Raw genomic sequence first — 57,671 nt, forward strand, 5'->3', positions numbered from 1 at the left:
CCGGTGACGGAGCTACCAAAAAGAAGTTTTTCACCTGCTTCTTCATTGACAAGGCTACCAAAAAATGGTTTTTTACTGTCCTTTCCATTGACAAGGCTATTAAAAAATGGTTTTTTACCTGCTTCTCCGTTGACAGGCCTACCAAAAAATGGAATTTTACCTTCTTCTCCGTTGACGAGGTTACTAAAAAACGGTTTTTTACTCACCTCTCCATCGACGAAGCTACCAAAAAATGGTTTTTTACCCACTTCTCCATCGACAAGGCTACTAAATTCCCAACGAAAATCAACAGGGAGCAGTACGAAAAAACTAATAACTACTCTTTTACTGACGAAATACATTTTGTTTCAATTTTAAAGACAGTAATTTAGACGATCTTGAAAATGATAAAATTTTAGATATGTCGAAAACCACACAAACATTTAAAAAATTCCCAAAGGTTTTTTGGGTTGCCAATATCATAGAGTTATTTGAAAGGTTTGCCTGGTATGGTTTCTTTATGCTATTTGCAAATTACCTTACCAGTTCTGTTGACATGGGTGGGTTAGAGCTTTCACAAGCCGAAAAAGGCATTATCATGGGCGTTGGAACAGGGATTTTGTATTTCCTACCTGTAATTACCGGCTCTATTGCCGACCGCTTTGGCTACAAACGCATTTTGTTTATTGCTTTTATTGTATACACTTCGGCATTTATAACCATGCCAATGTTCAAAACCTTTACAGGAGTTTTTCTAATATACCTATATCTGGCATTGGGAGCAGCTCTGTTTAAACCTATTATTTCAGCAACAGTTGCTAAATCAACCACATCAGAAACAGCTTCCATTGGTTTTGGAATATTTTATATGATGGTTAACCTGGGAGCATTCTTTGGGCCTTTGGTAACCTTATTGTTTAAAAACTCTTCTTACACCTTGGTGTACTACATTTCTGCTGGAGTTATTGCCATTAACTTTGTTCTGCTTCTGTTTTATAAAGAACCTGAAAGGGAAGAAACCAGTGAATCCATTGGCCAATCTGTCAAAAAAGTTTTTGTTAATATTTTTGAAGTATTCAAAGATGGTAAGTTTGTGGTGTTCCTGCTTATTGTTGCCGGTTTCTGGACCATGTACAACCAGTTGTTCTTTACGCTTCCTGTTTTTATTATGCAATGGGTTGACACGTCAGCCGTTTACGATTTCTTCCATAACTACGCTCCATTTTTTAGTGAAAACTACGGAACTCAATCCGGTCAGATGGAAGCTGAGTTTATCACAAATTTTGATGCGATGTATATTATCATTTTCCAGGTAATTGTATCCAGCATCGTAATGAAATGGCGCCCCCTAAGGTCGATGATGGCAGGTTTCCTTGTTTGTGCCATTGGAATGGCGCTTACATTAACTACCCAAAATGTTCTTTTTACCATGGTAGCCATATATATTTTCGCGATCGGGGAAATGGCCGGATCACCAAAAATAACAGAATATATCGGTCGTATAGCACCAGCAGAAAAGAAAGCGCTTTACATGGGTTATTCTTTTATACCTGTATTTCTTGGAAACGTTTTTGCAGGAATTATATCCGGGAATGTGTACCAATGGATGTCAGACAAAACCACTTTTGTTCAGCAGGAGGTTGCAGCCAAAGGAATTTCAATTGAAGAAGGACTTTCGCAGAGTGAATATTTCGATAAAGCAGCATCTGCCATGAACATGTCGGGCAGCGAACTTACAAACCACCTTTGGAACACCTACAACCCCTCCTCTATTTGGTCTGTAATATTAGTAATTGGATTAGCGGCTGTTGTTTCCCTTTTCTTCTACGACATATATCTTCAGAAACTTGAAAAGAACCAATGAATTTGATAAAGATAAAAAAAGGCTACCCGCAATGAGTAGCCTTTTTTATCTTAAAAATATCTTTTATACATAAACGTTACCTATTTTAATCAGCTTAGGTATATTAAGCAACCTGATCTTTCTCCCGTTTAATTCAATAAGCTTATCGCTTTTAAATTCCGACAACAGTCTGATAACCGACTCTGTAGCAGTACCAACCATATTGGCCAACTCCTCACGTGTTAAAGATATCTGCAAGGTATGGTCCTGATCAAGTTCAAAAGTATCCATTAACAACAAAAGCACTTCTGCCAATCTTTCCCGTACTGTTTTTTGTGCAATATCGGTAAGGAATTTATTGGATTCTCCAAGTTCTTTGCATGTTAACTTCATGAGACCCATGGAAAAACTGGCATTCGTTTTTAACAAACGCTCTAACACATCACCAGGCAAATAACATAATACAGTTTCCTGAATCACTTTAGTTGTACTACAGGCAAGCTCATCACTGATCACTGAGCGGAATCCAATTAAATCACCAGGCTTTGCAAACCTGATAATCTGTTCCTTCCCATCAAACCCGGTCTTAAAAATCTTTAAAATCCCCTCTACAACTAAATAAGTACCATTTATTCTACTTCCTTCGTGATATATAGTATTGCCTCGTTTATGCAAGGTACAACTCATTGATTGGTTAACCATCTCAATCTCTTCATCCGTCAACCCTTTGAAAATGTTGAAGGAACGCAGGTCAACCGGCTCGTTATATGGAACACTTTGAATGTTCTTCATTCCTATTTATATTTTAATCTTTAAGAAATCATTGAAATTCACAGTAAAAATAGTGTTTTCAATTATTCTTAACAGAGTTTTGTTAAGAATATTTTTAAAACATTATTCTTTAATTATTTGTTATGTGTATTTACTCCGTTTGACTGAACAAAGATATAAATAAAGATGTAAATTTGTTATATTACGTAAAATTCAAACAGATCCAAATGAAAAAAACGATAGATTTAAAGTGGTTAGAAAACATGTCTTTTGAGTCTGAAATAGACGGCCACAAGATTAAAATTGATGCAGGTATTGAAAATGGCGGCAACGACTCAGGCCTTCGACCTAAACCGCTTATGTTGGTGGCTTTAGCCGGATGCACTGGTATGGATGTTGTTTCTATACTAAAAAAGATGCGTGTTGAATATAAGGATCTCACCATATCTGTAGAAGCTGATCTCAGGGAAGAGCATCCAAAATACTTTACTGAAATGAAAATCATCTATCACTTTGTAGGGAAAGACTTACCGTTGGCTAAAATTCAACGCGCAGTTCAACTTTCTGACGAACAATACTGCGGTGTTGCAGCCCTGTACAAAATGGCAATTCCGGTAACATCGGAGATTAAGATTACAGAAGGTTAAACATTTATTTGGCAGACTTCAAAACACTTTTGCACCAACTCCTGCACATTACAGGGCAGCAGTTGGTGTAAACATATTTTTAATAGAACCTTGATATTACTTCCTTATGCTCAGGAAAGGATTCCTTAAGTTTTGCAGGATCTGCCAGTTCAAAATCTTCAAAATCAAATCCTGGAGCTACAGCGCAACTAACAAGAGCAAATCCACAGCTCCCTTTTATTTCTGCAGCAAACCAATTGCCAGGTTCAACGGTATATTGCAACTGCCCATTAAACGATCCTGACAATTCAACCTTCTTATAAATTCCTTTATTATTTATACTATGAATAATCAATGGCATCCCATCATGAAAATACCATACCTCCGGAGATTTAATTCTATGAAACCTCGAAACCTGATCGTTAGTCAACAAATAATATATCGAGGTTAGGGCACTTTTTTCTCCTGAAAAAACCTCTGGCAGCCCTTCTCTTCCAATTTTCAGATCCGATCGATATATTTCTTTATACCACCCTCCTTCAGGGTGAGGCTCCATATCCATCACCTTAATATACTTTTGCGCCACTCTCCCGTGATAGTTTTCGGGGACTGATATAAAATTGTTGTTTATAAAATTTTGGAGAACCAACTGAGCTTCAGCTAATTTTTCCTCCCAATGCTTAATAGAGTTCTGACCAATAATATCTGTAACACATTTTACAGCTACAAAAGGGATTTCGTGGGATTGGCTCACTTTGGCAACTGCAAAGGATTCCATTTCAAAAACATCTCCGGTACCATCGGCTGAAGTTAAAAACGTATCCCCCGAATTGCACACACTATCAAACTTCCAGCCTTTAAAAAAACCACTCTTCTCCACCTCATCGGTAAAATCGATAAAAAAAGGAACACCAAACTCCTGGAGCTTTTCCATATCCCTGTCCACAAATTTGCAACAAAGATGCACACTGCCTATTTCATACTCCAAAGCGCCCGAGGTTCCAATATTTACAATTACGTCTGGCTGATTGATATCTATAGCTCTTTCAACAGCTGTTGCTGCAGACACCTTTCCTACACCAGTTTTGCAATAATGAAAATTACAACCGGGCATATTTACCTCTACGCGTTCTTCTTCAACGGCGTATACAATCAATACATTTAGCATACCTGTTTATTTTGATGACGAATGTACAATTTACAAAGTAAACACCGCCAAAAAAAATAATTTATCGACCATAAAAGTTAAATAATGGTATAAGTATGTTTTATATATTATATTTGAGATGTCAGTTACATTTTAGATCGAACTTATATAAATCCACAGCTTATATGTCCTTATTCTTATTACTGAATCTAATTATTATTAACATAGTAATATGGCTGGCCCTGAGTTATTTCTGGAGCCATTGGAACTACAAAGTATTTAAACCGTATAATTGGCTCGAAGCCAAAAAGAAAAACACAATCCCAAAAGAAATACTAAAGCTGGAAAGATCATTTAAAGACAGAAACCGCTTTTATTCATTGTGGTTTGAATTGCAGCGCATAGAACAAACAAAAACTGAAGGTAGTTTAGCAGAGGTAGGTGTTTTCAAAGGTGAAACCGCAAAAATTATTCACCACCTATTGCCCCACAAAAAAATATTTCTTTTCGACAGCTTTGAAGGCTTTCCAAAGCAAGTGATACGTGAGGATTGTGATGGAAATGTGAGACCGCAAACAGTCAACTTTGAATCTACCTCTAAACAGCAAGTTAAAAAGCACATTGGCGGGAACAATAATATTGAGATCAGGGAGGGCGTTTTTCCAGATACAGCCAAAGACCTCACAGAAGAAACATTTGCATTTGTCCACCTTGATGCAGACTTGTACCAATCCACATTGGATGGCTTAAACTTTTTCTACCCAAGATTGTCGCCCGGCGGCTCTATACTTGTACATGACTATAACCACAACTGGGAAGGCGTAAAAAACGCTATTGATGAATTTGAAGAGACTATACCCGAACAATTCACTCACTTAACAGACATGTATGGTTCTGTAATGTTAATCAAGAATAAAATATTTTGATCTATGAACAAAACCTTTTCTCTTTTCATATTACTGGCCATTATTTGCACAAAACAAACAATTGCCCAACAAAACGATACCATTCCCGAATATAAATATCGCCCTAAAATTGGATTGGTTTTAAGTGGAGGGGGTGCCAAGGGGATGGCACACATAGGTGCCCTAAAAGTTATTGAAGAACTTGGTATAAAACCGGATTATATTACCGGCACCAGTATGGGGAGCATAATGGGCGGGCTATATGCTGCCGGCTACAAAGCCAACGAACTGGATTCAATCATAAAGGAAATAAACTGGGACAACATGCTTAGTGACAATATTCCACTTACCAAAGTAGTTCCCGAAGAAAAATATTACTACAAAAGGTTCCTTTTTCAATTTGATTTAACAAAGAAAGGTCCCGTTTTACCTACCGGGGTTGTAAGAGGACAGGGCATTGCTGAAGAGATGAATTACCTCACCTGGCATATGGCAGGGATTAACGACTTTGATGACTACCCCATACCTTTCAGATGTGTGGCTTCCGACCTGATTTCAGGAGAACCTTATGTTTTTAAATCCGGAAGCCTTTCAACTGCCATGCGATCCAGCATGGCTATTCCATCGGCCTTTTCACCGGTACTTTTGGACAGTATGCTACTGGTTGATGGAGGCGTTTTGAATAACCTGCCCATAAAAACCTGCAGGCAAATGGGGGCGGATATTATTATTGCTGTAAACGTGGGCATACAGGGAACCCCAAAAGTGGAAGACTTTAAAAGCATTGGAGATGTACTTATGGGCGCTGCAATGATCCGGAGCAATTACGAATCTAAAAAATCAACAGAATTTGTTGACATTATGATTGAACCGAATCTGGCAGCATACTCTGCCGCTAGTTTTTTCAATGGAACAGAGATCATTGAACTGGGAGAAATAGCTGCCCGTAAAAAATACATTGAACTATCAGGATTGGCTGAATTTATGAAACAATTCCCCCAGAGGCCTGAATGTAAAATAGAAACAAATCCTCAAAAACTTTATATTGAAGACATTAAGGTAGAAGGACTAAAAAGAATCAAAAAACAATTTGTTTTAGGAAAATTCGGATTAGAAAAAGGACATGCCTATACTAAAGAAGAAATAAAAAATGGTTTGCACCTCCTAATTGGAACAAGGTATATTGAAACAGTAAACTACGATCTGGAAACAGGAGAAAACGGAGCCATCCTTATCCTGAAACCTCAGGAGGCTTTTCCAAGCAAGTACAATTTTTCAGTTCATTACGACAATGTATACAAAGCGAGTGCAATATTTAACATTGCCATGAGAAACTACATCATCAGAGGATCGAGTTACAAATTTACAGGCGAAATATCTGAATATCCGCAAATATCAACTGAATATATTGATTATCTGGGATCGAAACAGAAAACAGGAGACTACATCAGGGCACATTGGGAAGTGAGTCCCATCCCCTATATAGATGAAGATGGTGGTGAGGAGATTGGAAATTTTAAACAAAGCACAACCGTTTTAGAAGCCGGTTTTCTATTCAGCCCAAATGTAAAACGCATTATCAGGGCAGGAGCATTTTACAAGCGTCACCAAAGCAAATCGGCCAGTGGCATTATGGACATGCTAATTGATGATGTGAAAAAGATGGGAACCCAACTATGGGGCTTTAACCTGAATTACAATAAAAATTCGCTAAACGACCACTTTTTCCCAACAAAAGGAACCTTGTTTGATGCCAATTTTGAATATCCTATACACATTGAATCCATTTATGAGGGTTCGCAAGAATCAAGAGACATTATGGCCGATTACATTGATTCCCCTAACGACAATTACCTGAAACTCTCAATCTCATTTAAGCATTACATACCCCTGAATAAAAAAATAAATATTTCCTATATGGCTTCTATTGGAGGTGCAACAGAAGATATGGGGTATACTCAGTATTTTTATTTCGGCGGGCTTTCATCTGTAAAAAGGTACCAAGACATCCCATTTATTGGAATGACGGCAAAAGAGATTTCTGCCCAGCAGTTTTTAATGGGAGGCATCAACCTGAGGTACGAAATTATGAACAACCTGTATATGGGCCTCAGAGGAAATGTAATTGACTACAAAACCCACTACGACAAAGTAAGCTTTGCAGAATTTAACACTTTTGGCTCAAAGGATGTAATATATGCAGGAGGTATTTGTTTTTCATACCAGTCAATTTTAGGTCCCATAGAGGTTGGATATGGAAGGAATTCATTACATACAGATAACAGATGGTATTTTACTGCAGGATTCCCATTCTGATGTTTTTGGATTAAACCAAATGTACTTTGGCTTGTTTACTACAAAAAAACATGAACAGAGACTTATCTCAGGTACGCCAGGACTTTTTAAAAATGAAGCTGGATGAGGGACAATTTATCCAACATCCGGTTATCCATGTAAAAGAATGGCTAAACGAAGCCATCAAAAACAACATACAAGAACCAACAGCAGCTACATTAGCCACAGTTTCAGAACAAAACCGACCATCTTCGAGGGTTATATTAATAAAACACATAGATGAACTAAGTGGATTTTGGTTTTTCACCAATTACCTGAGCAGAAAAGGAAAACAACTTGAATTAAACCACTTTGGCTCTCTGAACTTTTTTTGGCCACAACTGGAAAGACAAATCAGAATAGAAGGGAAGGTTGAAAAATTATCTCCTGAACAAAGTGATGTCTATTTTAACTCCAGGCCCAAAGACAGCAAGATAAGTGCCATCATTTCAGAACAAAGCCAATTCATAAAATCCAGAAAAATACTTGAAAATAAGTTTCAGTCTCTAAAGTCAAGCAATAAAACTTTAATAAGACCGCAGCATTGGGGCGGTTACAGCCTGATTCCTGACATGATTGAATTTTGGCAAGGACGTGCAGGGAGATTACACGACAGAATTGTGTTTGAACAAAATGGGAACAACTGGAATAAAACCAGATTAGCCCCATAAATAAGGAAGAATGACCAGATCATAGATCAGTAAATGGGAAACCAATAAAAAGGGGTTGCCATAAAATACGACAACCCCTTTGAGATTATTTTGGGATATATAATTATCCTAGATATTGTTGTTAACAAAATGGTAATGAGAACCAAAACGATCAAAAGCAGCTTTATCAAGAGCCTCCCTGTGATCAGGGTGAGCAACAGAGATAATTGCTTTTGCTCTTTCCTGCATAGTTTTTGAGTAAAGATTAACTGCACCATACTCAGTAACAAACCAGTGCATATTAGCTCTGGTAGTAACAACACCAGATCCTTGTAATAAGGTTGGAGCAATTTTAGAAATACCTTTAGCTGTTACAGAAGGCATAGCAATAATTGGCTTACCTCCAACAGAGTGTCCTGCTCCACGGATAAAGTCAATCTGACCACCAACACCTGAGTAATGAGTTGTACCAATTGAATCAGCACAAACCTGACCTGTAATATCAATAGCTAATGCAGAGTTAATTGCAGTAACTTTATCATTCTGACGGATAACATTTACACTATTAGTGTGCTTAACATCCATCATGGCAACCATTGGGTTATCATCAATAAAATCATAAAGTTTTTGCGATCCCATCAAGAAAGAAGCAACCATCTTACCTTTATCTATTTGCTTACGCTTACCTGTTACAACTCCTTTTTCTACCAAAGGAAGGATACCGTCAGCAAACATCTCTGTGTGAACCCCAAGGTCTTTGTGGTTACCCAACTGAGCCAATACTGCATTAGGAATACCTCCAATACCCATTTGCAAACAAGCGCCATCTTCGATAAGTTCTGCTACATTTTTACCAATGGCAATATCTGTTTCAGTAAGTACGCCCATATCGTGAGTATAAAGTGGACTATCGTCTTCAACAAAATAGTCGATTTCACTCATATGGAAAATTGCATCACCCCATGCACGTGGCACATTAGGGTTTACCGCAGCGATAACAATATCTGCAGTTTCAATAGCAGCCAAAGTAGCATCAACAGAAGTACCTAAAGATACGTATCCATGTTTATCAGGAACAGAACACATGATCATAGCCACATTAACTTTCAAATATCCTTCGCGAATCATTTTTTGAGTTTCACTCAAGAAACCAGGAATATAATCAGCATATCCTGCCTGAGTTTGTTTACGAAGGTTTCCACCTACAAAAAACTGTTCCGAAACAAAGATTCCTTCGAATTCAGGATCTGCGAAATCTACTTTATTTTCAATGTGAATGTGCTGAACTTTTACGTTGTAAAATTCTTTGTTACGACCACGCTCAACCATTGCTTTAATCAATTTGTGCGGAGTAACAGCCACACTACTCAAATGAACTCTGTCTCCGGTTTTAATTACCTTAACAGCCTCTTCTGCACTTACACTTTTATACTGCATTGTTAATTATTTATAGAAAATTTTCTTTATTTACTTTTCTGAGCTGCAAAACTAAAACAAATTGCTTAAATGTAGCCCCAAAAAAACGTATTATACAACATATTAACCACATAAAAAGGCCGAACACCAAAGTGAACGACCTTTATATAATTAAGTGAACGAATATTATTTCTTATATAGATTCGCCAGTGAAACCAGGTTCAGCCAGCTCCAAAAGCATGAAACTATTCTACAAACCTTAATTAACAAGAGTCATCTCGTCAATCAAGTTTGTGGCACCGGCATATTTATCAATAATAAACAGCACATAACGTATATCAACATTGATGCACTTTTGTAATTGTGTTTCAAAGGCTATATCACCACTCATGGCTTCCCAGTTTCCATCAAATGCCAAACCAAACAATTCGCCATTTGCGTTAATAACCGGACTACCTGAATTTCCTCCGGTAATATCATTATCCGTAGTAAAGCATACTCTTAAAGAACCATCTTTATCGGCATACTGTCCGTAATCTTTAGCTTCGTATAGTTCTTTTAACCTGGCAGGAACCTCGAACTCATAATTATCCGGCTGTTCCTTTTCCATAACACCGGCTAAAGTGGTATAATGCTTATAAATCACAGCATCTTTGGGTTGGTAATTTCCAACTTTACCATAACTTAAGCGCATAGTAAAATTAGCATCCGGATAAAACACCTTGTCAGACCTCATTTCCATAAGCCCCTTGAGGAACAAACGGTTATTCTCACTCTCTATGGCATTGTACTTCCTTTGGCTTAAATAAAGTACCCTATAAGTGTCGGTTGTTGATTTTGCTGCTATATAAACAGGATCTTTTTCCAACACCTTTGCTTTGGGGTTATCAAGAAAGGCCTCAAACTTTTCTTTACTGGTAAACATGGATTTACTGAACACAAAATCAGCATACTTTTTAAAATCACCATTAAACTTTTTAAGTACTACATCTTCAAAAAAGCCGGGATGAAATTCTTTTGCAATCTCGCTGTAGTACAATTTTAACATAGTACCAAAAACCTCATGATCCATCACTTTGCTATAGTCCTTATACATTGCATCAAGCTGATCTTTCAGTTTTTCAACCGACTTATCAATAGCATCCTTATTTTCTGCTTTTAACACATCCAATAATTTAAATGATCTTGCACCCATGTCAATAATCTCGGTTCCCCTTAACATACATTCAGACATATAGCTCAAAGCCTTTTTTTCTTCAGCCCTATTGGTATACACCTTTTCAAGACTTTTTAAAACTTCACCATATTCATTTTGTCTCTCAGGCGAACCAGCTACCCAGTCAGCAAATTCCTTTTCAATTTTTTGCTTGCTTGCAATAACATTCAACTTTTTTAAACCACGGTTCATCCCGATACTGTTTTTCCAGTAATTTGAACTGCGGCTATATTTTGATGCATACTGAATATTTACCCTTTCACTTGCCATCATCCCTTTATGCCATATTTCCTGTTTAACTCCACGAGGCACAATACGGGCATCATTGGTTACATCCATACGCTCTTTTATACCCCAGGAAGTCAGGTATCTCTCTGTACTTCCAGGATATCCGATAGTCATGGCAAAATCTTCTTTCTCAACGCCTTTCAATGAAACAGGCAAATGATGTTTTGGTTTCAAAGGCACATTATCTGCTGAGTACTCTGCCGGTTTTCCGTCCTTATCACCATAAACCCTGAACATACTAAAATCACCAGTATGGCGTGGCCACATCCAGTTATCCGTATCAAAACCAAACTTGCCGATTGACGAAGGTGGTGCCCCTACAAAACGTACATCACTATAAGTTTCTGAAACAATTAGAAAATATTGATTCCCTTCAAAGTAATCCTTTACGCGAACGGTGTAATCATTACCTTCCGAGGCCTCTTTAACAATATCCCCAATATTCTTTGCTATAATACTGCCCCTGTCTGTTGGTTTCATATCATCGCTTACACCTTCCATAACCTTACTTGTTACATCTTCCATCCTTTTCAGAAAAGTAACGGTCAATCCTTCCGCAGGCAATTCTTCTGCGAGCGACTTTGCCCAAAAACCATCTCTAAGGTAATTATGCTCTTCTGAACTTAAGGCCTGTATGTTACCATATCCGCAATGGTGGTTAGTAAGGATTAAACCCTGATCAGAAATAATCTCTCCGGTACACCCCCGACCAAAAATAACAACAGCATCTTTTAAGCTTGAATTATTGATACTGTATATATCATCAGCGGATAATTTCAGACCCATTTCGGTCATTTTATCCATATTTAGCTTCGACAACAACGGAAGAAGCCACATCCCCTCATCAGCTTTTACGCTACCCGAAAAGCCCATAGCTATTACAACCAATAGCACTACTAGTTTTTTCATTTATTTAATTTTTGAATATTTCCAGACAAGACAAACTCCCCACACCAATCAATATGAAGGATTGCTAAATAAGTACTACTTTTCAGCAAAAACAATGACAAATATTAAGATACAACGACAAAACTCTAAAAAAGTTCCGCTTTACCCCTTATTTTTACAGCCCCTTTGTTTAAATCATAAATTATCGCAACAAATAAGCTTATGAATCAATCAAACTGGAAGTAAATAAAAAGAAGACATTGACCATATTGACTACAAGTTCAACTTCAACTGTGTATCCAATAATCTGAAAGTTTGTCGGTGAAGTGGGGTAGCACCAAGTTTTTCAATACCTTGCCGATGTGCTTTTGTGGGATAACCTTTATTCTTTTCCCAACTATAGCCGGGATATTGTTCCGCATACTGCTCCATCAACTCATCCCTGTGCGTTTTAGCAAGTATACTTGCCGCTGCAATAGATCTAAATTTGGCATCTCCTTTTACGATACAGGTATGCGGAATATCTTTATAAGGCTTGAATTTATTCCCATCAATCAACAAATGCTCCGGAGTTTTTTCCAATTGTTCAACAGCCCTCTGCATCCCTATGATAGAAGCATTGAGGACATTAACTTCATCAACTTCCACATTATCTATAATTGATACTGCCCAGGCAATGGCATGCTCCTCTATGATGGGACGCAATTTTTGGCGCTGCTTCTCTGTTAACTGTTTAGAGTCGTTAAGTAATGGATGGGAAAAATCCCTGGGTAAAATTACAGCAGCAGCAACTACAGGACCAGCAAGACATCCCCTACCGGCTTCATCACAACCTGCCTCAATTTTATCTTTATTCAAAAAAGCCTTGAGTTCTTGCGCCATCATTTTACTCATTATATATTACCTGAAGAACAGTTTGACCCACCGCCTTTAATGTATTTTTATCTATCATTTCCATATTGTCCATGTGGGTATGCCAATAGCTTCCAAAACTTGAAGATGTTCCGGGATCATATTGGATAATATCGATACAAGGTATACCGGTAAGATTGGTTACATAAACATGATCATCAGTAATCATACCTCCATTATCATATACAAAATGGTTTCCATATCCCAGGTCATTGGCCGCATTCCAAACTTTTTTTACTATCCGGGGAGCAAATTGTTTTGAATGCAACTCCTGATAAAAAGTAGCATTGGGAGCTCCTACCATATCCAACAGAATGCCATATTTAGCATAGTAATTTGGCACATGAGGATTTTTTCCCCAGTACTGCGATCCCAAACACCAGGTATCCTGTTTGTATTCCTTCACCTGAATATGATCCGGAGTACCATAATCTTCTGCATCAAAAAAGATAATATCAACGCCCACATCTAAAGTATCATCCTGTAAGAGACGTGCAACCTCAAGAAGAACACCAACTCCACTGGCGCCATCATTGGCTCCCAAAATAGGATCATTCCTTTTTGCCGGATCCTCACAATGATCAGCAAAGGGACGAGAATCCCAGTGGGCACACAACATTATTCGATTTTTCAACTCCGGCTGGTATTGCCCGATTATGTTTTTGGCATTGAGAATAGTATTGTCATATGCTTTTACCTGTGCTTCCTGAACAATAACATTTGCACCAAAGGCTTCTAATTTTGACGATAAATAATCCGCACATTTTGCATGAAACTCAGTATTGGGAACCCTGGGACCAAAATCAACCTGATCTTTTACAAATACATAGGCAGAATCCGCATTAAATGTTGGCACATGAACCGCAACTTTCTTTTTACTAACTGGTTCACCCGAATTAGTCCTGGCAGTATTCATATTGCACCCAGCCATCACAACAAGGGCAAGTAAAGTATATATTTTAATCATCATTTTTATTTTAATTCCCAGGAAGCCCCTTCAGATCCATCCTTGATCACAAAACCCAATTGCTGTAATTCGTCGCGTATTTTATCAGCCGTAGCCCAGTCTTTATTGCTTTTAGCATCAGAACGCAATTGCAATAACAACTGCATTACTTCATCAAGTTTATTTTCTGAACCCGCACCTGCTTTATCAACAACATCCAAACCAAGAACATCTTTTACAAATACATTCATTATTGATTTAAAATGTTCAAGATCCTTTTCTGAAACAGAAGCCTTATTAGCCAATAAACTATTAATATACTTTACACCTTCAAAAAGATGCGCAATCAAAATCGGACTATTAAGATCATCGCAAAGAGCGGCATAACATTTCTCTTCAAATCCTTTAATATCAAACGTAGTTTCTGTGCCTGCTTTAATGCCATCAATATTTCCCATGGCTTCACATAAACGAGCCAGTCCCTTTTCCGCTGCCTGCAGGGCCTCATTCCCAAAATCAAGCGTACTACGATAATGAGCCTGAAGGATAAAAAAGCGAATTGTCATCGGACTGTATTCTTTATCCAGTTTTTCATGGTTTCCTGTAAAAAACTGCTCAAGAGTAATAAAATTGCCCAGTGACTTCCCCATTTTCTGTCCGCCAATGGTAATCATGTTATTGTGCATCCAGTACTTTGCCGGAGTTTTCCCGTGGGCAACTGTGCTTTGCGCAATTTCGCACTCGTGGTGTGGAAAAAGCAGGTCCATACCTCCTCCATGTATATCAAACTGTTCTCCCAAATATTTTTTACTCATGGCAGTACACTCAAGATGCCACCCCGGAAAACCATCACTCCATTGCGAAGGCCATCGCATGATATGTTCGGGAGCCGCTTTTTTCCAGAGTGCAAAATCAAAACTGTTGCGTTTTTCACTCTGTCCATCCAAAGTCCTTGTATTCGAAATCAGATCATCTATATTTCTACCGGATAGTATTCCATATGGGTAATCCTGATTGTATTTTTTTACATCAAAATACACTGAACCATTACTTTCGTAGGCATAGCCCTTGTCAAGTACAGACTTAATAACCTCCTGCTGTTCTATAATATGTCCGGATGCCCTTGGCTCAATACTTGGATTTTGCACGTTAAGCATCTTCATATAATCATGATACCTGTCGGTATAATACTGAACCACCTCCATTGGTTCAAGTTCATCCAGTTTGGCTTTTTTTGCAATCTTATCTTCCCCCTCGTCTGCATCATTTTCCAAATGGCCTACATCAGTAATATTACGAACATATCTTACCTTAAAATCCATATGGCGCAAAAACCTGGTCAGCAAATCAAAAGTAATTGCAGGACGGGCATGTCCCAGGTGGGGATCACCATAAACTGTGGGGCCACAAACATATAGCCCTACTTTGCCTTCATGTATAGGCTCAAATTTTTCTTTTGTTCGTGATAATGTATTATAGAGAAATATTTGTTTATCCATTGATTGTTTCGTTTTTTTGTAAAGTTGTCAAAATTACAAAAATCTATTCATTTAACTATTAAATATAGCTACTTGTCAAAAAAATCATGGATTTTAAGATTGCTTTTACTTTCTTAGTATATCCATTATTTTGGATGCGTATGCCTTTTGAACAGATTTAAAAGTTACAAATATTGAAAAATCCAGATAAAATATTCAATAACAACAAGATAGAGCTAGATAACGATTTATACTCCTGTATTGTCGACTTATTTAGTCCTGAGAACCAATTTGTAGGCGAAAGTTTTTTTACCAATGCAATCCAAAAACTAATCAAACACATTTCCGCTGACTTTGTTTTCATTGCCAGAATCAATGAAGTTGAAGAAAGTCTGGAATCAGTTGCTATTTGTGACCGCAAAGACATCCTTCCTCAGATAAGTTTCCCTAAAAAGGGTAGCTTATGCGAAAAAGTTATTGATAACAAATGCCCTACATTTATAGAAAACCTAAATCAAAACCAGATATTAAACGATTTTTTCAAAAACAAACAAATCAAAGCATACCTGGCTGTTCCTTTATATGGCTCAGACCATGAACCTATAGGTGTTCTATCCGCCTTGTTCCAATCAGAAATCCGAAATCTCAAAAGACCGGAGTCTTTAATGTACATGTTCTCTTCCAGAATTGGGACGGAGCTTGAGCACATGGAAAGCGAACGCGAATTAAAAAGAAGAAACCTTGAATTATTGGTTTTTAAGGAAGAGCTTATCAAAAAGAACGAAGAACTTGATAAAATAAATAATCAATTAAAAGCAGCCAAGCTAAAAGCAGAAGAAAGCAACATGCTAAAATCTTCGTTCCTTGCAAACTTAAGTCATGAAATACGTACCCCTATGAATGCCATCATAGGATTTACGGAACTATTAAAGTCAAACACCCTCAATCCTGAAGAAAGAACCGAATACTTAGATATCGTACACCAAAACGGCAACCAGCTGATGCGGGTTATGGATGCCATCATCGACATATCAAAACTCCAGGCAAAAGCCTATGTAGAACCAAAGAAGGTAGTGTTGCTAAACAAAACATTTGCATCGCTAAAGTATGCGTTCTCAAAGGAAATTGAGGCCTGTAGAAAACCAATTGAACTGAAATTGTTTTTAGATGCCAATGATGGTGACGACGAAATATATACACATCCGGAAGCACTTTATAAAGTTTTTGAACATTTACTGGACAATGCCGTTAAGTTTACCCGGGAAGGAGAAATTATCTTAGGCTACATTATATACGACGACTACTACGAATTTTTTATCAAAGACACAGGTGTAGGCATACCAGAAGGTGAAGAAGAAAAAATATTTGATTTATTCAGACAGGCAGACCTGAACAACACACGTGAATTTGAAGGTAATGGAGTGGGCCTTTCAATAGTTAAAAAATATGTTGAAATTATGCAAGGCCGTGTTTGGGCAGAAACAAACCAGGATAAAGGAGCTTTGTTTAAAATCCAGTTGCCTAAGTTTACAGACTAGCAAATAAGCCACAGTAAAAAACATATAATTACCACCAATGACAACAATTAATGGGTGAATCATTCAACAATTTACCATATTATTTACTTGTGCCAGCACATCGCACCCTATTCAACAGTATTTTTATTAACAATTTGAAGCAAAAATAACCTCTGAGGAATCAATTTATTTTTGAAATAAATTATATTTGTAGCAAATCATAAATTCTGATTTTCAATAAAAAAATACACAGATGAGAAAAAGTACTACCATATGGGGGGTTGCCTCATTATTAATAGCAGTTATTTTTGTGTTTTCCTCATGTAATTCAGGAGCAAAACAAAATCAAAAAGCAGAAACTATTCAAATAGAAAAAGAAGAAGTAGAAAGCGAAGTAAGGGAATTTGTATATCCTTTGCCAACCTCTTACGAAATTGTTGAAATGCTTAATAAAATTGAAGCTGCCTATATTTTTGACTTGTCGAATAACCCGGCAAACGCTTCAAAATATATTACAGAAAAACAACAGGCAATAAACCTGGGTGTTTATGGTGGCGACCTAAGTTATGCCAGCACATACAACCAAAAACAGGAAACAATTGACTTTATTGATGCTTCAAGAAAGATGCTTGAAGGTTTAGACCTTGAGGCAGCCGTAAGCGAAGACTTGCCAGAGCAGGTTGAAGCAAATGAAAACAACAAGGAAGCCTTAGTTGAATTGATCACAGATTCATTTTACGACACTTACGATTTCTTGCATAAAAACAACAGGGCACCTGTTTCAGCTTTAGTAATGACAGGAGCTTGGGTAGAAGGCCTTTATATTGCCACACATATTTCTGACAAAACTTTTAACAGTAAAGAGATGGTTGAAATTGTGCTTAAACAAAAGGAGCCATTGGTAAAACTAATGGAAATCCTGAACGGGTATAAAGAAGACCAGGCCATTGCCGAAACAATACAAGACCTTTCGAAAATGGCTGCAATTTATGCAGAAATTGAAAGCACTGCCATAACTCAGGAGCAAATGGTTAAAATTGCCGAAGAGTCTATGGTTATCAGAAACAAATTTGTAGCTGTAGAATAATCTTAGAAGAATTATAAATAATAAAAAGCGATCATTTTGTGATCGCTTTTTTTGTTTAAAGAGCAATCTTATCTTTGTCATAAATTTTTATTTATAAAAAGGTAATTATTCAATGATATTGAATAATGATTTCCAATAATTAATATCTGCCTGTTATGAGCGAAACGCTACTGGATGCTTTAATGAAATTGTATGCTCTGTTAACCAATGTTAGAATGGAGAGCAGGCTTGACAGTGCCCGTAAGTTAATTGAGCAGGAACTGCTTCTTAACTTTAACAGGGAATATGTCGATCAGTATCTGGAACGATTTAACTTCTACATAAAACAGTTTCACAAAAACTCATATAGCCCTATTCAATCCGAAGTTGACAGACAATCATCTGATAACTACAATCAAATCAATTTCATTTGCGATGAACTGAACAAGGAGCTTGAGAGAGAATCTAAGATATGGCTTTTTGTCCGTCTGTTTGAGTTTATCAGGAAGGAAGAGAAAATCAGTGCCATAGGAGAGCAGGTAGTTGATAAGCTAGCGCAAGGGATGATGATCAATCCCCTGGATTACCAACTACTTAAAGATTTCATCCTGAATGGGCCAATGGAAGTACAAACACCGGAAAAAGTACTGGTCATTTCCGGACAGGAAGAGCCGCCCTTACATCGCTTTAAACACCTATACAACGAAAAACAACAGGTTTATGTATGGGTATTATATATCGAGAGCACCCACACTTTCATCTTCAGGTACTCTGGAGATCGCAACTTATATCTCAACGGGCACAAAGTTGATCGCAACAATTCCTATATCCTATCGGTAGGTTCTGTAATCAAAACCTCACGAATGGCTCCGGTTTACTATGGAAAAGTAGCAGAGCTGTTTGTTCAAAAGGAAGACAAAGGCAGAATATTACTCAAGGCAAAAGATATATATTACAATTTCAATGACCGCCAGGTAGCTATTCATCCATTTTCATTTACAGGACGATCGGGTCAGCTAGTGGGTATTATGGGAGGAAGTGGAACCGGAAAATCCACCTTGCTCAATGTCCTAAATGGAAATTATAGGCTGTCAGGAGGATCCATTCACATAAATGGACTCGACATCCAGGAGCATAAACAAGCTCTTAAAGGGGTTATTGGATATGTTCCGCAAGAGGATATGTTAATTGAAGAATTAACTGTATTTGAAAACCTGTTTTTTAATGCCAAGCTATGTTTCAGTGACAAAACCGAGAAGGAGATTGCAGAACTGGTAGATAGTGCCATCAAGGATTTTGACCTGGTTGAAGCCAGGAATATGGTAGTAGGGAACCCCTTAAATAAAATTTTAAGTGGCGGACAACGTAAACGTCTTAACATTGCACTGGAGTTAATCCGTGAACCATCTATCCTTTTTGTGGATGAGCCAACCTCTGGTCTGTCCTCAATGGATTCAGAGAAAGTAATGTTATTGCTTAAAAGGCAAACATTAAAAGGCAAACTGGTGATCATCAACATACACCAACCCTCATCAGATTTATATAAACTGCATGACAAGCTACTGATTATCGACAAAGGAGGATATATCATATTCAATGGTAATCCGATGGATGCAATTGTATATTTCAAGCAAAAAGCCCATTATGTAAATCCTGAGGACAGCGAATGCTACCTGTGTGGTAATGTTAAAGTAGAACAGCCACTTCGAATAATAGAAGCCAGGATGGTGGATCCCAATGGCCGCCTGATCAGGGAGCGCAAAGTAAAGCCTGCAGAGTGGTACGATAATTACCAACAAGATATTGAAAGCAAATTTGACTGGAAAAACAGTGATGAGCCTGAAAAGATAGAGAAACTCCCTCATAACCTGTACAATATTCCCGGACGATTTCAACAATTTTTGATTTATACCTATAGGGATAGTTTGTCGAAATGGAAAGACAAACAATATATGCTTATCAATTTTTTAGAGGCTCCAATATTGGCATTGATATTAGGATACTTTACAAAGTACATTAGTGGCACGGAGAATGATCCAACCAAATATATCTTTAGTCAAAACGACAATATCGCAGCCTATTTATTCATGGCTGTTGTAGTGGCATTATTCCTTGGCCTTAATGTTAGTGCCGAAGAAATCATCAAAGACAAAAAACTCTTACAGAGAGAGAAATTTTTGAACTTAAGCCGGTCAGGTTATCTGAATAGTAAAATAATGATCATGTTCGGCATATCGGCAATCCAAACTCTGTGCTTAGTACTTATCGGCAATAGTATTCTAGAAATAAAGGGATTAAACTTTAGTTACTGGATGATCCTGTTCTCAACTGCTTGTTTTTCTAACATGCTGGGCTTAAACATCAGTAGTGGCCTAAAATCCGTGGTGGCAATCTATATTTTAATTCCACTGATATTGGTACCTCAACTTTTATTTAGTGGGGTTATTGTTGATTTTAACAAACTACATAAATCTATTGCTACATCAGAATACGTTCCGAGAATTGGCGATTTTATGACATCGCGTTGGGCATACGAAGCCTTGGCGGTAAATCAGTTTGTGAATAATGAATATGAGAAGCATTTTTTTGAAGATGAGCAGAAAATTAGTGAATCTTCATATTATTATGCATTGCTGTTACCCCGTTTAAAACAGCATAACCTTAAAAGCAAAAAATATTTTCATGAGGGAGACACAGATGCGGCACAGGCAAATCTCAATGTTATCAAGGTTGAGTTAGCTAAAATAAGTAAGTCAGGAGATTTGGATGTTGCCCAATTAATTGTAGGGGAACCATTAGAACTTAACGAGGATAGATTCGATAAGCTACAGGAGCTTCTGGATAAAATGATAGTACACTATCAGGATAAATACAATAAATACAAGAAGCATAAGGATAAAACATATGAAAAGTTAGCCGGGAAACTTGGTGGATCTGAGGGAGTATTTCAGTTGAAGGAAGAGTATTACAACAGCAGGCTCGCTGCAATATTGCTAAACAAAGGTGAGTTTAAGCAATTGGTATACACTGCTGATGGGTATTTACAACAGAAGGATCCTGTTTTAAGAAATGGAACATCTGATCGAGGAAGAGCTCATTTTTATGCGCCAAACAAAAAATACTTTGGATTCGTTATTCCTACAACATGGTTCAACATCCTTGTTATCTGGTTCTCAACAATTTTATTGTACCTGGCACTGTATTTTGATTTGTTGCAACATGTTATCAGGTACTTTGAAAAGTTTCAGTTAAGGAAAGCATTTACACGTCAAATTAATAAGGTTTAAATCATCTACCGAAAAAATCAGGTTGTTTGCCGATTAAGTCTTTATTACATTATGACTCTTTTGTATTTTTATCCTAAACTTTAAAAAATTAGTTATGGAAAAGATTGCAAATAAAGGAAAATCGGCATTAGGTGTTATTTTGCTAATTGTAGGTTTGTTTTTGCTAGGGGGCAACCTGGGTATAATCCCCAATGATATATATAATATTTTTCATCGTTGGCCAAGCATTCTTCTTTTGATAGGGATATTTCAATTGATAAGAAAGGACATTAGTTCGGGGCTGATAACATTAACATTTGGAATTGTTCTCCTTATGGCGTTTGCATCAGATAGTTTTCATTTTAGGGATGTAATAAAATTTTGGCCTGCCGTTTTAATCGTAGCCGGAATAAGTTTTATTTTCAGAAAAAAGTCGTTTGCCCAACGTAAATGGCTTCACAAAGGTGTTGCAGATGATGTGTTGGATGTGGTTTCTATTTTTGGCGGAGGCGTCACAAAAATAAATTCAAGCAATTTCCTGGGAGGAGAGATTACCTGTATCTTCGGAGGAGAAGAAGTAAACCTACAGTCAGCCTCATTAGCTGAAGAAGGTGCCGTAATTGAACTGACAACTATTTTTGGGGGTTCTAAGATTACAGTTCCGCGTAACTGGAACGTTAAAGTAGATGTGGTTTCTATTTTTGGAGGTTTTAGCGACAAAAGGATGTATGAACCTGAAACAGGAAGCGAGAAGAAAACATTGGTTATTAAAGGCATTGCTGTTTTTGGAGGCGGTGAGCTTAGAAATTTCTAATATACCGGGTTAAAACAGCATCATTTGTTGTCAAATAAAAAAGAAATGGTTTAAAACGGTTAAAAGAAATCCTTAAAATAAGAGTTTAATAAGGTTAATTCTAATTTTAGCGTAATTTTGCAGGCAAATTAAAACATGAAATGAAGGTATACTCTGATCTTGATTCATATAATGGGAAAGCAACGGTAATCACTATTGGGATGTTTGATGGCGTTCACGCCGGTCATAAAAGCTTAATAAAAGAAGTCACCAATATAGGCAGGGAAAAAGATTTAGCACCAACTATTCTCACATTTTGGCCTCATCCAAGAATGGTTTTAAATAAAGGGGACGAAAAGCTACAGTTTCTTACCACTCTTGATGAAAAAACCAGGATCATCAGTCAACTGGATATTGAACAACTTATATTACTGCCATTTAGCAAGGACCTGGCATCAAAAACAGCAGAAGAGTTTATTGTTGATTTTTTAATAAACAGGTTAAAGATGAAACACCTTGTCGTTGGCTTTAACCATCGGTTTGGCAGAGATCGTCTTGCAGATTTTTCAGTTTATAAAAAATTTGCTGAAGAATATGGATTCGGAATTACCAAGGTCAACCCTATATTAAACAAAGATGCGGTTGTAAGCTCCACTGCCATTCGAAACTTTTTAAGTATTGGAAACATAACCGAAGCCAACCGGGTTTTGGGCTATCAGTACTCCATATTCGGAACTGTAAAGGGAGGCCAACAACTTGGGCGGAAATTAGGTTATCCAACTGCAAACATATCTCCAAACGAACATTACAAACTTATCCCTGCAATAGGGGTGTATGCGTGTAAAATCCATGTAATTGGCAAGGAATATGGCGGCATGCTAAATATCGGGATCCGCCCTACGGTAAGTTCTGATTCGGAAGACCTTAGTATAGAAGTTCACATACTGGATTTCAACCAAGATGTATATTCTGAAGAGGTTTTAATAACTTTTGTTGAGAAAATCAGGGACGAAAAAAAGTTTGCCGGAATCGAAGAACTCAAAGCTCAACTAAAAAATGATGAAATGAAGATTCGCAAGATCCTTAATATGTAATATGCAATAATCATTTAATAATCTGATTATGTGTCTTTTTTTACTACTTTTGCACTTTAAATAAAAACAAAAATATATGTCTGAAATCTTAACAGATACACTGCCTTATAAGGTAAAAGATATGGCAGAGGCTGAATTTGGAAGAAAAGAAATTGAGATAGCCGAAAAAGAGATGCCTGGCTTAATGGCATTGAGAGAAAAATATGGTGAAACTAAACCACTAAAAGGGGCGAAAATAATGGGTTCGCTTCATATGACAGTTCAAACAGCTGTATTAATTGAAACTCTGGTAGCGCTTGGAGCAGATGTAAGATGGTGTAGCTGTAACATTTATAGTACCCAGGATCATGCTGCCGCAGCAATTGCCCAGGCTGGAGTACCTGTATACGCCTGGAAAGGAGAAACCCTGGAAGAATATTGGTGGTGTACAGAAAGAGCTTTAGACTTTGGCAATGGAGAAGGCCCTGATTTAATTGTTGATGATGGTGGCGATGCTACAATGATGATCCACCTTGGATGTGATGCAGAAAAAGACAGCTCTATTTTAGATAAAGACGTTAGTGGAGAAGGTGAAGATTACAGAGAGCTAATTAGCCGATTAAAAGTTGAATTGGCAAAAAATCCAGCTCGCTGGACCAAAGCTGCTGAAAAATGCCAGGGCGTTAGTGAGGAAACTACTACAGGAGTCCACCGTCTATATCACATGATGGAAAAAGGCGAGTTACTATTCCCTGCTATTAATGTTAATGATTCTGTTACAAAATCGAAATTTGACAACCTATATGGATGTAGAGAAAGTTTGGCTGATGGAATTAAGCGCGGTACAGATGTGATGGTGGCAGGAAAAACGGTATTAGTTTGCGGCTACGGTGACGTAGGTAAAGGTTGTGCACAAAGTATGCGCGGCTTTGGAGCCAGAGTATTAGTTACCGAAATAGACCCTATTTGTGCTCTTCAGGCTGCTATGGAAGGTTTTGAAGTAACAACAACAGAAGAGGCTCTTGTAGAGGCTGATATTTATGTTACCACTACCGGCAACAAAGATATTATTACAATCGAACATATGGCAAAAATGAAAGATCAGGCGATTGTATGTAATATTGGTCATTTTGATAACGAAATACAGGTTGAAAAACTTGAAAAGTATCCGGGAATTAAAGAAAAAAACATTAAGCCTCAGGTTGATATGTTTGAATTCCCTGATGGACACGCAATCATTCTTCTTTCCAGAGGACGTTTGGTAAACCTCGGCAATGCCACCGGACACCCAAGCTTTGTAATGAGTAACTCATTTACAAATCAAACATTGGCACAGTTAGAACTTTGGGAGAAGGATTACGAAGTTGGAGTTTATACACTTCCAAAACATCTTGACGAAGAGGTAGCAAGACTACACCTTGCAAAGCTTGGAGTTAAACTTACTACATTGAGCAAGGAACAAGCTGATTATATTGGAGTACCAGTAGGTGGACCATATAAACCAGAGCATTACAGATATTAAAATATTACAATTGAAACAATTAAAAAGGGCTGGCACGTTTGTCAGTCCTTTTTTTATTGTATAATGAATTGGAAAAATAGGTTCTTTAAAGGAGGGTATAACTCCTGGTGAATATTTCTTTCGGATAGGTTCTGTTCTGATCAACATCTTTCCTCACCCATTCTTCGGCCGACTCCATAAGGCTAAATGTCTTAAATTTATATCTCTCAAGTTGAATTAATCGCATATACAAAACTGCTAAGGCAGTATTTATTGTACCATCCACAACAATCGCTACCCTTAGTGAATTGAATTTTGAAAACATTTTAACGTTTTCCTCAAGAATATAATATAGATTAGCCGGATTAATATTCACTGATCCAGCCCTGGCATCAATCAATACTCCCAGATCCCTGGGCAAATCATCCTCTTTCATTAAGGATCCTATGTAGTTTATAATTTCACCATGATTTACTTTACTTGAAAAAACAACGTTCAAATATCCTTTTTCTTTGTTGTAATTGTATGTTACCATAACTCTAAAATTTAAGTGTTTATATGGTTTGTTATCTATCTGGCGACCTATTGTCAATCCCTAAAACAAACAGGGATAAACATAAAGTCTTATGCAGTTTTCGAGGCCTTTCGTCTTTGATTACGACTTATTGATATTATCTCTGTTTCCTTAAACTCATACTCATTTACAATATCTGAAAGTTTCTTAGCGGTACTCAATAACATATCAGCCGTAGCACTCAACTCTTCACTTGATGCTGCATTTTCCTGAACAACCTTACTTAGTTCCTGAATAGAAGAATTGACCTGTCCTGCACCAATATTCATTTCCTGACTTGCAGCTGACACCTCACTAACCAACTCTATTGATTTCTTTGTCTCAATATTTAAGTTGTTAATCTCATCCATAACTTGATTGATCTTCTCCACCCCCTGGGCTGTTAACTGTGAAATCCGGTCAGCAGAATCGGTTGATTGTTCTGCAAGGTTCCTTACTTCGTTGGCTACCACGGCAAATCCTTTACCGGCAGCACCCGCCTTTGAGGCTTCTATGGAGGCATTGAGAGCTAAAATATTCGTTTGCCCGGCAATTTGAGAAACAATCTCCACTTGTTTATAGATTCTGTTTACTAATTCAACCGCTTCCTGTACTCCTTTATAGGAAAGTTGAAGTTGTTGATTTGCCTTTTTACTGATGTTCTCAGAATCCTGGGCATTGTTTGAATTATTCTGGATATTAGCACTCATTTCCTGAATTGAAGAAGAAATTTCTTCAATGCCACTGGCTTGTTCACTTGCCCCACTACTTATGGCACTAGTACTTGAATTAATTTGGGTACTTGAATTAAGCAATTCACTTGAACTTTTGTCAAGATTTTGCATTAAGATCCTGTTTGAACAAAGAAGATCCTGCAAAGAATCCACAATAGCTTTTATCTCGTACTTTTCATTGGTAAACTTCGGGTCAATGTTTATTGTAATATCCTTTTCGCTCATCTTTCTTATGACTTCAGTAAGATGTTGAATAGGAGCTTTTACCTTTAGGGATAACAGATAATAACTGCCCAATATCATTGATATCGCAACAGGAACTGCCCATAACAAATGTATCAGCCCCTTTTGCCCAACCGTAAAAGCAAAACAAGCCACTGCATCTATCACAATTAAAAAAACCGTTCCTATAAAAAACACAAAAGTCCTTTTAAACGCTATTCTTAACAAGCCCCAACAAAGCAAGCCTGCAAATACTATAAGCCAAATTCCTAAAGTAAATATATCCATTGTAAAAACTTATAATTTGGATTTTTTTAATATACACCAACCCTATTATGAACTACTCTCCTTCAAAAGGCAAATAGACTTACAATAACAAGGACATTAAAAGTACGTATACAATTACTTATTGGTTTAAAAAGAAGCGTGACAAAAACGTGACAAAGCGCAAATTAATGAATATCAATGTTTAAATCAACTGATCTGAAAACAATTTAAAATCAATCCCTGAAAAATTTCCCGAACTCATAAAGAGCAAATTCTTTTTATTCCAACTGATTTTCTTTAACTCGCTTTGCAATTCCTCGGTTTCAGAAAAAACTTTTACATTTTTTGTAGCAAATGCATGTGCCACTTCATGTTTTTCAATTTGTGGAAGTTTTTTATGGGCTACAACTTGGGGATTATAATAAACAAAACCCACATCTGCATTCTGCATTGTGTTTTTATACTGGGGTAAAAACTCCTTGTTTAATGAACTAAAAGTATGAAGCTCCATACAAGCTATTAATTCCCTGTCGGGGAACTGTTGCTTTACTGCATTAATGGTTGCCTCTAATTTGGATGGGGAATGGGCAAAATCAAGAAAAATAGTAGATTGGTCATTTTCTTTCAGGGTTTGCAACCTTTTGGCTGCTCCTTTAAAAGTAGAAATCGCTTCCAGGAATTTTTCATCTGGTATACCAATCTCGGCGCATACAATTCTGGCTCCATTAAGGTTCTGAAGATTGTGCGAACCAAATATGGAAAGCGGGTAGCTTTTGCCATTAAATTTTATCGTAGTTTTTCCTTTGTCTATATCCCATAATATCTCATCATAAGCAAGCGACTTTATATCAGCACGAACAGAACCCGCTATCTTTTGAAGCTCTTCATCCAGAAGAAACCAAACCAAAGAACCATCCTTTTCAATTGAATCTGCAAATATTTTAAACTGTTCCACATAGTTTTCCCATGTTGGAAATACATTGATATGGTCCCAGGCTATCCCGGTCAGAAGGGCCACATCTGGTTTATACCAATGAAATTTCGGCCTAAGGTCAATAGGTGAAGAAAGATATTCATCCCCTTCAAATATGGCAATATCTGCATCATGAGAAAGACTAACCATGGTGTCAAACCCTTCTATTTGAGCACCTACCATATAGTCAAACTTGTAGTTTAATTCCTTTAGTACATGCATAATCATTGAGGTGATAGTCGTTTTCCCGTGACTACCTCCAATAACTACCCTTTTCTTATCCTTGCATTGCTCATATAAATATTCAGGATAGGAATAGACCTTTAGCCCCAGCTCTTGTGCCTTTAATAATTCAGGATTATCCTTTCTGGCATGCATTCCTAAAATAATAACATCAATTTCTTTGCTGATCTTATCTGGAAACCATCCAAATTCGCCAGGGAGTAAACCGTGCTTTTGCAACCGGCTTTTTGATGGATCAAATATTTCATCATCCGAACCTGTAACCTGATATCCTTTTAAATGTAGTGCAATGGCCAGATTGTGCATGGCAGCACCGCCTATGGCAATAAAATGAATATGCATATTGTAATTTAAATCAAGAGTTATGACTGGGTTTTAAAATACCACTATATTTGTTCAAGCGAAAATAATAAGAATAGCTCTCAAAACCATATAATGTGAACAGATTCAAAAAATATTTGAAATTGGGATTCCCTTTTTCTTTGGCTTTAATCACATATTTGCTGACTTTAGTATTTAAAAACAACCCTGACCTAACAGAAAAATGGTATTCCACAGGGATATATCCTCAAATTGCCTATCCCTTATCAAGTTTTTCCGCACTATTTCCATTTTCTTTAGATGATACTTTTTATGTATTGCTAACAACTTTCTTTGTTATAGGCTTAATCTTAGTTTCGGTAAAACAAATTCGATTAACATCATTTACGATCAGGCTACTCCAGACTATTGCCCTATTGTATTCGGCATTCTATTTTCTTTGGGGCTTTAATTATTTCAGGCAACCTGCCCACCTTCGAATGCAGATTGAAAAATCTGAGCCAAACACAGAAAACTTTGCAGAAGTTTTTAAGCTTGTAGCTGAATACACCAACAAAGCCTATACTTCATGGCAAGACCAGGATACCTTAAATTTTCAACCTATCCTTGAGCCATCAATAAACGAATTACAGACCTTTCTCCCTGTTGAGTATCCAGGTGGAATGAGACGTATTAAAAACATATCATTTAGCAACTTTTTTGCTAAGGCTACCATATTAGGATATTACGGGCCATTTTTCAATGAAGCACATATTAACAAGCATTTATCAGTATGGGATAAACCGGTGGTGACTGCCCATGAAATGTGCCATCAGTTAGGAATTACCAGTGAAGCGGAGGCCAACTTTTACGCATGGCTCATAACTACAAATTCAGAAAACAAGTTTGCCAATTATTGTGGCTGGTTATATTCACTCGGTTTCTTTATATATCAATCAAAAGATATTTTTAGCAAAGAGGATTTAATGTCTATGATAAAACCAGAAGTAATCAATGACTACAGGTCCAGGCATAAACATTGGCATAAACTAAGAAATAAAACCATTGACAAAACCGCAAGTAAGGTGAATGATGTTTATCTGAAATCGAATAACGTTAAAAAAGGCATTGATGATTATAACGGAATGGTTCAACTGATTATTGACTTTTATTTATCTGAACATAAAGAAATAATTTTTTAGGTATATGATTAAACTTATTGCATCAGACATGGATGGTACTTTATTAGATGATAATAAAGAATTGTCGCCGGACTTTAAAAAAGTTTATACTGATTTGCGAAATGCAGGAATACAATTCGTTGTAGCTAGCGGACGGCCATCTTATTCTTTGAAACCAGAATTTTCCTTCTTACAACATGATATTATTTTCATATGTGATAATGGTGCATTTATTGAGGCAAACGGGGAACAGATCATAGTGAAACCCCTTGAAATAAAAACTGTACGTGCAATTATAGACGACATTAGAAAAACTTTGGGTGTTAATGTTATTTTATGCAGCATAGACACTTCGTATATAGAAAGTAACGATGAAGACTTTCTTCAGGAGGCTCGCAAATATTATAAAAAAATAAAATTTGTTGACAACTTGAAAAGTGTGGAAGACACCATATTAAAAGTAGCCATATGCGACAGCAAAACCTGGATGAAGAATAGCTGGCCTGTTTGGGAGAAATATCAAACACAAGTAGGCGTAGCACCTTCTAGTGACATATGGATTGATGTAATGCCACACGAAGTAAATAAAGGAGAGGCACTAAACCTTATACAGAAGAAGTTTGGAATTACAAAGGAAGAAACAATGGCATTTGGAGATTATTTTAACGATAAAGAAATGCTGCAACAGGCAACCCACAGCTATGCCATGGAAAATGCACACCCGGAAATTAAGAAAATAGCAAGAAACATTGCACCTGCTAATTATAAAGATGGTGTGATTAAAACAATACAAAAAAATGTGCTTGGAGAAGCAAATAACAAAAAGTAAATATTTTATACAAAACCAGTTGCATTAAAAAATATTTACTAACTTTGCGCCCGCAAAACAGAGTTTTTGCAACATTTGTAAAACAAATAAAAATAAAAACACATGCCAGTAAAAATTAGATTAGCTAGACACGGGCGTAAGAGGCATGCTTTCTACCACATTGTGGTAGCAGATAGCAGAGCACCACGTGATGGTAAGTACATTGAGCGTATCGGATCTTACAATCCTAATACGAATCCTGCTACAATCGATTTAAATTTCGATAAAGCTTTAACTTGGTTAAACAACGGAGCACAACCAACTGATACAGCAAGAGCAATCTTGTCGTACAAAGGTGTTTTAATGAAGAAACACTTATTGGAAGGTGTTAAAAAAGGTGCTTTCGATGAAGCTGAAGCTGAAAAGCGATTCAACGCTTGGTCAACTGAAAAACAAGCTAAGATTCAGGCTAAGATCGACGGCCTTGCAGGAAAAGCTGCAGATGAGGCTAAAGAAAACCTTGAGCGTGAAGCAAAAATTAACACAGAAAGAGCTGAAGCAATTGCTAAAAAGAATGCAGAACTAGCTGCCGAAGCTGAGGCTGCAACTGCCGAAGCCAATGCTGAAGAAGAAGCTCCAGCTGCCGACGAGGCTGCTGATGCTCCTGAAGCTCCGGCTGCTGAGTAATTCAAGCTGTATTTTTAAGCAGTTTCAATTATTGTAAAAGAATAACCCTCATTTTTAAATGGGGGTTTTTTTATGTCCAATATTTTTTAAATTTATCATTCAATATTTAAGTTATGATAGAAAAGGACCAATGTGTAGCAGTAGGCTATATAAATAAACCCCATGGCATTAAAGGTGAAATTGTTTTTTCATTATTGGATGGGTTTTATAGTGAAGACATAGATACCAATTTTCTTTTGCTGAATATAGACAATGGATTAGTTCCCTTTCGCATTGAATCCATCCGGACAAAAAGCAGCAAAACATTGTTGGTAAAACTAAATGATGTTAATTCTGAAGATAAAGCTCGTGACCTATGTGACGCAGAAGTATATTTAAAACCCGAAGAAATCCTTAAAGAAGAAGAAGCTCCTTCTGGTGCATTTATTGGCTTTAAGGTAAATGACGCATCCAAAGGTCAAATAGGGACTATTCTGGACATAAATGAGATTGCAAAAAATCCCATTTTTATAATTGAAAACGAAGGAAAAGAAATATTGATACCAATTAATCAGGATTTTATAACTAAAGTTGATGAGTTAACTAAAACCATCGAAATGGATCTCCCTGAAGGGTTGATTGATTTATATTTGGAAGGATGATTTAAAGGATCTAATAAATCAACGATCCCGTCTAAAAGCATTGAAGAAAACTGAAATATGGAAAACAATGGATTTATTGGCATGATCCAACGTGCCTTAACTACTTACAAAGGTAAGTATGCTTTTTCAGATTATGGAGGGGAAACTTATTCCTACGATCAGGTAGCTGAGAAAATTTACTGGTTTCACCAACTTTTTGAAAAATGCGGGATTGAAAAAGGGGATAAAGTTGCCTTAATCGGCAGAAACCTTAGCAATTACGCCGTTTCATATCTAGCAACGGTAACCTATGGAGCAGTTGCAGTACCTGTTTTGCCTGATTTTGGAAGCAGTGAAATTCATCACATTGTATCACATTCCGAATCAAAAATATTGCTTTCTACAGATCTTATCTTTAACAAGATTGATGAAAGTAAAATGTCAGGAATCATCGGCATCGTAAGCATCGAAAGCTTTAAACCACTAGCAAGTTGCTCCGTTAATCTTGACAAGATAATAAACAGCATCTGTATTCCTGAGAATATTTCCGCAGAATCACTGAACTTCGCACAAGTTGACAAAGATGAAATGATGGTACTTTCATATACTTCAGGAACATCCGGCTTTTCGAAAGGAGTAATGTTGCCGCACAGAAGCATCTGGTCGAATGTACTTTTTGCCCAGGAAAACCTGAAACTGTACCCAGGTAACAGGATTGTGTCATTTTTACCTCTGGCACATGCATATGGCTGTCTGTTTGAGTTTTTATGGCCTTTTACTGTTGGATGCCACATAACATTTTTAAGCAGAACGCCCTCTCCAAAAATTATAACAGAAGCATTTCAAAAAGTAAAACCCCACTTGATTCTCTCTGTTCCTTTAATTCTTGAAAAAATATTTAAAAAACGAATAGCCCCCGCTCTTGAAAAGCCAACAGTTAAAACAATTAGTAAAATTCCGGTTTTAAACCAGGTGGTATATCAGAAAATAAAAAAACAATTAGTAGATGTTTTTGGGGGAGAATTCCAGCAAATTGTGATAGGCGGTGCCGCACTAAGCAAAGATGTTGAGGATTTTTTACGCAAAATTGGATTTCCATTTACCATTGGTTATGGAATGACTGAATGTGGTCCACTAATAAGCTATGCTCCTTTCGATTCAACCAAAGTACGATCTGCTGGTCGATTAGTAGACAGAATGGAAGTAAAAATAGATTCTCCTGATCCACACAATGAAGTAGGAGAAATAATGGTGAAGGGTACCAATATCATGTTAGGTTATTATAAAAACCAGGAGGCTACAAAAGAAGTTTTTGATAAAGACGGCTGGTTACACACAGGCGACCTGGGTGTTATAGATAAGGAGAATTTCATTTTTATCAAAGGACGCAGTAAGAACATGATCTTAAGTGGTTCAGGACAAAATATTTATCCCGAAGAAATTGAAGCCCGACTGAATAATATGGAATACGTTCAGGAATGTTTGGTAAGAGATATGGGTAATGGGAAACTTGAGGCACTGATATATCCAGACTATGAAATGGCTGATGCGGAGAAATTATCAGAATCTAAACTAAGAGAGAAAATCCTGGAACTAAAAAAAACAATTAATGCCGAACTGCCAGCCTACATGAATCTTGCTGAAGTGACTTTATTTCCGGAAGAGTTTGAAAAAACGCCCAAGAAAAGCATTAAAAGATATAAGTACACAAAACTTTAAGCATGTTAAAAATAATTGCCGACGACAAAATCCCTTTCCTTCAAGGAATTTTAGAACCCTATGCAGATGTTAAATATTATCCTGGCGCAAAAACTACGGCCAAAATTGTTAAGGATGCTGATGCTTTAATAACAAGAACCCGAACCGTGTGCAATTCGGATTTGCTAACAGATAGCCGGGTAAAAATGATTGCAACCGCCACCATTGGATATGATCATATTGACACTACTTTCTGTAAGGCAAATAACATTAACTGGACCAATGCACCAGGTTGCAACTCAGGTTCTGTAAAACAATACATGGCTTCTGCTTTTTCAAATCTTGCGTTGATTAACAAGCTCAATTTTTCAGACTTAACCATTGGTATTATAGGGGTAGGAAATGTAGGATCAAAAGTTAAAGCCCTTGCCGAAGGACTAGGTATGCGGGTATTATTAAACGATCCCCCTCGACAGGAAAAAGAGAAATCATCAAATTTTGTTGGAATTGACCGTATCCAAAAAGAGGCAGACATCATAACCTTTCATGTTCCTTTAACTAATATTGCACCATATAAAACTAAACATCTTTGCAATAAGGAGTTTTTAGATCAATGCAAAAATGGAGTTGTTATAATAAACAGTTCACGAGGAGAGGTAGCAGACAACATTGATTTATTGCGTTCTAAACTATCTGGAAAAGTTAACAGCATCATACTTGATGTATGGGAAAACGAACCTGCGCTAAACCCTGATCTAATAAAAGAAACACTCGTTGCAACTCCTCACATAGCAGGCTATTCAGCAGATGGCAAAGCCAACGGAACAGCCATGAGCGTACAGGCTATAAGTGAGTACTTTAATTTGCCCCTTACCCATTGGTTTCCTAACAACCTACCGGTAAATAAAGACACAGACATCAAAATTGATTGCAAAAGAAAATCAATACAGCAAATACAGATAGAAGCCATATTGTATACTTATGATATTATGGAAGATGATAAAAGGTTAAGAAATGCCCCATCTTCATTTGAAAAGCTAAGGGGTTCCTACCCTATCCGCAGAGAATTTGAAGCCTATAAAATTATATTACAAGGCGGATCAAAAAATATAGAGGCAGCACTGAACAAAATTGGTTTTAAGGATGTTCAATGTATCTAAAATAAGAAACATTAATAGTTTCTATTAATAATAAATTGCAGAAAACAAGGCCAGTCCCCAGTCAGGATCATCGACGGGTTTGTGTGCATAAAAAAAATAAAAAAATGAACAAAAAGGCTGATATAGGATTGATAGGTTTAGCTGTTATGGGTGAAAACCTAGTTTTAAACATGGAAAGCAAAGGCTATAATGTTGCCGTTTACAATAGAACCACTGAAAAAGTTGACAAATTTATAAGTGGCAGAGGTGCAGGAAAAAACTTTATTGGCACATACTCCATAAAGGAATTGGTTGATTCTCTAGAAAAACCAAGAAAGGTAATGATGCTGGTAAAGGCTGGCGCTGCAGTTGACGCATTAATTGATCAGATAACCCCTCACCTTGAAAAGGGTGACATAATCATTGATGGAGGAAACTCACACTATCCGGATACCATCCGAAGAACAAAATACGTTGAAGAAAAGGGCTTGCTCTATGTTGGATCCGGGGTGTCGGGTGGAGAAGAAGGTGCACTGACAGGTCCATCTTTAATGCCTGGAGGCTCTGCAAAGGCCTGGCCATTTATAAAAGATATTTTTCAGAATATTAGTGCCAAAGTAGAAGACAATATTCCCTGCTGCGACTGGGTGGGCCAAGATGGAGCAGGTCATTTTGTAAAGATGGTTCATAATGGAATCGAATATGGCGATATGCAATTGATAAGTGAAGCATATCATATTATGAAAGAATACCTTGGCCTTTCACACGATGAAATGTACAACACCTTTGACGAATGGAATAATGGGGATTTAGATAGTTACCTGATTGAAATTACCCGTGATATTATGGGATATAGGGAAGATGGCAAACCACTAGTAGAAAATATATTAGACGCTGCCGGCCAAAAAGGGACAGGTAAATGGACAGGCATTACTGCACTTGATCTGGGGGTTCCGCTAACTTTGATAGGTGAATCAGTTTTCGCACGTTGCTTGTCAGCCCAAAAAGAAGAAAGAATAAGTGCTTCAAAAATTCTCGGTTCGCCCATAAAAAAATTCGAAGGAGATAAGAAACAGTTTATCGGATATATTAAGGATGCATTATTTGCCTCTAAAATTGTCTCGTATGCTCAGGGTTATGTTTTGATGCGGGAAGCAGCCAAAGAAAACAACTGGGATTTAAACTATGGAGGAATAGCTTTAATGTGGAGAGGAGGATGTATTATCCGTTCAGCCTTCCTTGGGAAAATAAAAGAAGCTTTTGATAACAATCCCGAATTACCAAATTTATTACTTGATCCGTACTTTATGCAAAAAATCGATAAGGCATTGCACGGATGGAGACAAGTAGTAGCTCAGGCCGTTTTAAACGGGATTCCTGTACCTACATTCTCAAGTGCACTGTCGTACTATGACGGATATAGAACAGAATTTCTGCCCGCCAACCTCTTGCAGGCACAACGAGATTACTTCGGCGCCCATACATACGAAAGAATTGACAAACCCAGAGGGGAATATTTCCATACTAATTGGACAGGAAGAGGCGGCGACACTGCCTCCACAACTTACGACGTATAAAACACACTCATATACAACACAAAAGGTTTACGCAAAGAGTAAACCTTTTTTTGTTTTTAGCAATTGCCAGTTTGTTTACCGAATTATTATCTGTATAATTGTTACAATTATTCTATTCTAACAAAAAAATAAATGGTTAACTTCAAAAACAAACCGCTCATAGTGCTTTCTGCAATTCTAATAGCACTCTCAACCTCTATTCATGCTAAAAACAACAAAAGCAAACCAGTTACCACGGTTGATTCCCTGGATCACACACTAGTAAACTGGTTTAATAAAGATGGCATTACAGATAGTATTTATGGAGCCAGCGTGTACAAAACGTATGAGTTCCTTAAAGACAAAACCCCAAAGAAAAAAATTATTGTAGCAGTCATTGATGGCGGCATCGACATACACCATGAAGACCTAAAAGACAAGATTTGGGTAAATCAGGATGAGATCCCGGGCAACGGAATTGATGATGATAACAACGGGTATATAGATGATGTCAACGGCTGGAATTTCATTGGTTCAAAAGAAGGGCAAAATATAGACATTGAGAATATTGAGTATGTAAGACTGATCCGGCAATTGGAATCCAAATATAAAAACACAGATCCCAAAACCATATCTAAAGACCAAAGAAAAGAATTTGCTCTTTATCAGTTTTGTGAAAAAGAATATGAAAAAGAACTACAAAAATACCAGGAGAGAAGTGTTAAAATATCCAGACTCTCAAGCAGAATTGAAAACTCTGAAAACTTGTTGAAACAATATCTTGACACAGACTCATTAAACCTAAAACTAATAAAAGAGATTGAAGATGCTCCGGATTCTATCATGAAAGCCAAGGGCTTTATGACTAACCTGTACAACAACTCATTTTCATACGAATCATTCAATGAATATAAAAAACATATAAACTTGTACCTTAATAAGCATCTCAACCTTGAGTATGAGGTTAGATCGAAAATTATTAATGATAACGTTAATGACATTACCGATGCTGGCTATGGCAATATGGATGTAATTGGTCCTGATGCCCACCATGGTACCCATGTGGCAGGCATAATAGGTGCCGTACAAAAAAATGGTATAGGCATTGATGGCGTTGCTGAGAATATTGAAATTATGGCAATCAGAGCAATCCCAAATGGTGATGAATATGATAAAGACATAGCCCTGGCAATTAGATATGCCGTTGACAATGGTGCCAATATAATAAACATGAGTTTCGGCAAATCCACATCTCCCCAAAAACATTTTGTAGATGATGCAATTAAATATGCTGAAAAGGCAAATGTGTTATTGATACATGCATCCGGTAATGATGGCATCAATATCGACAAGCAACTCCGTTACCCCCATAAAGTATTCAACAATAAGAAACAAGCTGCAAACTGGATTAGCGTTGGAGCATCAACCCATCATCTGGACACTCAGTTTATTGGTAATTTTTCTAATTACGGGGCAAAGTACGTTGATGTGTTTGCTCCGGGAGTAGATGTGGTTTCTCTTTATCCAGGCAACCAATACCAAATAAATAGCGGAACAAGCATGGCATGCCCTGTGGTTAGTGGAGTTGCCGCTTTAATTTGGAGTTACTACCCTGAGCTCACAATGCTTCAACTAAAACACATTTTACTCCAATCAGCTACAAAGTATAAAAAATTAAAAGTAAACACGCCCAATTTAGGCTCTGAAAAAAAGACAATAAAGCCAAGTAAATTATCCAGAATTTCTACAACAGGAGGATTGATAAATGCATATAACGCGGCAAAAATGGCAGAGTCAATGAATTAGATCAAAAAGAAATAGCCTAATAGCAATATATTCTGTTGCTATTAGGCTATTTCTTTTATTTACTTCTCTATTTGATTATACAAGGTTATTTACATTAAAATCTGTAACCCCGGAACCGTAAGAGTACCATTACCCAGATACCAGGAATATTTATTTCGTGTAATCTCCCATATCAAAACCTTAAAAACACAAAACCACAGCTTATGCTCTAATCTTTAACTTCAGTGAGTTTATAATGTTGCAATTGTAGTCTGGGTACCTACAACTTTATCTCCTATCTTAACTTTTATATTTGAATCTAAAGGTAAGTACAAATCCAACCGGGAACCAAACTTGATAAACCCCATCTGATCTCCTTGCTCAACTTGATCCCCCTCCTTTGCATAACATACAATTCTTCGAGCCAGGGCACCAGCAACTTGCCTGACTAAAATCTCTTCTCCATCAATTGTTTCAACAACAACAGATGTTCTTTCGTTTTCCGTAGATGACTTTGGCAAGTAGGCACCCATAAACCTTCCACTATGGTGTTTTGAGTACTTAATCTTCCCTCCTATTGGAAACCAGTTTACGTGTACATTTAAAGGTGACATAAACACAGAAACCTGCATACATCTTTTCTTCAAATACTCAGGTTCATCAACTTCTTCAATTACCACAACTTCTCCATCAGCAGGTGTAATAATAGCACGGGCATTTTTTGAACAAATTCGCTCCGGACTTCTAAAAAAATTAACGATTAAGAAGAAAAAAATAGCTGCTACACCAAACACAATATATTTTGCCACATCATTAGCAACAGTATACTGTGCAACTAAGGCAATAATTGCTGCAATAAAAAAACCAACAAAAATTGTTTTATAACCTTCTTTATGAATTGTCATTATTCCTTTTTAATTAACGTACAAACAAATTAATATAAAATACTGCCATCGGGATAGCAAATAAAACCGCATCAAACCTATCCAAAATCCCACCATGTCCTGGCAATATATTTCCAGAGTCTTTTACTCCAACACTTCTTTTAAACATTGATTCGGCCAAATCCCCTAACACTGCCATTATCGAAACAATGGCTGCAAATACCATCCACTCAAATGTATTCAGATTATCCCAAAATAATGAAAGCACATAGCCTGCCGCCAGAGTTAATGAAAATCCTCCAAGGGTTCCTTCCCATGTCTTTTTTGGACTAATCCTTTCAAATAGCTTGTGTTTTCCTATAGTAATTCCAGACAAATAGGCGCCAGTATCATTTATCCACACCAAAATAAAAACCGACAATGGCAAATGGAAATTATAAATCCCTTTATCAAATGCCAACAGATTCATCAATGCAAAAGGAACCGCTATATAACAAGCAGTAAGCAAGCTCATTGCAACATTCAGCAAGGGATATTTATTCCTTTTAAAGAGCTCTCTGATAAAAAGGAAACAAACAATGGGAATAATCACCAAAAACAATGAAGGTGATGCCATTTTCGACTGAACCAGGTAGGCACTTATAAAAATAACACCCCCCAGACAAACAGTAGGAATAAAATCAATCTTGGTCTCTGTTTGGGAAAACAAACGAGTCATCTCATGAATGCCACCTATTACAATAAGCAAAAATAGAATAAGAAATGACATCTGGTGATAATAAATCCCGCCAGCTAAAATAGATACAAAAAAAATACCAGTTAAGGTGCGTTGCCAAAAATTACTCATCTGCTTATTTTATCAACTGCAAAATTAAGTAGTTTACTTAATTTTCAAGCATTTTTATCAATAAAAACAAATATTTCTTTTAACTGATGATAAAAAAAAGAGATCGGTAAAATTACCGATCTCTTTAAAGTATATTTTAATTGATATTTTATTCCTTAAAAGCAGACAACTCCTTGCTCTTTCATTCTTCATTTAAAGGTTTTCAGCATCAGCCTTTTTATCATCTTCCAGACTTTCCATCTTATCTTCATCAGCTATATCGTCAAACTGTACAAGATGTTTACTTACTTTTCTTTTTCCAAATATTGTTTCTAAATCTTCACTAAAAATAACTTCTCTTTCAAGCAATAAATTAGCTAATTCTGCATGTTTCTCCCTATTTTCCATTAGGATATCTTTAGCTCTTTGGTATTGTTGTTCAATCAGTTTAGAAACTTCATGATCGATAGATTTAGCAGTTTCTTCACTATAGGGCTTTGTAAAACCATATTCATTCTGACCACTCGAATCAAAGTAGCTTATATTACCCATCTCTTTGCTCATCCCATAATAAGTAACCATAGCATAAGCCTGCTTAGTCACTTTCTCAAGATCATTTAACGCTCCGGTTGAAATTTTTCCAAACTCTATTTCTTCAGCAGCCCTTCCTGCTAAGGTCGAACACATTTCATCAAGCATTTGCTCAGTTGTAGTAAGCTGTCTTTCCTCTGGAAGATACCAGGCAGCCCCCAACGCTTTCCCCCTGGGCACAATAGTAACTTTCACCAATGGATGAGCATGTTCAAGCAACCAGCTTGTAGCTGCATGACCTGCTTCGTGGTATGCAATTGCTTTCTTTTCTTCCTTCGAGATGATCTTATTTTTCTTTTCAAGTCCTCCTACTATTCTGTCAACAGCACTTAAAAAGTCCTCTTTCTCTACAATCTTCTTATCGCCCCTGGCTGCTATTAAAGCCGCTTCATTACATACATTGGCAATATCAGCCCCTGAAAAACCTGGAGTTTGTTTTGCCAAAAAGTCAGCCTTAACTTCTTCACTTAGTTTTAAAGGTCGTAAATGTACATCAAATATCTGCTTACGTTCCTTTATATCTGGCAGTTCTACATGTATCTGTCTGTCAAATCGTCCAGCCCTCATTAAAGCGCGGTCAAGAATATCAGCTCTGTTAGTAGCGGCAAGAATAATGACACCTGAGTTTGTTCCAAAACCATCCATTTCTGTTAACAACTGATTGAGTGTATTTTCCCGCTCATCGTTTGCTCCCATACTTGGACTTTTCCCCCTGGCCCTACCAATAGCATCAATTTCATCAATAAAGACAATACAAGGAGCTTTTTCTTTTGCTTTCTTAAATAAGTCGCGAACCCTGGAGGCACCCACTCCAACAAACATCTCCACAAAATCAGACCCTGACATGCTGAAAAAAGGAACATTTGCTTCTCCTGCCACAGCTTTTGCCAATAAAGTTTTACCGGTTCCCGGAGGGCCTACAAGCAAGGCGCCCTTTGGTATTTTACCCCCAAGATTGGTATATTTCTCAGGCTTCTTCAAAAACTCAACTATTTCTTCCAACTCCTGTTTTGCTTCAGCCAACCCTGCAACATCCAAAAAGTTTACATTTATATTTGATTCCTTATCAAAAACCTTTGCTCTGGATTTCCCAACATTGAAAATATTTCCTGCACCACCCCCTCCGGCTTGTGCACCCATCCTCCTAAATACTATAATCCAAATGATAAGAAGTAAAATTAGCGGCCACAAAAAGCTAATAATGTCTGAAAGATAATTGGAGCGTTGCTCAAAGGTATTAGGAATTGTAAATCCTTTTTGCTCTTCTACAGTTTTTAAATCATCATAAAACTTTTCTACCGAAGGAATTTCAATTTTGAAATGTGGGCCTCTTTCTATAACTGCCTGATAACTATCCCCAAAATCCTGTTCATAATTTTTTATCGCATCCTTTTTCAAGGTTACTTCAACCTGATCAAGATTTTTGATAACAGTCAACAACTCAATATCTCCAGAGGGAAGTATCCGTTGAGTAAACTTGCTATAAGGTATCGTTTTAACTGCTTCATTCTGATTCATTAAAAAGAATGATAGAAAAAGCAGTAATAAAATTCCATAAATCCAGTACCCATTAAACTTTGGAATTTTTGGCGTACTGTTATTGCTACCCCCTGAATTAGTTGGTTCTTTTTTTTGATCTTTGTTTTCGCTCATTTTGTAAATGAAAATTTGTTAGAACTAGAAAAGGTTCTCAATATCTGTACGCTTGGCATCTGCCCACAAACCTTCTAGGTTATAAAAGCTTCGTATTGGTTTCTGAAAAACATGTACAACAACATCAACATAATCTACTAAAATCCATTCAGCATTTTGCTTTCCCTCAATATGAAGTGGCTTATCTTTGATATGTTCTCTCACATAGTCTTCAACTGAATCCCCAATAGCACCTACATGCGTATTACTGTCCCCATCACATATAACAAAAAATTGACAAACGCATCCGTCAATTTCTCTCATATCTAAAACTGCAATATTTGTGCCCTTTTTCTCTTGAATACCTTCAACAATTGTATCTACCAATTGTTCAGTTGAACTAGTTTCCTGGTTTATCATTAAATTATTTTCGTTTGTATATTTTAAACCTGTATGTAATCTCTGCTAAATTACTAGAAAAATACAAAGATACTACTTTTTTGTTTTTCCAATTAGTAACTACTTTTACACAATAATTTTGCCGTTGCATATTTAATGCCAATTTGTCCTATTTTATAACATGTAGTATGACACAACTTGCTGGATTTAAAATAATGAAGTTTGAGGAACTTTCCTCAACCAATGAAAAAGTAAAAGAATTAATTAAAGATGACATTCAGGATTGCACTGTAGTTATTGCAAAACACCAGTATGCCGGCAAAGGGCAAAAAGGAAATTCCTGGGAAAGTGAAAAAGGGAAAAACCTCACTTTTAGTTTATTTATTAAACCTGAATACATACAAGCTCAGGATCAATTTGTAATTTCAAAAGTAGTATGCCTTGGAATTTTAAAGGTACTACAAAAATATTCGGATGGTTTTTCAATAAAATGGCCAAACGATATTTATTATAATAACTCAAAAATAGGAGGGATCTTAATAGAAAACAGCATCCTTTTAAATGCAATAGGAACCTCAACAATAGGCATTGGGTTAAATATTAATCAGGAAAAATTTTTGAGCGATGCCCCTAACCCAATCTCTCTTAAAAACATCTGCAAAAAGGAATTTTGTTTACAGTCTACTTTACATGATATCCTCGAACAGATTTCTGTTCTATTAGGCAGAGTGCGTGTACAAAACGAACACCTCCAAATTAACAAGGAATATATGAATGCTTTATTTCGCAAGGAAGGCTATCATTTATATAAAGATGAGGAAGGAATATTTAAAGCCCGCATCCTGGATATATCTGAATACGGGCAGTTAGTCCTGTTAAAAGAATCAGGAGACCAAACAACATATTCTTTTAAGGAGGTTGAGTTTATTCTTTAGTTATAATGATAATTGGCAATTGCATCTCCCAACATGTTTAAAAATTTTTTTACATGTTTGCTCACCATCATTTTCATCATAGGATTCAAATCTGCCTTAATAGTTAATTTGATCCTGGTATCATTTTCAGCTACCTGCTTTAACTGCACCCATAGGTAAAAGTTAAACGGAACCTTACCATCTGTGGAGTATTTTACTGTTTTATATGGTTCTTTATCAACAATTTTCAACCCGGCATCTCCAATCCCTTCAACCTTAAACCTGCACGATTCCTCTGTGCTTTGCCAATCCGAAATCTTATCCTGAGGTATAAGGTCCTGAAAGTTGTTAAAATTCGAAATAAAAGAAAAAATCTTTTCGTCGTTGTGAACAGCTTTCTTAATTTCACTCTCAAATTTTGTCATAACCATTTCATATAAAAAGCTCAAAAAGACTAAATCTTAATGAGCTTGTATTTTTTTGTGACTTATTTCAACCTGATAAATTACTTTCCCCATTCTGCAGGATTAGTCCTCCAGCTCCCTAATGTTTTAACATCATCTGAAGATACATAACCTGTTGCAGCTGCAACATCAATAAGGATTTGGTAATTACTAAGTGTATCAATTTTAACTTCTTTAGACGCAAAATTGTCTTCAGCAGTTTGGAACCCATAAGTAAAAATGGCAAGCATTCCCATCACTTCACAACCTGCAGCCCTTAATGCCTCAACAGCTTTCAAACTACTTCCTCCTGTTGATATTAAGTCCTCAATAACTACCACTTTTGTTCCTGGCTTGATATCTCCTTCAATAAGATTTTCCATACCATGGCCTTTAGGAGACGAACGTACATATACAAATGGCTTTTTTAGTTCATCTGCAACAAGTGCACCCTGAGCAATAGCTCCTGTAGCTACGCCAGCAATAACTTCGGCTTCAGGATATAGCTCGTTAACAAGATTAACAAATGCCGACTTGATATAGTCTCTTACTTCAGGATACGATAAAGTTTTCCTGTTATCGCAATAAATTGGAGATTTCCATCCCGACGCCCAGGTAAATGGGTTTGCTGGTTGCAATTTAATTGCCTTAATTTGCAACAATTGTTTTGCTATTGTTTCTGATACTTTTTCCATGCAGCAAATGTATAAAGTTTTTTTCAAGGATAGAATTGTTTTTTTAACTAACAACATTGAACGTGACCTGAATAACGATTTTGGGGCAATTTTCAAATACTCAAACCCTAAGGAGCTTAAGGATTTTATCAATCACTTTGATTCGAGAGAAGAGATCAAAAGCGCTTTTGTTTACCATCATGATTTAGATAAACTTTTGGAGGTTTTTAGTAAATGCTTTAAAGTAATTGAAGCAGCAGGAGGTGTTGTAAAAAACTTTGAAGGTAAAATATTATTTATACACAGGTTAGGTGTTTGGGATTTACCTAAAGGCAAAGCTGAAAAGGGAGAATCAATAGAAGAGACTGCTTTAAGAGAAGTTGAGGAAGAATGCTCCATTACCCCGCTGACAATAACAAAAGCTTTAAAACCTACCTATCACACATATTGGTTAAAATCAAAATTGATTTTGAAAAAAACACACTGGTTTGAAATGAAGTATGACGGTAACGACATACCCAAACCTCAGGAAGAAGAAGACATTTCACTTGCAGAATGGCTTTCAAACAACAATTTGGACAAAGTATATCAAAATACATATCCAAGCATATTGGAAGTATTAAATCAGGTAGATTTGTAAAAAAAGATTCGCATTTGGTTTTTAGCTGCCTTTTATTATTTACTATCCACTTCTTTACTAATATTTTTTATATTTTTAAGGGATTTTTCAACACAACACAAAATCATTAAATGACAGCTCAAGAAATAGAATTTGAAAACAGAAAAGAAAAATTGCGGCAAGATGCTGTATTTAAAGAAGTTCAGAGATTAAGAAAAATAAACCGTTCACAATCAAGCAAAATAGCCAAATTAAGAAAGGCTATGTATTTTCAAATCCTCTTTTTCATCTCTTTATTAGTAGTATTTTTATTAAAAGGCATGATTAGCTTTGGAGGGGCCGCTTCAAACGAGGAACTTGCTGCATTTAAACTGAAGTACAACGACTTGAAAAATGCAAACAAGTCTTTAGATGATTCTATTGAGGTGTATAAAAGTCGAATAACCCAAATTACGGATAAAAACATGGTTGACAGAAACGAAACAGGACTAAGGTTTCGTGTTCAAATTGGGGCATTTAAAGAAATTAATTTAAATGACTTTTCTACAAATCTGGTAGCTATTAATCAGGAAACCTACGACAGTATTAACCAGTATACCATTGGTGTTTTTAAAAACTACGAAAAGGCCAAAGTATTTTTGGAAGATATTAAACGGATGGGTTTCAACGATTCCTTTATTATATCTACAAAAAACGGCAGAAGAATTCCGATTGACAAACTCTCTAAAGAGGAATTATATCCGAATTTGAAAAATCCCGTTGATTAGTTTTATTATTTCACTCCTTTATATTTTCTATCAGTTCCTTTCTGATATAAGAAGTTATTTTCCATCTTTCATCAGGAGTAACCATTCCTTGGTGGGCACCCATTACACCAAAACCCACTGAGATAACATGGAATATTTCTCCGTCGGGATTTTTGGTTACTTTTTCTGAAAGTAAATTAGCTGGTGGGTATGAATATTTTCCACTAGTAAACAAATACCCATTACCATCTCCCTTTTCTCCATGGCAATGCCAACAAAAAATATTATACAAGCGTTTTCCTTCAGTTAAGGTTTCTTTCCTAATGGAATCTATGGCATAAAAATTACTTAGCTCAACTCCAGCCAACTCCCTATCCTCAACGGTCTTCTCAAATTGATATGGAATACTTCCTCTTGGCACTGTATTCTCAACAGGCGGGAGATTGGTTTTTCCATTAGGTAAAACCGGATTCTCCGAATAGGTTTCATAACTTCTTGACTGCTCCATATCAGGAAAATAACTATATCCTGGCTGATTTCTGTCAAGGTCACATGAAACCAGAAACAACAACACCCAAACACTATTTAATATTTTCATAATCAAAGCTTTCTTTATAATAAGGATGATTTTGAGGAACCAGACTTCCTTTTGTCAGAGACTTAAATATTGCAAAACAAAACAATGATATATACAGTATTGTAAAGCCTATTTCCAAGACGCTAATTCCAGCTCCCGCATCCCCAGTTGTGCCCGGCATAATAGCTAAGAACAAATCAAGCCAATGGCCACAAAACACAATAATAGAAGTATATAACAACCAACTTACCTTACGTTTGTTACCCCGTGACATCAGAGCAAAAAATGGCACCACAAAACAAATTACAACATTGACATAAAATAGTACCCTAAAATTAGTTATCCGCTCAACGTAATAAACCGTTTCCTCAGGAATATTGCTATACCAGATCAAAAGATATTGCGAGATCCATAAATAAGCCCAGAATATACTGAAACCAAACAGATATTTCCCCAGGTCATGCAGATGTTCATCATTTATATAATTGAGATATCCCAATTTTTGTAAAACAATAACTAATATTATAATTACGGCAATAGTATTTACGAATAGCCCGATAAAAGTATACCAACCATACAAGGTACTAAACCAATGGGCGTCAATGCTCATAAGCCAATCCCAAGCCGAGGTTGAACTCGTTATAGCGATAAACACAACAAATAATGCTGAATATGTTCGCAGTTTGTAAAACACTTTTAAATCGGAGGATGAGTCACTCTTTAAGGAAAGCTGTCTGATTTTATAAATTAAGAATGTCCAACCTGCTATATATATTATCATCCTGAGTATGAAAAACGGAAGGTTAAGATAGCCTTGTTTCAATTGCAAAACCGAATCTAAGTGTTCTGTGTGCGACCAATGGTATAATGAATGAACTCCAAAAACAATTGGTACAATCATCAATGCTCCTAACCAAATATTACTACCTATAGCTTCTGCAATTCGTTGTACTGTTGTTTGCCATCCGGATTCTGCGATAAGGTGAACAGCCACAAAAAAAACTGCTCCCAAACTTAAGGATATAACCAAAAATCCATTTAAAAGTATGTTAGCCCAAATTCTTTCCTCTGTCCACGATCCAAATATCAACCCCAACACAATCAACAAAACTCCTGTTATTACACCTACTGTAAGAACTGTCTTTATATTTTTTGTTATCACAAACTGATTGTCCATTTCTTATTCATTTTGAAGTGAAGGATTTATAGATTTTATATCTTCTGCACCCGCTTCCTTGAGAACATTAAATATTTTTTGTTCATGTGAGTCATCAACAAACTCCAGAACAACCAAAAACACATTATCACTGGTTCTCTCATCGAATATTAGCGCAGGAGCTCCCGGACCAATCCCAGATTTAATCAAAAATCCAAATACCAATGATATAGCAGCAAACAAAACAGCCATCTCAAAGGTTACAGGTATAAATGAAGGCACCGAAAAAAACGGTTTACCGCCAAAGTTTAAAGGCCAGCTTGATGAAAAAACCCAAACTTGGAAAACAAAGGCCAAAATGGCACCCAATGTACCAGCAACAAAGCCTAATCGTGGCAATCTCGATCTTTTAAATTTCAACACATCATCCAGGCCATGAACCGGGAAGGGCGTTCTGACATCAAAGATTGGAATATCGCTTTTCTGAATCTGTATAATTCCATCCAACAATTCCTTATCATCATAATATACACCAGTTATATATTGCCTATTTTTCATTTTCAACTCCTTTCCTAACAAAGTTTTCTCCCGAACTCCTTAATACGCTTTTCACTTCTGCGATAGCAACAACCGGGAAGAATCTGATAAAAAGAAAGAAAAGTGTAAAAAACAGACCAAAAGTACCTAAGTATACACCCACTTCAACCCAGGTTGGCGAGTACATTGCCCAGCTTGAAGGCAAAAAATCACGATGCAACGAGGTTACTATGATTACAAAACGTTCAAACCACATTCCTATATTAACAAATATTGAAATGATAAAAGTTGCAGCCAGGTTCCTTCTGATTTTTTTAAACCAAAAAAGCTGAGGGGTAATAACATTACAAGTCATCATAATCCAATAAGCCCACCAATAAGGTCCAAAAGCTCTATTCACAAAAGCAAAACGTTCATATACCACCCCAGAATACCACGCCATAAACAATTCAGTTATATAGGCTATCCCAACTATTGAACCGGTGGCTATAATAACTTTATTCATTGATTCTACATGCCCTACTGTTATATAGTTTTGTAGGTTTAGGGCCTTTCTGGTAATAATCATCAAAGTTAAAACCATAGCAAAACCAGAAAATACAGCTCCTGCAACAAAGTATGGTGGAAATATCGTTGTGTGCCATCCAGGAATTACCGAAGTGGCAAAATCCATACTTACAATGGAGTGCACAGAAAGTACCAGTGGGGCAGCAAGTCCTGCCAATATCAGAGACATTGATTCATGCCTGGCCCAATGCCTTGCTGAACCAGTCCATCCAAAACTTAAAACTGCATATACTTTCTTTTTAAAACTCCTTTTCAGCCTGTCTCTGATAGTAGCTATATCAGGAATCAATCCCATATACCAAAACAATAGGGACACCATAAAATAGGTTGATATGGCAAAAACATCCCATAATAATGGTGAGTTAAAGTTAACCCACAGGTCTCTGGTATTCGGATATGGGAATACAAAGAAACCAAGTGGCAACCTTCCCATATGAAGCAGAGGAAACAACCCGGCACACATTACCGCAAAAATAGTCATGGCTTCTGCGCTCCTGTTAATACTGGTCCTCCATTTTTGTCTAAAAAGCAACAATATAGCAGATATAAAGGTGCCGGCATGACCAATACCAACCCACCACACAAAGTTTGTAATACCCCATCCCCATCCTATAGTTCTGTTTAAACCCCAACTTCCTATTCCATCCCATACGGTAACAAATATTGCCACACCTCCAAGCATTAAAGCCAGTAAAGCAAGGCCTAATCCCACAAACCATAGCCTCCCAGGCTTACCGTCCATGGGCTTTGTAATATCATCAGTTACCTGTTTATAACTCTTCGACCCGGTAACCAAAGGTTCTCTTATAGGTGATATATACATTAGCTATGATTTTTATATTTAGGTTTAATTGAGTTATGGCTCTCAACATTCCTCACTTTTGTTAGATACCCTACACTAGGTAAAGTGTGCAGCTCTTCAAGAAGGTGATATGCACGGGGATCCTTAATCAGCTGACTAACTTCACTTTTTGGATCATTTATATCTCCAAAAATGATGGCTTTTGCTGGACAAGCCTGTTGACAAGCAGTTTGTATATCTCCATCTTTAAGATGTGATGCTAATTTTTTGGCTTCTAGTTTTTTCTCCTGAATTCTTTGTATACAAAAGGAGCATTTTTCAATCACGCCTTTGGCTCTTACTGTAACATCAGGATTTAAAACCAACCGCTTTAGGTCCGATGTCATCCCTGTTGCATCCTTACGGTTAAAAGGTATGGAATCTGCCCCTGTGTAATCGTACCAATTAAATCTTCTTACCTTATACGGACAATTGTTATTGCAATACCTTGTTCCAATGCACCTATTATAAGCCATTTGATTTATACCTTCTGAACTGTGGTTGGTAGCAGCAACCGGGCAAACATTTTCACACGGAGCATTATCGCAATGCTGACACATTACAGGCTGACGGACTACACTTATCTTTGAAGGATCATTTGGCGACTGGGTATAATACCGGTCTATTCTAAGCCAATGCATTTCATGCGATCTCCTTACTTCATCTCTTCCTACAACAGGCACATTATTCTCAGCAGAACAGGCAACAACACAGGCATTACAGCCAGTACATGAATTCAAATCAATAAACATAGCCCAATGATGACCCTTGAACTCATGTTTTTTGTATAACGAAGTATGGTGGTGTTCAACAATTTCATGCATTTCATTACCCGACGCAGCATCTTTTAAATATTCATTAAAGGAAGTTTCCCTTATAAGAGCTCTTCCTTCCATATTATGGTGCATTTGTGTTGTTGCCAATTCATAGGTAATCCCTGTTGTCTTTACATTCGAAATACTGGCATAGTAACAAATACCAGTACTACTATTATTCAGCAGATGTTTAACATTTTTTCCAATAGTTTCAGGATCCGGAGTTAACATGGTTCTGCCGTAACCCAGAGCGGCAGCTATTACATCTTCATGCTGACCTGGTTGTATGCAAACCGGAAGCCGAACACCCTTAATCTCAATCACATCTCCTTGTTTCCACCTATTTTTTTGGGCTAAAGAAGGAGCTACTGAGAAGTAATTATCCCAACATATCTTAGAAACAGGATCTGGTAGCTCTTGTAGCCATGGATTATTAGCCAACTTTCCATCTCCCAATGCAACTGAATGATATGCCTGAAACTCTAACTCACCTCCACTTTCATCAACACTATTTAAAATCAGATCTGTATCAAGTAGTTTGTTCTTCAAATTATTTTTTTTCTCCGAATAGAAAACTCCATTACTAAGTACCCTTTTCCATGATGTGACAAAGGAATTTTCTAAGGCCTGATTATCAATGATATTACTTATCCAATAATCCTTTATAAAATCATGTGTTTTAACCTGTTCTCCCACCCATGGCAATAATATTTGATGGATGTCTTTAGAGTTAAAAATTGGATGAATTGTTGGTTGACTCAGACTATACATCCCACTTGCAACTTCATAATCATTCCATGATTCAAGATAATGGTTTAGTGGAAGAACAAACTGGCAAAATGGATTTGTTTCATCATTTTGAGAGGTAATATTAATTGTAAGCTTTATATCTTTTATCAGTTCTTTAAAATTAATTGATGAAGGCAGATTATATGCTGGGTTTGAATCATAACAAACAACAGCACCAACAGCGCCTTCCTCACAATTCTTTGCAAAACTAAATATATCGGTATCTCTACCCTGGTAAAGTTTCAATTCATTATCCAGGCTAATTGTGGTTCCCATTGAACCTAACATTTGGTTTATTCCAAAGACAACCAACTGAACATCTTTATTGTTTGATGACGCAACTACAAGCGATTCACTCTTTGATTTTACTAAAAGCTGAGCTGTATTTTCAACCTCCTTTTCAAACCCAGCTCTGGGAAGAACCGGATTATTAGTCAATTCTGCTATCCTATTAAACAAGGAACGTATGTATTTATGCTGCTCCGAAGGTTTTATAACATACCGGTCATCGGCATTACTGCCTGATAAGGACAATACTGATTCATACTGAATATGTTTTGAAAGCTGTTGAGAATGCTGCAGCTTTCTATTTTGTACATACTGGTTCGTATAAGCAGTAGGAGTAATCCATGTCCCCAAAAAATCAGCACCAAAAGACACAATGGTTTTAGCCTTATCAAACCTGTAAAAAGGAATCGCACTAACCCCAACTATTTCACGATAGGCTTCCCTTAGCCCTGAATACGAAACCGAATCAAGTATAACAACCTTAATATTCGGATATTTTTTAGCTAGCTTATCAATTACCAGTTTTATACTCGGACTAATGATAGTATGAGTCAGAAAAATTATGTCTTTTTCATCAGGTATGGAATCCAATTTTTCAATAATTGCCCTATTGGCATCTGACCAACTGATTTCAACACCATTAAAAGTAGGATTTTTAGGCCTGGATTCATCATACAGATTTAACAAAGAAGCCTGCACTTGTGCTGAAGTTCCGCCATTTGTTAATTGACATTGTTCGTTCCCTTCTATTTTAATGGGTCGCCCATCTCTCACTTTCACTAGTACAGGCACAGCTTCACCTCCATTATAGTATGTCGATGCATAAAAACTAGAAACACCAGGCCTAATTTCTTCAGGCTGAATAAGCAAGGGGATAGCCTTTTTTACAGGTCGCTCGCAACTCGCCATCACTGCTGCTGAGGCAACTCCAAAACCAAAAAGTTTCAAAAAATCTCTTCTATCGGATTTCAACACGCTTTTAACTCTCTTTTCAGTTGGTGAATGCGCATTATCCTTTTCTTCAGCATTATTATATTCTTCAAGGCTTTTCCAGTATTTCATGAGTAAATATTTTGTCCAATTATTACTGAATTATGTTACAAAGACTACCAAATTCCTATTCTAAATCTACCTGGTCAATAATGACACTTCATACAATCATTAGCTCCAATATCCACAGCCTTTATTGAATCATTCCTATTTTCTGAAAGCGCCTTATGATATGCTTTGTATATTGAATAATACTCGTTATCTATAAATTGCACATTGGTCTTTTTATGGCAATCTAAACACCATCCCATCGACAAATCATTTTCTTGTTTGAGGATATGCATTTCAGCAACCTCTCCATGACATTCGGAACAATCAAGCTTCCCGGCATTTACATGCTGCGCATGGCTAAAAAACACATGATCAGGTAAGTTGTGAACCCTAATCCATTCAATATCTTGACCTTTTTCAGAACTCAGAACAACCTTAGCTATTTCATGTTTGCCAGATCGACTGCCTTGACGAACGATCATATGACAGTTCATACATAATTCCGGCCCGGGAATTCCAGCTGATTTTCCGTGCTCTGCATTATTATGACAATACTTACACTCTATTTTATTGTCGCCAGCATGAACTCTGTGTGAAAATTTAACAGGTTGGTCAGGCATATACCCCAAACTTCTACCAAGGCTGGAAGCTTCATTATAGGCCATAGAAACATGAGTACTTATTCCAGCAATAATTACTAAAATATGTATAACCTTATACTTAACAATTTTTGTAAATATAAAATCAATAAGTGCAAGAGCCATCAAAACACCTAAAATCAAAAACCATATAAGTTTTGGGTAGGACTTAGGAGGCTTTCCCAAGTCAGATTCTTTATAGTTTTTAAGGTAATGGTGCAAATATTCCAAATGCTCATCAGACAATCTGTAACCTTTATGTGATTTTGACACAAAATCCTCACCGGTATTATTAATAACAATCTTAAACTCATCAAGAGATAATGTATCAATGATGCTTATAATTTCCTTCGCTGTTGGACTCCAGTTTATTTCACTGCCTGTATATTTGGCATGACAAGATATACAAGATGGTGTTTCACGGTCAATACCTATTAACCCATGAAATACCCTCTCCCCAATCATCTTTTTGTATGTATCTGTTTCGTTAAAAGGTATATTTAAGGGTTGCGAAAGAACATCAGGCAATGCTACAAACAGAAATATTGTTGCTAAAACATGAAAGCATTTAAATTTATAAAGGAAAGAGTCGTATATCATGCTAAAAACTTTTAAATAAGCTCATTCAACACAAAATCACACCCTTTTTCAATTTAGTGAAAAAAGTGATAATATCAATATTTTAAAAAAAGTATTTATTATTATCAATCCAGCTTTCCAGTAAGCTTGCGTACTAAATTATATTTTGAGAAAAATTCTTTAGCTACCACGCGAATAATGGTATACACCGGAATAGCCAAAAACATCCCTGCCATTCCTGCCAAATAACCTGCCATAATAATTACCAAAAATATCTCCAATGGATGGGCTTTAACACTTGATGAAAATATTAGTGGTTGAAAAAGAATATTATCAAGTAATTGCACAACTATATATAATGCAATAATAGCCCCAAAAAACAAGATAATGGGAGGGGGATCTGATGTTTGCAGATATACAACCATCGACACAATAAGTCCAAAAGAGGCGCCAATAATAGGGCCTAAATAAGGTATAATATTTATCAACCCGGAAAAAAGACCAATAATCAGCGCATGCTTAAACTCAAGTCCAATTATCATTAAACCAGCAAGCACTATGAGAGAGATTAATGAAATCTGAATAATAATTCCGGTAAAGTACCTTCGAAGCAAACGATTTATGGACCACAACATATGATCAACCCCGACATAATAAATTTCAGGGACCACCAACTTTATGCTTTCCAATAAAAGAGACTCTTCTTTTAACAAAAAGAAAGTGATAAATGATATGGAAAACATAGCAATAAAAGTGTTACCAACAAACTCAATAAAGGACGAAAGAATGTCCTGTATTTTTGCAAAATCAAATATCGAAACTAAAAATTCTGCTATTTGAGTTTTAATCATCGGAAACTCCAGTTCCTCTTGTAGTGATTCATTTATTGGTAAAATAAATGCGTTTGTAATCCTTTCAAAACGATCTAAAATAGAATTAAAATCTGCTTTTGACAGAAACTGTATTTCCTCAAAAATAAAAGGCACAACAAAACTAACAATAGAGATAATGATTGTCCAAATAAACAACACTGTAGCCAATGCACTAAGTGGCTTAGAAAATTTAATCTTTTCAAATTTTTCACCTCTAAAAAAATCATAAATGGGGCGTGCTACCAAGGATAATATGGCAGATATAATAATAAAGAAAACAATTGCCCTGAAATACCAAAGCAAAAATATACCTGCCAATATTGATACAATTCCAAACAGATATTTTAAGTTTTCCTTCATACTATAATTTAGTGTAATGAGAATATTAGTTAGCTGTTCTTATAAATGTATTAAAAATCATCTTCAACATCAATTTTATTTCCATATAGTGCGGTTAATATTTTAACAACACGTTCTTTTGGTCATTGCATAGTACAATTGGACTAATTATCAGCATATATCAAAATGATAAATTATAATTTTAGATAGTTAATATACCAGATAGTTATGGGATCAGAAAAAAAATAAACCCTATATTTATAGTGATAATTAAGCACAACTATTAATTAACCCCGTAAAACCCCAACAAATGAAAGGAGCGATTATTGGAGACATTATCGGATCTGCCTTCGTAAAGGACAGCAGATCAACCACAGACTTTCAACTCTTTAAACCTATCTCGTCATTCACTGAGGACACGGTTTTAACACTGGCAACAGGTGATGCCGTGGTAAACAAACAAGATTTTAGAAACTCTCTGCGAATCTGGGTAAAAAAATATCCTTATGCTGGTTTTGAAGCAAAGTATAAAGAATGGATTCTTTCAGATTCTGACAAGCCCTTTGACAGCAAATGTGACGGATCTGCCCGCAGGGTTAGTTCAATAGGCATGATTGCTAAAAACCTTGACCAAGCATTAGAGATTACTGAAAGAACTTCAAAAGTTACCCACAGCAGTATTGAAAAGATTAATGCATCAAAAGCAGTTAGTGCTGCAATTTACCTTGCCAAAACCGGTGAAAACAAATCATTTATTAAAGACTACATTCAGAAAGAATTTGGATACAACCTTTCAAAAACGATTGAAGAATTGCAGGAAGAAGTAGTAAGTAAAGATTTGCAAACTCCTGTGCCAGCAGCGATAAGTGTTTTTCTTAAATCAAACAATTTTGAAGATGCGATTCGCAAAGCCGTTTCTCTGGGTGGCCCCAGCAATACAATTGGCAGCATAACCGGCTCAATTGCCTATGCCTATTACAAACACATTCCTAAAAGCATTGTTAAACGGGCTTTAAACAGACTTACACCTGAAATGGTACGATTTATTGATGAATTTGAGTCAGAATTCCTACACAAAAAAGTGGGTAACAAAGAGATTTTAATTTCGATACATTAAAATTAAAAAGAAAGGAGGGGAAATCCCCTCCTTTTATTTCTCTATTGCAATATCCAATACTTCTTTTATATTATTGACATAATAAAACTCAAGTCCTTCGATGTAAATATCCTTAATCTCGGATACATCTTTTTTATTATCAACTGAAAGGATAATTTCTTTTATCCCTGCTCTTTTGGCCGCAAGGATTTTTTCTTTTATTCCTCCAACCGGCAGGACTTTCCCCCTAAGGGTAATTTCTCCAGTCATAGCAATACGCTTCTTAACTTTTTTTCCAGTATAGATAGAAGCCAGGGCTGTAGCCATTGTAATCCCGGCCGAAGGTCCGTCTTTAGGTATTGCCCCTTCTGGAACGTGAACATGTATATTGTTACCCTCCAGCTGTTCTTGCGAGATATTAAGCTCTTTACTATGCGACTTTATGTATTCAAGAGCAAGTACAGCCGACTCTTTCATAACATCCCCCAGATTCCCTGTTAAAGTTAGCTTGCCATTCCCTTTTGACAAACTAGATTCAACATAAAGTATTTCACCCCCTACTGCAGTCCAAGCCAAGCCAGTAACCACTCCAGGAACATGAGTATCCTGATATTTCTCTTTTGAAAACCGCTCTATACCAAGATTCTCTTTAATATCATCAGTCGACACCGCTTTTTTAAACTCCTTGCCAGTAGCAATTTTTAAAGCATATTTCCTGGCTAATTTTGCTAGCACTTTATTAAGCTCTCTAACTCCAGATTCTCTGGTATAGTTTTCAATTATGAAGTTCATAGCCTTCTTTGAAATGGAGAGCTTACTTTTAGGTATGCCATGGTTTTCAAGCTGCTTAGGCCAAAGGTGACGTTTTGCTATCTCGTTTTTCTCATCCAAAACATATCCACTTACTTCAATAAGTTCCATCCTATCAAGCAATGGTTGCGAAATAGTGCCCAATGTATTAGCCGTAGCAATAAATATCACTTTTGACAGATCAAAATCAACCTCCAGAAAATTATCATGGAAATTTTCATTTTGTTCCGGATCCAGCACTTCCAATAAGGCAGCAGCAGGATCTCCATGTGCGCTTGTCCCGATTTTATCAACTTCATCCAAAATAAAAACCGGGTTTGAACTTTCCGCCTTTTTAATATTCTGGATAATCCTTCCTGGCATGGCTCCAATATATGTTTTTCTATGCCCCCGGATTTCTGCCTCATCATGAACACCTCCTAATGACATTCTGGCATATTTCCTACCCAAGGCATCAGCAACTGATTTTCCCAAAGAGGTTTTACCAACTCCCGGAGGGCCATACAAACAAATTATTGGAGACTTTAGATCACCTTTAAGTTTTAGAACAGCCAAATGTTCAAGAATACGTTCTTTAACACCATCTAATCCAAAGTGGTCGCGATTCAGCACTGCTTCGGCAGACTCCATACCAAACTTATCTTCAGTATATTCGTTCCATGGAATATCTAAAAGCGTAGTAAGATAATTATGTTGCACAGAATATTCGCCGGTTGCAGGATTTAACCTCTCCAACTTATCCAGCTCTTTATAAAACAATTCAGATACTTCCTTTCCCCACTTCTTCTTTTCTGCTCTCTCTTTTAATTCCCTTACTTCCTGTTCTACAGGGCTAGATCCAAGCTCATCCTGAATATGCTTCATCTGCTGGTGAAGCATATATTCACGTTGTTGTTGGTCAATATCAAGTTTTACTTTGCTCTGAATATCGTTTTTTAACTCAAGCAACTGCACTTCACGGGTAAGAAACTCCAGTAGTTTCATTCCCCTGTCTTTCATCTCGTCAATCTTGAGTAGCGACTGCTTCTCTTTAACCGAAATCTCTGAATTAGAGCATATAAAATTCACAAGGAATGATGGATTCTCTATGTTTTTTACAGCAAAAGATGCTTCAGGTGGAATATTTGAGGAGTATTTTATAATACGTAAAGACAAATCTTTAAGCGAGCTGATAAGCGCCTCATAATCTCTTGATTTATCTTCTTCAGGCTCAATATCATTAAGCGCTTTTACCTTTGCCTTAAAATAGGGTTCCGTAGCAACAAGCTCTTCTAGTTCAAACCTCTTCTTCCCTTGAATAATGGCAGAGGTAGAGCCATCTGGCATTTCCAAAAGCTTGATAACTTTTGCAACCGTTCCTATATGATATAAATCTTCAATAACAGGCTCGTCAACATCAGCTTCTTTTTGAGCCAATGCCCCAAATAACCCATTGCTTCGCTGCACATCTTTTACGAGTTTTAAAGATGTTTCCCTCCCCAAAGAAATTGGAACTATCACTCCTGGAAATAAAACGGTATTTCTTAATGGTAAAATAGGCAATTCCTGAGGCACATCAATATCAGAAAGTTCGGGTTCATCTTCGTTGGATACGATAGGAATAAACTCCGCTTCAGA

At 36.7% G+C, this 57,671-nt stretch carries 48 protein-coding genes (2 of these 48 cut by a window edge); 23 read left to right on the forward strand and 25 right to left on the reverse strand.

Going from position 1 to position 57,671, the window contains the following annotated elements; genetic code table 11:
* Positions 1-341: the 5' portion of a hypothetical protein gene (locus OM074_RS06390; protein WP_301198556.1), read on the reverse strand. Its footprint begins 28 nt before the window's first position; only the first 341 of its 369 coding nucleotides appear in the window; the start codon lies at positions 339-341; its stop codon lies off the left edge, out of view.
* Between the two features lie 59 nt (positions 342-400).
* Between OM074_RS06390 and OM074_RS06395 the strand changes: the two genes are divergently transcribed.
* The gene (locus OM074_RS06395) at positions 401-1,843 is read left to right on the forward strand and encodes an MFS transporter (protein WP_301198557.1); all 1,443 of its coding nucleotides are present in this window, start codon (positions 401-403) and stop codon (positions 1,841-1,843) included.
* Between the two features lie 63 nt (positions 1,844-1,906).
* Here the strand turns inward: OM074_RS06395 and OM074_RS06400 are convergent, their stop codons facing one another.
* Positions 1,907-2,614 (reverse strand): Crp/Fnr family transcriptional regulator, encoded by a 708-nt coding sequence (locus tag OM074_RS06400; RefSeq protein ID WP_301198559.1) that lies wholly within the window; start codon positions 2,612-2,614, stop codon positions 1,907-1,909.
* A gap of 242 nt (positions 2,615-2,856) precedes the next feature.
* Here OM074_RS06400 and OM074_RS06405 point away from each other — a divergent pair, with 242 nt between their 5' ends.
* Positions 2,857-3,240, forward strand: coding sequence for an OsmC family protein (locus OM074_RS06405; RefSeq protein WP_301198561.1), 384 nt, complete (start codon positions 2,857-2,859; stop codon positions 3,238-3,240).
* 79 nt (positions 3,241-3,319) lie between these two features.
* Here OM074_RS06405 and OM074_RS06410 read toward each other — a convergent pair whose 3' ends face one another.
* The gene (locus OM074_RS06410) at positions 3,320-4,387 is read right to left on the reverse strand and encodes a cupin domain-containing protein (RefSeq protein WP_301198562.1); all 1,068 of its coding nucleotides are present in this window, start codon (positions 4,385-4,387) and stop codon (positions 3,320-3,322) included.
* A gap of 164 nt (positions 4,388-4,551) precedes the next feature.
* Here OM074_RS06410 and OM074_RS06415 point away from each other — a divergent pair, with 164 nt between their 5' ends.
* From OM074_RS06415 to pdxH, 3 genes are read left to right on the forward strand one after another with little or no spacing between them, the layout of a single operon-like run.
* Entirely contained in the window at positions 4,552-5,292 is a 741-nt protein-coding gene (locus OM074_RS06415) for a TylF/MycF/NovP-related O-methyltransferase (RefSeq protein ID WP_301198563.1), read from the forward strand.
* 3 nt (positions 5,293-5,295) lie between these two features.
* The gene (locus tag OM074_RS06420) at positions 5,296-7,587 is read left to right on the forward strand and encodes a patatin-like phospholipase family protein (protein ID WP_301198564.1); all 2,292 of its coding nucleotides are present in this window, start codon (positions 5,296-5,298) and stop codon (positions 7,585-7,587) included.
* Positions 7,588-7,637: 50 nt separating this feature from the next.
* A complete protein-coding gene (gene pdxH, locus OM074_RS06425) occupies positions 7,638-8,276 on the forward strand; it encodes a pyridoxamine 5'-phosphate oxidase (RefSeq protein ID WP_301198565.1) in 639 nt (212 codons plus the stop codon).
* A 108-nt stretch (positions 8,277-8,384) separates the two neighbouring features.
* On the opposite strand, the gene OM074_RS06430 is transcribed toward pdxH, so the two are convergent.
* The 5 genes from OM074_RS06430 to cysS form a co-directional block, all read right to left on the reverse strand.
* Positions 8,385-9,692: an acetyl-CoA hydrolase/transferase family protein gene (locus OM074_RS06430; RefSeq protein WP_301198566.1), complete on the reverse strand. Its 1,308-nt coding sequence runs from the start codon at positions 9,690-9,692 to the stop codon at positions 8,385-8,387.
* 238 nt (positions 9,693-9,930) lie between these two features.
* On the reverse strand, positions 9,931-12,084 hold the full coding sequence (locus OM074_RS06435; RefSeq protein WP_301198567.1) for a S46 family peptidase: 2,154 nt from the start codon (positions 12,082-12,084) through the stop codon (positions 9,931-9,933).
* A 252-nt stretch (positions 12,085-12,336) separates the two neighbouring features.
* Positions 12,337-12,948, reverse strand: a complete 612-nt coding sequence (gene rnhB, locus OM074_RS06440; RefSeq protein ID WP_301198569.1) for a ribonuclease HII — start codon at positions 12,946-12,948, stop codon at positions 12,337-12,339.
* Position 12,949: 1 nt separating this feature from the next.
* The gene (locus OM074_RS06445) at positions 12,950-13,945 is read right to left on the reverse strand and encodes a M28 family peptidase (protein ID WP_301198571.1); all 996 of its coding nucleotides are present in this window, start codon (positions 13,943-13,945) and stop codon (positions 12,950-12,952) included.
* Between the two features lie 2 nt (positions 13,946-13,947).
* Entirely contained in the window at positions 13,948-15,420 is a 1,473-nt protein-coding gene (gene cysS / locus OM074_RS06450; RefSeq protein WP_301198573.1) for a cysteine--tRNA ligase, read from the reverse strand.
* Positions 15,421-15,593: 173 nt separating this feature from the next.
* Here cysS and OM074_RS06455 point away from each other — a divergent pair, with 173 nt between their 5' ends.
* The 6 genes from OM074_RS06455 to ahcY all read left to right on the forward strand — a co-directional run bounded on the left by OM074_RS06455 (position 15,594) and on the right by ahcY (position 24,636).
* Positions 15,594-16,937 (forward strand): GAF domain-containing sensor histidine kinase, encoded by a 1,344-nt coding sequence (locus tag OM074_RS06455; protein ID WP_301198575.1) that lies wholly within the window; start codon positions 15,594-15,596, stop codon positions 16,935-16,937.
* Positions 16,938-17,169: 232 nt separating this feature from the next.
* Positions 17,170-18,003 (forward strand): hypothetical protein, encoded by an 834-nt coding sequence (locus OM074_RS06460; RefSeq protein WP_301198577.1) that lies wholly within the window; start codon positions 17,170-17,172, stop codon positions 18,001-18,003.
* Positions 18,004-18,158: 155 nt separating this feature from the next.
* The gene (locus tag OM074_RS06465) at positions 18,159-21,269 is read left to right on the forward strand and encodes an ATP-binding cassette domain-containing protein (RefSeq protein ID WP_301198579.1); all 3,111 of its coding nucleotides are present in this window, start codon (positions 18,159-18,161) and stop codon (positions 21,267-21,269) included.
* A 94-nt stretch (positions 21,270-21,363) separates the two neighbouring features.
* Positions 21,364-22,062, forward strand: a complete 699-nt coding sequence (locus OM074_RS06470) for a LiaI-LiaF-like domain-containing protein (RefSeq protein ID WP_301198580.1) — start codon at positions 21,364-21,366, stop codon at positions 22,060-22,062.
* 140 nt (positions 22,063-22,202) lie between these two features.
* A complete protein-coding gene (locus OM074_RS06475) occupies positions 22,203-23,135 on the forward strand; it encodes a bifunctional riboflavin kinase/FAD synthetase (protein WP_301198582.1) in 933 nt (310 codons plus the stop codon).
* A 76-nt stretch (positions 23,136-23,211) separates the two neighbouring features.
* Positions 23,212-24,636, forward strand: a complete 1,425-nt coding sequence (gene ahcY / locus OM074_RS06480) for an adenosylhomocysteinase (protein ID WP_301198584.1) — start codon at positions 23,212-23,214, stop codon at positions 24,634-24,636.
* Positions 24,637-24,721: 85 nt separating this feature from the next.
* Here ahcY and OM074_RS06485 read toward each other — a convergent pair whose 3' ends face one another.
* From OM074_RS06485 to OM074_RS06495, 3 genes are all read right to left on the reverse strand, one after another.
* Positions 24,722-25,150, reverse strand: coding sequence for a hypothetical protein (locus OM074_RS06485; protein WP_301198586.1), 429 nt, complete (start codon positions 25,148-25,150; stop codon positions 24,722-24,724).
* An 89-nt stretch (positions 25,151-25,239) separates the two neighbouring features.
* Positions 25,240-26,412 carry a methyl-accepting chemotaxis protein gene (locus OM074_RS06490; protein WP_301198588.1) on the reverse strand — a complete coding sequence of 391 codons (1,173 nt, stop codon included), beginning with the start codon at positions 26,410-26,412 and terminating at the stop codon, positions 25,240-25,242.
* A 181-nt stretch (positions 26,413-26,593) separates the two neighbouring features.
* Entirely contained in the window at positions 26,594-27,949 is a 1,356-nt protein-coding gene (locus OM074_RS06495; RefSeq protein WP_301198590.1) for a UDP-N-acetylmuramate--L-alanine ligase, read from the reverse strand.
* Positions 27,950-28,044: 95 nt separating this feature from the next.
* On the opposite strand from OM074_RS06495, the gene OM074_RS06500 reads away from it, so the two are divergent.
* From OM074_RS06500 to OM074_RS06535, 8 genes are all read left to right on the forward strand, one after another.
* On the forward strand, positions 28,045-29,109 hold the full coding sequence (locus OM074_RS06500) for a DUF3810 domain-containing protein (protein WP_301198591.1): 1,065 nt from the start codon (positions 28,045-28,047) through the stop codon (positions 29,107-29,109).
* Between the two features lie 4 nt (positions 29,110-29,113).
* Complete coding sequence (locus OM074_RS06505) at positions 29,114-29,917, forward strand: HAD family hydrolase (RefSeq protein ID WP_301198592.1); 804 nt, start codon at positions 29,114-29,116, stop codon at positions 29,915-29,917.
* Positions 29,918-30,019: 102 nt separating this feature from the next.
* Complete coding sequence (locus OM074_RS06510) at positions 30,020-30,583, forward strand: 30S ribosomal protein S16 (RefSeq protein ID WP_301198593.1); 564 nt, start codon at positions 30,020-30,022, stop codon at positions 30,581-30,583.
* 113 nt (positions 30,584-30,696) lie between these two features.
* Complete coding sequence (rimM, locus tag OM074_RS06515) at positions 30,697-31,224, forward strand: ribosome maturation factor RimM (RefSeq protein ID WP_301198594.1); 528 nt, start codon at positions 30,697-30,699, stop codon at positions 31,222-31,224.
* A 57-nt stretch (positions 31,225-31,281) separates the two neighbouring features.
* Positions 31,282-32,922 carry an AMP-binding protein gene (locus tag OM074_RS06520; protein WP_301198595.1) on the forward strand — a complete coding sequence of 547 codons (1,641 nt, stop codon included), beginning with the start codon at positions 31,282-31,284 and terminating at the stop codon, positions 32,920-32,922.
* Between the two features lie 2 nt (positions 32,923-32,924).
* Positions 32,925-34,061, forward strand: a complete 1,137-nt coding sequence (locus tag OM074_RS06525; RefSeq protein ID WP_301198597.1) for a 4-phosphoerythronate dehydrogenase — start codon at positions 32,925-32,927, stop codon at positions 34,059-34,061.
* A gap of 104 nt (positions 34,062-34,165) precedes the next feature.
* A complete protein-coding gene (gene gnd, locus OM074_RS06530) occupies positions 34,166-35,617 on the forward strand; it encodes a decarboxylating NADP(+)-dependent phosphogluconate dehydrogenase (protein WP_301198598.1) in 1,452 nt (483 codons plus the stop codon).
* Between the two features lie 132 nt (positions 35,618-35,749).
* A complete protein-coding gene (locus OM074_RS06535; protein WP_301198599.1) occupies positions 35,750-37,402 on the forward strand; it encodes a S8 family peptidase in 1,653 nt (550 codons plus the stop codon).
* A gap of 230 nt (positions 37,403-37,632) precedes the next feature.
* On the opposite strand, the gene OM074_RS06540 is transcribed toward OM074_RS06535, so the two are convergent.
* From OM074_RS06540 to rsfS, 4 genes are all read right to left on the reverse strand, one after another.
* Entirely contained in the window at positions 37,633-38,286 is a 654-nt protein-coding gene (locus OM074_RS06540; protein WP_301198600.1) for a phosphatidylserine decarboxylase family protein, read from the reverse strand.
* A 13-nt stretch (positions 38,287-38,299) separates the two neighbouring features.
* A complete protein-coding gene (locus tag OM074_RS06545; RefSeq protein ID WP_301198602.1) occupies positions 38,300-39,112 on the reverse strand; it encodes a phosphatidate cytidylyltransferase in 813 nt (270 codons plus the stop codon).
* Positions 39,113-39,304: 192 nt separating this feature from the next.
* Positions 39,305-41,335 carry an ATP-dependent zinc metalloprotease FtsH gene (ftsH, locus tag OM074_RS06550; RefSeq protein WP_301198603.1) on the reverse strand — a complete coding sequence of 677 codons (2,031 nt, stop codon included), beginning with the start codon at positions 41,333-41,335 and terminating at the stop codon, positions 39,305-39,307.
* Positions 41,336-41,359: 24 nt separating this feature from the next.
* Complete coding sequence (gene rsfS / locus OM074_RS06555) at positions 41,360-41,734, reverse strand: ribosome silencing factor (RefSeq protein WP_301198604.1); 375 nt, start codon at positions 41,732-41,734, stop codon at positions 41,360-41,362.
* A 167-nt stretch (positions 41,735-41,901) separates the two neighbouring features.
* Between rsfS and OM074_RS06560 the strand changes: the two genes are divergently transcribed.
* Positions 41,902-42,648 carry a biotin--[acetyl-CoA-carboxylase] ligase gene (locus OM074_RS06560; protein ID WP_301198606.1) on the forward strand — a complete coding sequence of 249 codons (747 nt, stop codon included), beginning with the start codon at positions 41,902-41,904 and terminating at the stop codon, positions 42,646-42,648.
* On the opposite strand, the gene OM074_RS06565 is transcribed toward OM074_RS06560, so the two are convergent.
* Both OM074_RS06565 and pyrE read right to left on the reverse strand, forming a co-directional pair.
* Positions 42,645-43,052 (reverse strand): SRPBCC family protein, encoded by a 408-nt coding sequence (locus OM074_RS06565; RefSeq protein WP_301198607.1) that lies wholly within the window; start codon positions 43,050-43,052, stop codon positions 42,645-42,647. The genes OM074_RS06560 and OM074_RS06565 overlap by 4 nt on opposite strands.
* 80 nt (positions 43,053-43,132) lie before the next feature.
* Entirely contained in the window at positions 43,133-43,765 is a 633-nt protein-coding gene (pyrE, locus tag OM074_RS06570; protein ID WP_301198609.1) for an orotate phosphoribosyltransferase, read from the reverse strand.
* Positions 43,766-43,772: 7 nt separating this feature from the next.
* Between pyrE and OM074_RS06575 the strand changes: the two genes are divergently transcribed.
* Both OM074_RS06575 and OM074_RS06580 read left to right on the forward strand, forming a co-directional pair.
* Positions 43,773-44,384 carry an NUDIX hydrolase gene (locus tag OM074_RS06575; protein ID WP_301198611.1) on the forward strand — a complete coding sequence of 204 codons (612 nt, stop codon included), beginning with the start codon at positions 43,773-43,775 and terminating at the stop codon, positions 44,382-44,384.
* 110 nt (positions 44,385-44,494) lie between these two features.
* Positions 44,495-45,130, forward strand: a complete 636-nt coding sequence (locus tag OM074_RS06580; protein ID WP_301198616.1) for a hypothetical protein — start codon at positions 44,495-44,497, stop codon at positions 45,128-45,130.
* A gap of 10 nt (positions 45,131-45,140) precedes the next feature.
* On the opposite strand, the gene OM074_RS06585 is transcribed toward OM074_RS06580, so the two are convergent.
* The 7 genes from OM074_RS06585 to OM074_RS06615 form a co-directional block, all read right to left on the reverse strand.
* Complete coding sequence (locus tag OM074_RS06585; RefSeq protein WP_301198623.1) at positions 45,141-45,707, reverse strand: c-type cytochrome; 567 nt, start codon at positions 45,705-45,707, stop codon at positions 45,141-45,143.
* The gene (locus tag OM074_RS06590; protein WP_301198625.1) at positions 45,691-46,863 is read right to left on the reverse strand and encodes a hypothetical protein; all 1,173 of its coding nucleotides are present in this window, start codon (positions 46,861-46,863) and stop codon (positions 45,691-45,693) included. The genes OM074_RS06585 and OM074_RS06590 overlap by 17 nt, the downstream gene beginning before the upstream one ends.
* A gap of 3 nt (positions 46,864-46,866) precedes the next feature.
* Positions 46,867-47,400, reverse strand: coding sequence for a DUF3341 domain-containing protein (locus OM074_RS06595; protein ID WP_301198631.1), 534 nt, complete (start codon positions 47,398-47,400; stop codon positions 46,867-46,869).
* Positions 47,390-48,769 (reverse strand): NrfD/PsrC family molybdoenzyme membrane anchor subunit, encoded by a 1,380-nt coding sequence (gene nrfD / locus OM074_RS06600; protein ID WP_301198633.1) that lies wholly within the window; start codon positions 48,767-48,769, stop codon positions 47,390-47,392. Before nrfD ends, OM074_RS06595 begins: the two co-directional genes overlap by 11 nt.
* Positions 48,769-51,741 (reverse strand): Fe-S-cluster-containing hydrogenase, encoded by a 2,973-nt coding sequence (locus OM074_RS06605; protein WP_301198635.1) that lies wholly within the window; start codon positions 51,739-51,741, stop codon positions 48,769-48,771. Before OM074_RS06605 ends, nrfD begins: the two co-directional genes overlap by 1 nt.
* 74 nt (positions 51,742-51,815) lie before the next feature.
* Positions 51,816-52,958, reverse strand: a complete 1,143-nt coding sequence (locus tag OM074_RS06610; protein WP_301198639.1) for a cytochrome c3 family protein — start codon at positions 52,956-52,958, stop codon at positions 51,816-51,818.
* Positions 52,959-53,062: 104 nt separating this feature from the next.
* Positions 53,063-54,169, reverse strand: coding sequence for an AI-2E family transporter (locus OM074_RS06615; RefSeq protein ID WP_301198640.1), 1,107 nt, complete (start codon positions 54,167-54,169; stop codon positions 53,063-53,065).
* Between the two features lie 289 nt (positions 54,170-54,458).
* Between OM074_RS06615 and OM074_RS06620 the strand changes: the two genes are divergently transcribed.
* On the forward strand, positions 54,459-55,265 hold the full coding sequence (locus OM074_RS06620) for an ADP-ribosylglycohydrolase family protein (RefSeq protein WP_301198641.1): 807 nt from the start codon (positions 54,459-54,461) through the stop codon (positions 55,263-55,265).
* A gap of 33 nt (positions 55,266-55,298) precedes the next feature.
* Here the strand turns inward: OM074_RS06620 and lon are convergent, their stop codons facing one another.
* On the reverse strand, positions 55,299-57,671 hold the 3' portion of the coding sequence (lon, locus tag OM074_RS06625) for an endopeptidase La (RefSeq protein ID WP_301198643.1). Its footprint extends 69 nt past the window's final position; only the last 2,373 of its 2,442 coding nucleotides appear in the window; its start codon lies off the right edge, out of view; its stop codon occupies positions 55,299-55,301.

Source organism: Plebeiibacterium marinum (assembly GCF_026013615.1).
In the GTDB taxonomy this organism is placed as follows: domain Bacteria; phylum Bacteroidota; class Bacteroidia; order Bacteroidales; family Marinilabiliaceae; genus Saccharicrinis; species Saccharicrinis marinus_A.

Excerpts from the sequence above, each read along its gene's own strand:
- OM074_RS06620 (WP_301198641.1), top strand. The coding sequence starts at position 54,459 with ATGAAAGGAGCGATTATTGGAGACATTATCGGATCTGCCTTCGTAAAG.
- OM074_RS06580 (WP_301198616.1), top strand. The coding sequence starts at position 44,495 with ATGACAGCTCAAGAAATAGAATTTGAAAACAGAAAAGAAAAATTGCGG.
- OM074_RS06505 (WP_301198592.1), top strand. The coding sequence starts at position 29,114 with ATGATTAAACTTATTGCATCAGACATGGATGGTACTTTATTAGATGAT.
- cysS (WP_301198573.1), bottom strand. The coding sequence starts at position 15,420 with ATGGATAAACAAATATTTCTCTATAATACATTATCACGAACAAAAGAA.
- OM074_RS06545 (WP_301198602.1), bottom strand. The coding sequence starts at position 39,112 with ATGAGTAATTTTTGGCAACGCACCTTAACTGGTATTTTTTTTGTATCT.
- OM074_RS06460 (WP_301198577.1), top strand. The coding sequence starts at position 17,170 with ATGAGAAAAAGTACTACCATATGGGGGGTTGCCTCATTATTAATAGCA.
- pdxH (WP_301198565.1), top strand. The coding sequence starts at position 7,638 with ATGAACAGAGACTTATCTCAGGTACGCCAGGACTTTTTAAAAATGAAG.
- OM074_RS06485 (WP_301198586.1), bottom strand. The coding sequence starts at position 25,150 with ATGGTAACATACAATTACAACAAAGAAAAAGGATATTTGAACGTTGTT.
- nrfD (WP_301198633.1), bottom strand. The coding sequence starts at position 48,769 with ATGTATATATCACCTATAAGAGAACCTTTGGTTACCGGGTCGAAGAGT.
- OM074_RS06605 (WP_301198635.1), bottom strand. The coding sequence starts at position 51,741 with ATGAAATACTGGAAAAGCCTTGAAGAATATAATAATGCTGAAGAAAAG.
- OM074_RS06585 (WP_301198623.1), bottom strand. The coding sequence starts at position 45,707 with ATGAAAATATTAAATAGTGTTTGGGTGTTGTTGTTTCTGGTTTCATGT.
- OM074_RS06560 (WP_301198606.1), top strand. The coding sequence starts at position 41,902 with ATGACACAACTTGCTGGATTTAAAATAATGAAGTTTGAGGAACTTTCC.
- OM074_RS06610 (WP_301198639.1), bottom strand. The coding sequence starts at position 52,958 with ATGATATACGACTCTTTCCTTTATAAATTTAAATGCTTTCATGTTTTA.
- OM074_RS06435 (WP_301198567.1), bottom strand. The coding sequence starts at position 12,084 with ATGAAAAAACTAGTAGTGCTATTGGTTGTAATAGCTATGGGCTTTTCG.
- OM074_RS06590 (WP_301198625.1), bottom strand. The coding sequence starts at position 46,863 with ATGGACAATCAGTTTGTGATAACAAAAAATATAAAGACAGTTCTTACA.
- OM074_RS06400 (WP_301198559.1), bottom strand. The coding sequence starts at position 2,614 with ATGAAGAACATTCAAAGTGTTCCATATAACGAGCCGGTTGACCTGCGT.
- OM074_RS06405 (WP_301198561.1), top strand. The coding sequence starts at position 2,857 with ATGTCTTTTGAGTCTGAAATAGACGGCCACAAGATTAAAATTGATGCA.
- OM074_RS06445 (WP_301198571.1), bottom strand. The coding sequence starts at position 13,945 with ATGATGATTAAAATATATACTTTACTTGCCCTTGTTGTGATGGCTGGG.
- OM074_RS06495 (WP_301198590.1), bottom strand. The coding sequence starts at position 27,949 with ATGCATATTCATTTTATTGCCATAGGCGGTGCTGCCATGCACAATCTG.
- OM074_RS06490 (WP_301198588.1), bottom strand. The coding sequence starts at position 26,412 with ATGGATATATTTACTTTAGGAATTTGGCTTATAGTATTTGCAGGCTTG.
- OM074_RS06415 (WP_301198563.1), top strand. The coding sequence starts at position 4,552 with ATGTCCTTATTCTTATTACTGAATCTAATTATTATTAACATAGTAATA.
- pyrE (WP_301198609.1), bottom strand. The coding sequence starts at position 43,765 with ATGGAAAAAGTATCAGAAACAATAGCAAAACAATTGTTGCAAATTAAG.
- OM074_RS06525 (WP_301198597.1), top strand. The coding sequence starts at position 32,925 with ATGTTAAAAATAATTGCCGACGACAAAATCCCTTTCCTTCAAGGAATT.
- OM074_RS06535 (WP_301198599.1), top strand. The coding sequence starts at position 35,750 with ATGGTTAACTTCAAAAACAAACCGCTCATAGTGCTTTCTGCAATTCTA.
- OM074_RS06470 (WP_301198580.1), top strand. The coding sequence starts at position 21,364 with ATGGAAAAGATTGCAAATAAAGGAAAATCGGCATTAGGTGTTATTTTG.
- OM074_RS06410 (WP_301198562.1), bottom strand. The coding sequence starts at position 4,387 with ATGCTAAATGTATTGATTGTATACGCCGTTGAAGAAGAACGCGTAGAG.
- OM074_RS06420 (WP_301198564.1), top strand. The coding sequence starts at position 5,296 with ATGAACAAAACCTTTTCTCTTTTCATATTACTGGCCATTATTTGCACA.
- OM074_RS06475 (WP_301198582.1), top strand. The coding sequence starts at position 22,203 with ATGAAGGTATACTCTGATCTTGATTCATATAATGGGAAAGCAACGGTA.
- OM074_RS06395 (WP_301198557.1), top strand. The coding sequence starts at position 401 with ATGTCGAAAACCACACAAACATTTAAAAAATTCCCAAAGGTTTTTTGG.
- gnd (WP_301198598.1), top strand. The coding sequence starts at position 34,166 with ATGAACAAAAAGGCTGATATAGGATTGATAGGTTTAGCTGTTATGGGT.
- OM074_RS06430 (WP_301198566.1), bottom strand. The coding sequence starts at position 9,692 with ATGCAGTATAAAAGTGTAAGTGCAGAAGAGGCTGTTAAGGTAATTAAA.
- ahcY (WP_301198584.1), top strand. The coding sequence starts at position 23,212 with ATGTCTGAAATCTTAACAGATACACTGCCTTATAAGGTAAAAGATATG.
- OM074_RS06575 (WP_301198611.1), top strand. The coding sequence starts at position 43,773 with ATGTATAAAGTTTTTTTCAAGGATAGAATTGTTTTTTTAACTAACAAC.
- rsfS (WP_301198604.1), bottom strand. The coding sequence starts at position 41,734 with ATGATAAACCAGGAAACTAGTTCAACTGAACAATTGGTAGATACAATT.
- OM074_RS06465 (WP_301198579.1), top strand. The coding sequence starts at position 18,159 with ATGAGCGAAACGCTACTGGATGCTTTAATGAAATTGTATGCTCTGTTA.
- OM074_RS06615 (WP_301198640.1), bottom strand. The coding sequence starts at position 54,169 with ATGAAGGAAAACTTAAAATATCTGTTTGGAATTGTATCAATATTGGCA.
- ftsH (WP_301198603.1), bottom strand. The coding sequence starts at position 41,335 with ATGAGCGAAAACAAAGATCAAAAAAAAGAACCAACTAATTCAGGGGGT.
- OM074_RS06510 (WP_301198593.1), top strand. The coding sequence starts at position 30,020 with ATGCCAGTAAAAATTAGATTAGCTAGACACGGGCGTAAGAGGCATGCT.
- OM074_RS06565 (WP_301198607.1), bottom strand. The coding sequence starts at position 43,052 with ATGACAAAATTTGAGAGTGAAATTAAGAAAGCTGTTCACAACGACGAA.
- rimM (WP_301198594.1), top strand. The coding sequence starts at position 30,697 with ATGATAGAAAAGGACCAATGTGTAGCAGTAGGCTATATAAATAAACCC.
- OM074_RS06520 (WP_301198595.1), top strand. The coding sequence starts at position 31,282 with ATGGAAAACAATGGATTTATTGGCATGATCCAACGTGCCTTAACTACT.
- OM074_RS06540 (WP_301198600.1), bottom strand. The coding sequence starts at position 38,286 with ATGACAATTCATAAAGAAGGTTATAAAACAATTTTTGTTGGTTTTTTT.
- rnhB (WP_301198569.1), bottom strand. The coding sequence starts at position 12,948 with ATGATGGCGCAAGAACTCAAGGCTTTTTTGAATAAAGATAAAATTGAG.
- OM074_RS06595 (WP_301198631.1), bottom strand. The coding sequence starts at position 47,400 with ATGAAAAATAGGCAATATATAACTGGTGTATATTATGATGATAAGGAA.